This window comes from Sulfurospirillum multivorans DSM 12446 (assembly GCF_000568815.1).
Lineage (GTDB): Bacteria > Campylobacterota > Campylobacteria > Campylobacterales > Sulfurospirillaceae > Sulfurospirillum > Sulfurospirillum multivorans.
Map to the genome: position 1 here is coordinate 2,232,112 of NZ_CP007201.1, position 57,671 is coordinate 2,289,782.

General features: G+C 43.3%; 49 protein-coding genes, 4 tRNA genes and 3 rRNA genes (2 of these 56 only partly in view). 19 read left to right on the forward strand and 37 right to left on the reverse strand.

The features are described from left to right. The 4 genes in view from SMUL_RS11565 to flgB are tightly spaced (at most 14 nt apart) and all read right to left on the reverse strand, a layout consistent with a single transcriptional unit that may run on beyond the window. On the reverse strand, positions 1 to 1,668 hold the 5' portion of the coding sequence (locus SMUL_RS11565) for a peptidoglycan D,D-transpeptidase FtsI family protein (RefSeq protein ID WP_025345420.1). It extends 114 nt beyond the left edge of the window; only the first 1,668 of its 1,782 coding nucleotides appear in the window; it begins with the start codon at positions 1,666 to 1,668; its stop codon lies off the left edge, out of view. A 14-nt stretch (positions 1,669 to 1,682) separates the two neighbouring features. Further along, entirely contained in the window at positions 1,683 to 1,979 is a 297-nt protein-coding gene (gene fliE, locus SMUL_RS11570) for a flagellar hook-basal body complex protein FliE (protein WP_025345421.1), read from the reverse strand. A gap of 5 nt (positions 1,980 to 1,984) precedes the next feature. Continuing rightward, positions 1,985 to 2,479 (reverse strand): flagellar basal body rod protein FlgC, encoded by a 495-nt coding sequence (gene flgC / locus SMUL_RS11575; RefSeq protein ID WP_025345422.1) that lies wholly within the window; start codon positions 2,477 to 2,479, stop codon positions 1,985 to 1,987. Positions 2,480 to 2,488: 9 nt separating this feature from the next. Further along, on the reverse strand, positions 2,489 to 2,923 hold the full coding sequence (gene flgB, locus SMUL_RS11580; RefSeq protein WP_025345423.1) for a flagellar basal body rod protein FlgB: 435 nt from the start codon (positions 2,921 to 2,923) through the stop codon (positions 2,489 to 2,491). A 122-nt stretch (positions 2,924 to 3,045) separates the two neighbouring features. On the opposite strand from flgB, the gene SMUL_RS11585 reads away from it, so the two are divergent. From SMUL_RS11585 to SMUL_RS11595, 3 genes are read left to right on the forward strand one after another with little or no spacing between them, the layout of a single operon-like run. Next, a complete protein-coding gene (locus tag SMUL_RS11585; RefSeq protein ID WP_025345424.1) occupies positions 3,046 to 4,206 on the forward strand; it encodes an FtsW/RodA/SpoVE family cell cycle protein in 1,161 nt (386 codons plus the stop codon). Continuing rightward, positions 4,203 to 5,240 (forward strand): undecaprenyldiphospho-muramoylpentapeptide beta-N-acetylglucosaminyltransferase, encoded by a 1,038-nt coding sequence (gene murG / locus SMUL_RS11590; RefSeq protein ID WP_025345425.1) that lies wholly within the window; start codon positions 4,203 to 4,205, stop codon positions 5,238 to 5,240. Before SMUL_RS11585 ends, murG begins: the two co-directional genes overlap by 4 nt. Then, the gene (locus tag SMUL_RS11595) at positions 5,234 to 5,692 is read left to right on the forward strand and encodes a GNAT family N-acetyltransferase (protein WP_025345426.1); all 459 of its coding nucleotides are present in this window, start codon (positions 5,234 to 5,236) and stop codon (positions 5,690 to 5,692) included. Before murG ends, SMUL_RS11595 begins: the two co-directional genes overlap by 7 nt. A gap of 6 nt (positions 5,693 to 5,698) precedes the next feature. On the opposite strand, the gene SMUL_RS11600 is transcribed toward SMUL_RS11595, so the two are convergent. Then, positions 5,699 to 5,775, reverse strand: a tRNA-Arg gene (locus SMUL_RS11600). A 68-nt stretch (positions 5,776 to 5,843) separates the two neighbouring features. On the opposite strand from SMUL_RS11600, the gene SMUL_RS11605 reads away from it, so the two are divergent. Further along, positions 5,844 to 6,722 carry a hypothetical protein gene (locus SMUL_RS11605; RefSeq protein WP_025345427.1) on the forward strand — a complete coding sequence of 293 codons (879 nt, stop codon included), beginning with the start codon at positions 5,844 to 5,846 and terminating at the stop codon, positions 6,720 to 6,722. Here SMUL_RS11605 and SMUL_RS11610 read toward each other — a convergent pair. The 23 genes from SMUL_RS11610 to SMUL_RS11720 all read right to left on the reverse strand — a co-directional run bounded on the left by SMUL_RS11610 (position 6,715) and on the right by SMUL_RS11720 (position 30,551). Continuing rightward, a complete protein-coding gene (locus SMUL_RS11610; RefSeq protein ID WP_025345428.1) occupies positions 6,715 to 7,107 on the reverse strand; it encodes a thioredoxin fold domain-containing protein in 393 nt (130 codons plus the stop codon). The two genes, SMUL_RS11605 and SMUL_RS11610, sit on opposite strands and share 8 nt — an antisense overlap. Then, positions 7,104 to 7,994, reverse strand: coding sequence for a DMT family transporter (locus SMUL_RS11615; protein ID WP_025345429.1), 891 nt, complete (start codon positions 7,992 to 7,994; stop codon positions 7,104 to 7,106). Before SMUL_RS11615 ends, SMUL_RS11610 begins: the two co-directional genes overlap by 4 nt. Positions 7,995 to 8,051: 57 nt before the next feature. Beyond that, positions 8,052 to 8,167, reverse strand: a 5S ribosomal RNA gene (rrf, locus tag SMUL_RS11620). Between the two features lie 135 nt (positions 8,168 to 8,302). Further along, positions 8,303 to 11,215: ribosomal RNA gene (locus tag SMUL_RS11625) — 23S ribosomal RNA — on the reverse strand. Positions 11,216 to 11,489: 274 nt separating this feature from the next. After that, positions 11,490 to 11,566 (reverse strand) — tRNA-Ala (locus SMUL_RS11630). A 1-nt stretch (position 11,567) separates the two neighbouring features. Further along, a tRNA-Ile gene (locus tag SMUL_RS11635) sits at positions 11,568 to 11,644 on the reverse strand. An 88-nt stretch (positions 11,645 to 11,732) separates the two neighbouring features. Next, positions 11,733 to 13,242: ribosomal RNA gene (locus SMUL_RS11640) — 16S ribosomal RNA — on the reverse strand. Together the 16S, 23S and 5S rRNA genes with 2 tRNA genes alongside form the textbook arrangement of a ribosomal RNA operon. 332 nt (positions 13,243 to 13,574) lie before the next feature. Further along, entirely contained in the window at positions 13,575 to 14,249 is a 675-nt protein-coding gene (locus SMUL_RS11645) for a prepilin-type N-terminal cleavage/methylation domain-containing protein (RefSeq protein ID WP_025345430.1), read from the reverse strand. A gap of 15 nt (positions 14,250 to 14,264) precedes the next feature. Then, positions 14,265 to 15,455, reverse strand: coding sequence for an ArnT family glycosyltransferase (locus SMUL_RS11650; RefSeq protein ID WP_025345431.1), 1,191 nt, complete (start codon positions 15,453 to 15,455; stop codon positions 14,265 to 14,267). Further along, positions 15,452 to 16,021 carry an aminodeoxychorismate/anthranilate synthase component II gene (locus tag SMUL_RS11655; RefSeq protein WP_025345432.1) on the reverse strand — a complete coding sequence of 190 codons (570 nt, stop codon included), beginning with the start codon at positions 16,019 to 16,021 and terminating at the stop codon, positions 15,452 to 15,454. The genes SMUL_RS11650 and SMUL_RS11655 overlap by 4 nt, the downstream gene beginning before the upstream one ends. A gap of 356 nt (positions 16,022 to 16,377) precedes the next feature. Beyond that, entirely contained in the window at positions 16,378 to 17,640 is a 1,263-nt protein-coding gene (locus SMUL_RS11660) for an MFS transporter (protein WP_025345433.1), read from the reverse strand. Further along, positions 17,637 to 19,772: a bifunctional acyl-ACP--phospholipid O-acyltransferase/long-chain-fatty-acid--ACP ligase gene (gene aas / locus SMUL_RS11665; protein ID WP_025345434.1), complete on the reverse strand. Its 2,136-nt coding sequence runs from the start codon at positions 19,770 to 19,772 to the stop codon at positions 17,637 to 17,639. The genes SMUL_RS11660 and aas overlap by 4 nt, the downstream gene beginning before the upstream one ends. A 1-nt stretch (position 19,773) precedes the next feature. Continuing rightward, positions 19,774 to 20,082 (reverse strand): ArsR/SmtB family transcription factor, encoded by a 309-nt coding sequence (locus SMUL_RS11670; RefSeq protein ID WP_025345435.1) that lies wholly within the window; start codon positions 20,080 to 20,082, stop codon positions 19,774 to 19,776. Positions 20,083 to 20,181: 99 nt separating this feature from the next. Then, a complete protein-coding gene (locus tag SMUL_RS11675) occupies positions 20,182 to 21,168 on the reverse strand; it encodes an amidohydrolase family protein (RefSeq protein WP_025345436.1) in 987 nt (328 codons plus the stop codon). 86 nt (positions 21,169 to 21,254) lie between these two features. Continuing rightward, the gene (locus tag SMUL_RS11680; RefSeq protein ID WP_025345437.1) at positions 21,255 to 22,583 is read right to left on the reverse strand and encodes a type II toxin-antitoxin system HipA family toxin; all 1,329 of its coding nucleotides are present in this window, start codon (positions 22,581 to 22,583) and stop codon (positions 21,255 to 21,257) included. Beyond that, the gene (locus tag SMUL_RS11685; protein ID WP_025345438.1) at positions 22,580 to 22,918 is read right to left on the reverse strand and encodes a helix-turn-helix domain-containing protein; all 339 of its coding nucleotides are present in this window, start codon (positions 22,916 to 22,918) and stop codon (positions 22,580 to 22,582) included. Before SMUL_RS11685 ends, SMUL_RS11680 begins: the two co-directional genes overlap by 4 nt. A 120-nt stretch (positions 22,919 to 23,038) precedes the next feature. Continuing rightward, positions 23,039 to 24,385, reverse strand: a complete 1,347-nt coding sequence (gene citG, locus SMUL_RS11690; protein WP_025345439.1) for a triphosphoribosyl-dephospho-CoA synthase CitG — start codon at positions 24,383 to 24,385, stop codon at positions 23,039 to 23,041. Then, entirely contained in the window at positions 24,386 to 25,885 is a 1,500-nt protein-coding gene (gene citF, locus SMUL_RS11695) for a citrate lyase subunit alpha (RefSeq protein ID WP_025345440.1), read from the reverse strand. Further along, on the reverse strand, positions 25,882 to 26,769 hold the full coding sequence (locus SMUL_RS11700) for an aldolase/citrate lyase family protein (protein WP_038533367.1): 888 nt from the start codon (positions 26,767 to 26,769) through the stop codon (positions 25,882 to 25,884). Before SMUL_RS11700 ends, citF begins: the two co-directional genes overlap by 4 nt. Then, on the reverse strand, positions 26,766 to 27,062 hold the full coding sequence (gene citD / locus SMUL_RS11705; protein WP_025345442.1) for a citrate lyase acyl carrier protein: 297 nt from the start codon (positions 27,060 to 27,062) through the stop codon (positions 26,766 to 26,768). Before citD ends, SMUL_RS11700 begins: the two co-directional genes overlap by 4 nt. Continuing rightward, positions 27,059 to 28,078, reverse strand: coding sequence for a [citrate (pro-3S)-lyase] ligase (gene citC / locus SMUL_RS11710; protein ID WP_025345443.1), 1,020 nt, complete (start codon positions 28,076 to 28,078; stop codon positions 27,059 to 27,061). Before citC ends, citD begins: the two co-directional genes overlap by 4 nt. Next, positions 28,075 to 29,130 (reverse strand): AbrB family transcriptional regulator, encoded by a 1,056-nt coding sequence (locus SMUL_RS11715; protein WP_025345444.1) that lies wholly within the window; start codon positions 29,128 to 29,130, stop codon positions 28,075 to 28,077. Before SMUL_RS11715 ends, citC begins: the two co-directional genes overlap by 4 nt. A 230-nt stretch (positions 29,131 to 29,360) precedes the next feature. Continuing rightward, on the reverse strand, positions 29,361 to 30,551 hold the full coding sequence (locus SMUL_RS11720) for an OprD family outer membrane porin (RefSeq protein WP_025345445.1): 1,191 nt from the start codon (positions 30,549 to 30,551) through the stop codon (positions 29,361 to 29,363). A 194-nt stretch (positions 30,552 to 30,745) separates the two neighbouring features. On the opposite strand from SMUL_RS11720, the gene SMUL_RS11725 reads away from it, so the two are divergent. Together SMUL_RS11725 and SMUL_RS11730 are read left to right on the forward strand one after the other, a co-directional pair. Continuing rightward, on the forward strand, positions 30,746 to 32,332 hold the full coding sequence (locus SMUL_RS11725) for an ATP-binding protein (protein WP_025345446.1): 1,587 nt from the start codon (positions 30,746 to 30,748) through the stop codon (positions 32,330 to 32,332). Next, positions 32,325 to 33,011 (forward strand): response regulator, encoded by a 687-nt coding sequence (locus tag SMUL_RS11730; RefSeq protein WP_025345447.1) that lies wholly within the window; start codon positions 32,325 to 32,327, stop codon positions 33,009 to 33,011. Before SMUL_RS11725 ends, SMUL_RS11730 begins: the two co-directional genes overlap by 8 nt. Positions 33,012 to 33,016: 5 nt before the next feature. Here SMUL_RS11730 and SMUL_RS11735 read toward each other — a convergent pair whose 3' ends face one another. The 3 genes from SMUL_RS11735 to SMUL_RS11745 form a co-directional block, all read right to left on the reverse strand. Further along, positions 33,017 to 34,522: a tripartite tricarboxylate transporter permease gene (locus SMUL_RS11735; RefSeq protein WP_025345448.1), complete on the reverse strand. Its 1,506-nt coding sequence runs from the start codon at positions 34,520 to 34,522 to the stop codon at positions 33,017 to 33,019. Further along, complete coding sequence (locus SMUL_RS11740) at positions 34,522 to 34,902, reverse strand: tripartite tricarboxylate transporter TctB family protein (protein ID WP_235674101.1); 381 nt, start codon at positions 34,900 to 34,902, stop codon at positions 34,522 to 34,524. Before SMUL_RS11740 ends, SMUL_RS11735 begins: the two co-directional genes overlap by 1 nt. 65 nt (positions 34,903 to 34,967) lie before the next feature. After that, complete coding sequence (locus SMUL_RS11745) at positions 34,968 to 35,948, reverse strand: Bug family tripartite tricarboxylate transporter substrate binding protein (RefSeq protein WP_025345450.1); 981 nt, start codon at positions 35,946 to 35,948, stop codon at positions 34,968 to 34,970. A 276-nt stretch (positions 35,949 to 36,224) separates the two neighbouring features. On the opposite strand from SMUL_RS11745, the gene SMUL_RS16745 reads away from it, so the two are divergent. Continuing rightward, positions 36,225 to 39,296, forward strand: coding sequence for a response regulator (locus SMUL_RS16745; protein WP_025345451.1), 3,072 nt, complete (start codon positions 36,225 to 36,227; stop codon positions 39,294 to 39,296). A 5-nt stretch (positions 39,297 to 39,301) separates the two neighbouring features. After that, positions 39,302 to 40,351, forward strand: coding sequence for an HD domain-containing phosphohydrolase (locus SMUL_RS11755; RefSeq protein ID WP_025345452.1), 1,050 nt, complete (start codon positions 39,302 to 39,304; stop codon positions 40,349 to 40,351). On the opposite strand, the gene SMUL_RS11760 is transcribed toward SMUL_RS11755, so the two are convergent. Genes SMUL_RS11760 through mqnE form a run of 4 tightly spaced genes read right to left on the reverse strand, consistent with a single transcriptional unit; the run spans position 40,348 to position 44,360 of the window. Continuing rightward, complete coding sequence (locus tag SMUL_RS11760) at positions 40,348 to 41,541, reverse strand: MFS transporter (RefSeq protein ID WP_025345453.1); 1,194 nt, start codon at positions 41,539 to 41,541, stop codon at positions 40,348 to 40,350. The genes SMUL_RS11755 and SMUL_RS11760 overlap by 4 nt on opposite strands. Next, the gene (locus SMUL_RS11765; RefSeq protein WP_025345454.1) at positions 41,525 to 41,974 is read right to left on the reverse strand and encodes a phosphoribosyltransferase; all 450 of its coding nucleotides are present in this window, start codon (positions 41,972 to 41,974) and stop codon (positions 41,525 to 41,527) included. The genes SMUL_RS11760 and SMUL_RS11765 overlap by 17 nt, the downstream gene beginning before the upstream one ends. A 17-nt stretch (positions 41,975 to 41,991) precedes the next feature. Then, positions 41,992 to 43,272: an NCS2 family permease gene (locus tag SMUL_RS11770; protein ID WP_025345455.1), complete on the reverse strand. Its 1,281-nt coding sequence runs from the start codon at positions 43,270 to 43,272 to the stop codon at positions 41,992 to 41,994. Positions 43,273 to 43,295: 23 nt separating this feature from the next. After that, positions 43,296 to 44,360 (reverse strand): aminofutalosine synthase MqnE, encoded by a 1,065-nt coding sequence (mqnE, locus tag SMUL_RS11775; RefSeq protein WP_025345456.1) that lies wholly within the window; start codon positions 44,358 to 44,360, stop codon positions 43,296 to 43,298. A 108-nt stretch (positions 44,361 to 44,468) separates the two neighbouring features. Between mqnE and SMUL_RS11780 the strand changes: the two genes are divergently transcribed. Beyond that, on the forward strand, positions 44,469 to 44,873 hold the full coding sequence (locus tag SMUL_RS11780; protein WP_038533375.1) for a DUF350 domain-containing protein: 405 nt from the start codon (positions 44,469 to 44,471) through the stop codon (positions 44,871 to 44,873). Between the two features lie 5 nt (positions 44,874 to 44,878). Continuing rightward, the gene (locus SMUL_RS11785; RefSeq protein WP_025345458.1) at positions 44,879 to 45,490 is read left to right on the forward strand and encodes a pentapeptide repeat-containing protein; all 612 of its coding nucleotides are present in this window, start codon (positions 44,879 to 44,881) and stop codon (positions 45,488 to 45,490) included. Between the two features lie 51 nt (positions 45,491 to 45,541). Here SMUL_RS11785 and trpB read toward each other — a convergent pair whose 3' ends face one another. Continuing rightward, positions 45,542 to 46,753: a tryptophan synthase subunit beta gene (gene trpB, locus SMUL_RS11790; RefSeq protein WP_025345459.1), complete on the reverse strand. Its 1,212-nt coding sequence runs from the start codon at positions 46,751 to 46,753 to the stop codon at positions 45,542 to 45,544. Positions 46,754 to 46,825: 72 nt separating this feature from the next. After that, positions 46,826 to 46,901: transfer RNA gene (locus tag SMUL_RS11795), tRNA-Lys, on the reverse strand. A 167-nt stretch (positions 46,902 to 47,068) separates the two neighbouring features. On the opposite strand from SMUL_RS11795, the gene SMUL_RS11800 reads away from it, so the two are divergent. The 9 genes from SMUL_RS11800 to SMUL_RS11840 all read left to right on the forward strand — a co-directional run. Continuing rightward, positions 47,069 to 49,594: a [protein-PII] uridylyltransferase family protein gene (locus SMUL_RS11800; RefSeq protein ID WP_025345460.1), complete on the forward strand. Its 2,526-nt coding sequence runs from the start codon at positions 47,069 to 47,071 to the stop codon at positions 49,592 to 49,594. A gap of 15 nt (positions 49,595 to 49,609) precedes the next feature. Continuing rightward, a complete protein-coding gene (gene glmS, locus SMUL_RS11805) occupies positions 49,610 to 51,421 on the forward strand; it encodes a glutamine--fructose-6-phosphate transaminase (isomerizing) (RefSeq protein ID WP_025345461.1) in 1,812 nt (603 codons plus the stop codon). Positions 51,422 to 51,440: 19 nt separating this feature from the next. Continuing rightward, on the forward strand, positions 51,441 to 53,270 hold the full coding sequence (locus SMUL_RS11810; RefSeq protein WP_025345462.1) for a GGDEF domain-containing protein: 1,830 nt from the start codon (positions 51,441 to 51,443) through the stop codon (positions 53,268 to 53,270). A gap of 9 nt (positions 53,271 to 53,279) precedes the next feature. Beyond that, complete coding sequence (locus SMUL_RS11815; RefSeq protein ID WP_025345463.1) at positions 53,280 to 54,155, forward strand: radical SAM/SPASM domain-containing protein; 876 nt, start codon at positions 53,280 to 53,282, stop codon at positions 54,153 to 54,155. Next, the gene (locus SMUL_RS11820; protein ID WP_025345464.1) at positions 54,152 to 54,523 is read left to right on the forward strand and encodes an HIT family protein; all 372 of its coding nucleotides are present in this window, start codon (positions 54,152 to 54,154) and stop codon (positions 54,521 to 54,523) included. The genes SMUL_RS11815 and SMUL_RS11820 overlap by 4 nt, the downstream gene beginning before the upstream one ends. Before the next feature lie 78 nt (positions 54,524 to 54,601). Further along, positions 54,602 to 55,918 (forward strand): M99 family carboxypeptidase catalytic domain-containing protein, encoded by a 1,317-nt coding sequence (locus tag SMUL_RS11825; RefSeq protein ID WP_025345465.1) that lies wholly within the window; start codon positions 54,602 to 54,604, stop codon positions 55,916 to 55,918. 30 nt (positions 55,919 to 55,948) lie between these two features. Next, positions 55,949 to 57,190: an EAL and HDOD domain-containing protein gene (locus SMUL_RS11830; protein WP_025345466.1), complete on the forward strand. Its 1,242-nt coding sequence runs from the start codon at positions 55,949 to 55,951 to the stop codon at positions 57,188 to 57,190. 48 nt (positions 57,191 to 57,238) lie between these two features. After that, on the forward strand, positions 57,239 to 57,445 hold the full coding sequence (locus SMUL_RS11835; protein ID WP_025345467.1) for an Rdx family protein: 207 nt from the start codon (positions 57,239 to 57,241) through the stop codon (positions 57,443 to 57,445). Between the two features lie 112 nt (positions 57,446 to 57,557). Next, positions 57,558 to 57,671: the beginning of an ion transporter gene (locus SMUL_RS11840; RefSeq protein ID WP_051492697.1), read on the forward strand. 978 nt of this gene lie beyond the right edge of the window; 114 of the gene's 1,092 nt are visible here — the first part of the coding sequence; it begins with the start codon at positions 57,558 to 57,560; its stop codon lies off the right edge, out of view.

Below are 57,671 nucleotides of genomic sequence, written 5' to 3' on the forward strand. Positions count from 1 at the left end.
TTTCTTCGCTTCGCGTACCAGTACCCCAACGGTGTATTTGTTCTTTTTATCGTTGACAAAACCAAAGAACGAACCGTTATAGATTCGCACATACTCGCCATCTTCGGCGATGTGTGCCGTTCCTGTTTTGCCTCCTACTTCCAAGCCTTCCATTTTCGTTCCCGTACCCGTACCTTGTTGAACGACTTTAATCAAAATCTTCTGCATACGTTTTGCCACGGAAACGGGGATGACTTGCACCTCAGGAACTTTTTCAGGAAACAGCTCTTGCCCTGTGGGAGAGACGAGTTTTTTCACCAAAGAGAGGTTGAGGAGTCTTCCATTGTTATTAAACGCGTTGTACGCCTTAATAACTTGGATGAATGTTGCGTTCATACCATAGCCATAGCCCACGGTTGCTTTGTAAATCGGTGAATTAAAGCGGTTAAGCGCAGGAATAACGCCCGGGTTTTCAAACGGAAGATCGATGCCACTTCTGACCGAAAATCCAAAATCCTTAAGCCCTTGATAAAACTCTATCGGGTCAAGCTTTTGAGCGATCTGTGCGGTTCCAACGTTGCTGGAATAGACGATAATATCTTCCGCACTGAGTGAATCTGCTTTATGGGTATCTCTGATGATTTTACTGCCTAACTTATAACTTCCACCATAGACATTGATAATGTCATACGGATTGATTTTATTCGCCTTAAGAAGGAGCGCAAAGGTAATACTTTTCATAACGGAACCTGGCTCATAAATGTACTCAATTGCTGAGATATTGAGCGCCCCGTAATCTTTCTTTTCAATGAAATCAGGATTAAAACGATTACTTGATGCTAAAGTAACAAACTCGCCCGTTTCACTGTTAATTACTGCAGCAAGAATCTCTTTCGCCTCCAGGTTTTTTTGATATTTATCTAAGACACTCTCAATGATTTTTTGCATTTTTAAAGAAACTGTCAAATGAACATCATACCCATCATAACGGCGAGAAGAGATACTATTGCCATCCAAAATAATCGCATTGGAGATATCGCGTGAACCAATTAACAAAGAGTCTTGCACCGAAGAGAGTTTATCCTCGTAAAAGCGCTCAATGCCTTTGACTCCTGTCGTTTTTGTAATGCTTTTTTGCTCCATTTTCTTCACATACCCAATAATGGGCGTGACCGAATCAACGGACGGATAGAGCCTGTCTTCACCACTTTCAATAACACTCAGACCATGTAAAAATGCCACACCTGTTTTGGGGTCTTCATAGCTTTTAAATACCCCCAACCTATAAAGCTTTCGTGAAAGTTCTTGAAGGTATTTGGCACTCTTGGAGTCAATGCGGTAAGACAACACCGTACTGCCGACATTGGCATGTAAGGTTGCAGCAACGGCTTTTGGGTCATCCCCACTGTAAAGCGAATAGAGTTTAACAAAGAGGTCAAACTTTTTAGGATCAATGTTGCGTGTATCCACAAGTGCTTTGTAGAGTTTTTGACTCGTAGCGATTTTGAAGCCATCCGCACTAATGATATTACCACGAAGGGCGTGATTAACTTCACTGTGCTCTAATCTTGGAAGTCTTCGATCCAGTGTTGCCCAATAAAAAAGGGTTCCAAGAAAGATGAGAAATCCAAGGAGAACAACAACAAATAGGAAGAGGATTTTGATTTTTTTTGCGTCAGATTGTTCCATGTAAACGGCAAAACTTAAATCTGTGTCTTCGAGATCTCTTTATAAGCGCTGAGAGCTTTGTTACGAATTTCTAACATCATTTTCATACTCGTTTCTGCTTTGTTAATAGCAATAGCTGCTTGGTGCAAATCTTTGACTTCACCCGTCGCAAGATCCGCCATTGCTTTATCACCTTTGACTTGGGTGTCGTTAATCTCTTCAAGAGAATCTTGTAAAATTTTTGAAAAATCACTACTGGTGGTATCTGTCTTTGCAACCGTAGTATTGGATGTATTGGTTAATGCTGTAAGGGTATCAATTGTACTGGCCATTTACCTTATCCTTTTAAAATATCAATCGCACTTTGTGCAATAGATTTTGCACTCTGAAATGCGGAAACGTTTGCTTGGTATGCGCGAGTTGCTTCAACAAGGTTCGCCATCTCAATGACAGGATTGATGTTTGGATAAGCGACATAACCCTCTTCATTGGCATCCGGATGTGAAGGCTCATATTTGTATCTAAATTCACTCTCATCGCGCACGACTTTATCCACTTTAACGCTCATTATAGCAGGATTGGCATCCTCTTGCAAGAATGGGTCATCCAAGGGGTTTTCGTACTCTAGCATGTTGTTATCACTGGCAATTTTGGCATTTAAGGTTTTTTTAAAATCAATCGCTTTAAAGACAACATCTTTACGCTGATAAGGTCCACCTTCGCTCGTACGTGTTGTGTTGGCATTGGCAATGTTGGAGCTGATCACATCCATACGAAAACGTTGTGCAGAGAGTCCGTAACTGCTAATATCAAAACTGCTTAAATAGGCCATGGTATTTCCTTATATTTTAGACGAATATTCAATAACGCTTTTAAAAATCAAACCATTCTTTTGTAGCCCTGATGCAAGCGCATTAAACATCATTGCATTTTTACCTAACTCCGATGTCTCTACATCTAAATCGACCGTATTGCCATCGTTCCTGGCCATATGTCCATCTCTTAAATAAACCGTTGATTTTGAGCTATCAAAACCGCTGGTTCCACTGAGGTGTGACGCATCGGTTTGCGCCATTTCAAGCTTTGTTGCAGCGCTGTTTTCACCATAAATCTCTTTTTTCTTCTCAATCAAGGCTGTTTCAAAATCAACATCGCGTGCTTTATAAAAAGGGGTGTCAATGTTAGCAATATTACTAGAGACGAGATCTTGTCTCATAGCTCTTGCGTTAAGACCTGCTTCTAAAAGTGTATTTGATTTAGAGGTCACAAAACCCATTTTTAGCCTTTCTTGATAAGATACTTCATATAAGCAAATTGTATTCCAAATTACTCAATAATTAGGTTTAATCTATTTTAATGTACAATCACAAAAATCCCAAAATCATACACTAAGAAACCATGCAAACAGATAAAATACTTTTTTCACTTTGTTCCTTTGCCATCTTTGTAGGCATTGTTTTTTCACTGTCTCTGCCCGTGTTTACAACACTCTTCTTTGACTATTCTGAGTACCATTTTTTTATTCGACAATTTGCTGTGGGTATGGTCTGCATCACCATTATGTGGGCTCTTTCACAGATAGATCCTGACAAATTTCTCATCCATATCGGCTTTACCATTTTTTTCAGTTGCCTTTTTTTGATGGGCGTGATGCACTACCTCCCCGAGTCCTTAGTTACCTCCGCGGGAGGCGCAAAACGGTGGATCAGGCTTCCTGGATTTTCACTCGCACCCGTTGAGTTTTTCAAAATTGGTTTTGTCTACTTTTTGGCGTGGAGTTTTGCACGAAAACTCAATAATAATAAAAAAACACTCAAAGAAGAAATGACGCTTATTTTGCCTTATTTAGCCGTTTTTGTCTTGGTGATTTATCTGATCGCCGTGATGCAAAATGACCTCGGACAAGTGGTGGTTCTCGCGCTCACCCTTGCAGTTATGGCATTTTTTGCAGGAACTAGTCTACAACTTTTTATGCTCGCGATGCTAGGCTCTATTTTTGTCTTTCTCATCGCTATTTTTAGCTCCACGCACCGTATTATTAGGATTAAAACATGGTGGGCAACGATTCAAAATATGGTTCTCTCACTTTTTCCTGAAAATATTGCTGCGGTACTTCGCGTGGAAGATGCCCCTGAGCCATACCAAATCTCACACTCACTTAATGCGATTAAGCACGGTGGACTTTTTGGTGAAGGCATTGGAAACGGCATGTTTAAACTAGGCTATCTCAGTGAAGTGCATACTGACTTTGCACTTGCCGGCATTGCTGAAGAGCTTGGAGCGCTTGGTGTAACAATCCTTACGCTTGTGATCATCACCATTATTTACCGCATCTTTAAAATTGCGAGTCGAAGTACCAATAAGGTCTACTACCTCTTCTCCTTAGGCATCGGACTTTTAATTGTTTTCTCCTTTTTGATGAATGCGTATGGCATTACTTCCATTACTCCAATCAAAGGTATTTCCGTTCCCTTTATCAGCTACGGAGGAAGCGCCATTTTAGCGCTCTCTGTAGGCATTGGGATGGTGCTGATGATCAGCAAAAAGGCAAAATTATGATCGCAATAACGGGTGGAGGCACAGGTGGGCATTTGGTTATTGCGCGTGCGATTAAAGAAGAGCTCAACAGACGTGGTATTAAGCCTATTTACATTGGCTCCACAGCAGGACAAGATAAAGCATGGTTTGAACACGATGCTGGTTTTGAAAAAACCTACTTTCTTGAGAGTCAAGGCGTTGTCAATAAAAAAGGGGTTCGTAAGCTCCTTGTTCTCTTCTGCATTCTTCGTTCCGCCTTTACATGTAAAACACTTTTTAAAAAACATCAAATTGATGCTCTCTTTTCTGTAGGTGGCTATTCAGCGGCTCCTGCATCCTTTGGTGCACTCCTATGCGGTATCCCTTTGTACATTCATGAACAAAATGCCATTCAAGGGAAACTCAATTCGCTCCTACGTCCGTTTTGCAAAGCTTTTTTTAGCTCGTACGATCCAAAGGCGATACATACGAGTTATCCTGTAAGTGAAGCCTTCTTTACGATTCAAAGAGAACGCACAACGCTTAAAACAATAATCTTTTTGGGTGGAAGCCAAGGTGCTTCGTTTATCAATGCTCTTGCGCAAAAAATGGCACCCTTGTTCCACCAAGAGGGTATTGCGATTATTCACCAAACAGGGCAAAAAGAGTTTGAAGCGATGAAAGCATTTTACGTTCATGCAGGCATACCTGCGGATGTGTTCGATTTTTCCAAAGAGATCCCTGCAAAACTAGCTTTGGCAGATTTTGCCATTAGTCGCTCAGGTGCAAGTACCCTCTGGGAGCTTTGCGCAGCAGGTGTGCCTGCTCTGTTTATTCCCTTGCCTCATGCAGCCGCCAATCATCAGTATTTTAACGCTAAAGCACTCGCCGATCAAAACGTAGCGCTCATCCTTTCACAAAGCAGTGCCTTTGAGCCAAAAGCACTGTTAGAACAAATCCAACAGCTTGATCTGCTCAGCACGTCACAGCGCTTAATGCAGATGATTCAAAAAGGTGGCGCAAAAGAAATTGTTGATGTGATGTTACAAACCCAAAAAAAGGAGAAACCATGCTAGAAAATCTTATCGTTCGTATTGCCACAAGGGATGATGCCAAAGAGATCGCAACGTTTAACGTTCTTTTTGCCAAAGAAACTGTCAATAAAAATGTTCCTCTCGCCCTCACCACAGAAGGTGTTCATCAAGTCTTTGCAAAATTCCATAATGGGTTTTATATCATTGCCACCATTGAAAATGTCATTGTTGGATTGGCTATGATCACGAGAGAGTGGAGTGATTGGAATAACGGTGCTTATTACTGCATTCAGAGTATTTTTGTCACGGACCATGAGCATGAAAAAGAGATTCACGATGCACTTTTAGATAAAGCAAAAGTATTAGCCAAAGAGCATTACGACGTATGTGGCATCAGACTTTATGTACATAAAGATGATAAAGCAACACAAAAATCTTATGAAGAATTAGGATTACAAAAAACGAAGTACAGGTTGTTCGAAGAGACGTTTTAAACGAAGTGGTGCGCCCGAAGGAATTCGAATCCCTGACCTCCGGTACCGCAAACCGATGCTCTATCCAGCTGAGCTACGAGCGCACATTTCTCTTTTGAGGTCGGTATTATAGCTTAGCTAATATAAATTACGTATTAAAAAAAGAGCCAAAATGTCATTTAGCGTTCAAAAATCTCTCAAAACATCCCTAAAAAGTTCATGGACGATCCTCAAACTGATTGTTCCTATTTACATTTTGGCGGATGTTCTCTTTTACTATAACCTTCTCTCTCACATTACCTTTATCTTTAAACCGCTTGTTGCACTCTTGGGGCTTCCTCAAGAAGCGGCACTTGCCATTGTCAGTGGTCTCTTTCTCAATCTTTATGCTGCCATTGCGTTTGCAGCGCCACTGGGACTTGGGGCTAAAGAATGGACGGTTTTAGCTCTCTTTTTAGGGATAGCGCATTCACTTATTGTTGAAACAGAAATTATGAAACGATTAGGACTTTCAAGAATCTACTCCATTCTTTTACGACTGAGCGTGGGCTTATTGGTTGGAGGACTCACTTCAAAACTGCCTCAAAGTTGGTTTTCAAGCAATATTATCCAAGAAACGATAACAACAGAACAGCCTGTGTACCAATCGCTCTTTGATCTGTTGCAAAATTCGCTGTATGAATCCCTTTCGCTATCACTCAAAGTCATTGCATTGGTCACACTGCTCATCTTTTTTCTTGACTTTATCAAATCACTCGCTATTATTGAAAAGCATTCACACAAAGTTAACAGTGGTTTTTCGATCACAGTAGGTGTGATTTTAGGAATTACGTATGGTGCAGGTATTTTGATTTCAGAATATGAAAAAGGTGTTTTACAAAAAAAGGAAATTCTTTTTATTGGAACCTATTTAATGATCGCTCATGCGATTATTGAGGACACACTTCTTTTTGTCATTTTTGGGGCAAATCCTTGGCTTATCGTAGGATTACGCTTAGTGTTTGCAACATTGATTGCTTATTTAATCGTGAAATATTCTAAATTTACTTAAACTCTTGCGCGTATACTATATCGAGCAGCTCTATAAAACTTGCAGGATCACTGTAGCCTGCAAATTCATCGATGATGCTAAGATCACGGGGCGATAAAATCAAATTAGTAGGAAAATACTTTACATGTAACGCTTGTGGCAATGTAGGATCTTCTCCATTAATGCTTACATGTAAATAGTTTTTAGCAATGCGCTGATTAAATTTTGGTACATCAAAAATATCTTTTTGCATCTTAATGCAATACGGACATCCCTCTTTTTCAATACTTAAAAGAATGAGTTTATTTTCCCTCAGTGCTTTTTGGCGCTCTATTCCCAAAAATTCGGCTTTTAAAGAAAGAACACTTAGCATAACCATCATTAATATTTGAAACCATTTTTTCATCTATGAATCACTCTCTTTCTTTGTTGGATCAATAAGCCCATTATAATAAAAATCAACCCAATAAAGGTAGAAAAGAGAATAGTTTCGCCTACAAAAAAAGAGATAAACAATAGAGACAAAAAAGGAGAGATAAAAATAAGATTTGCAATTTTTGCAGTGTTTGTGCTTAGTTTCATCGCTTGTAACCACAAAATAAAGGTAATGCCCATTTCAAAAACTCCTATGTACATTGAACCAAGAAAACCATAAAGATTAAATGTTAGAGGATGCGACGTTACAAGAGCATAGAGTAAAATAGCAGGAACGCCAAAGAGAAAATTGATAAAAAGACCAACCAGTGGGTCTACATGTAATTTAGTATTGTAAAGCCAATAGAGTGACCATAACACCGTCGAAAATAGCGCTAGAAAGACACCTGTGGGGCTTGTGAACGAGAAATTCCAAAGATCACCATGTGTCGAGATGACTAAAACGCCACAGTAACACATAAGCCCTGCTAGAAAATCATAGAGACTCAATTTTTGTTTTAAGATAAACACAGATAGATACGTCAATGTCAATGCCCATGTGTAATTAATAGGCTGTGCCTCTTGGGCAGGCAAAAGCTCATAGGCGCGAAAAAGGATTAGATAGTATATAAATGGATTGATTAGGCCCAACAATGCAAGTTGTAAATAGGTTTTTTTTGAATAGATTAAAAGTGTGTCAAATTTTTTTTGATAGCACATAGCAGTAAAAAAGACGCATAATGAAAAAAATGAAGCATAAAGAAGAAGTTGCAACGCATCAAAATAGGCTAATGTAAGTTTAAAAGCACTTGCAACCGTTGACCAAAGTAAAACAGCACTAATGGCAAATAAATAAGATTTTGATTGATTTTTTTCCAAGGAAGACCGCCTTTGTATAAGACGAAATGAGGGAGAGCTAAGAATAAAGAATCACGGAACTAGCAGCGACCTACGTTTCCATCCCAGTAAGGGAGAGTATTATCGGCGATGAAGAGCTTAGCTTCCTGGTTCGAAATGGGACAGGGCGTTTCCTCTTCTCTATAGCCACCAGAATCGTGAATTAAATCTATGTCGCATTTTAGCGAAATAGGCTTAATTCACCATTCTTTTGGTGAGTTTAGTATTGTCTAGTCAACAAAGCGCTTTACACTTAATAAGGAAGTGAAATAGCATTATCATACGTAATAATATGTAAGCCAAACGACCTATTAGTACTGGTCAGCTAAAGGGCTCTCACCCATTACACACCCAGCCTATCAAACATGTAGTCTTCATGAGGTCTTCAGGGAAAGTTAATCTTGGAGTTGGCTTCCCGCTTAGATGCTTTCAGCGGTTATCACATCCGAACATAGCTACCGGGCGATGCTCTTGGCAGAACAACCCGTACACCAGTGGTTCGTTCAACCCGGTCCTCTCGTACTAGGGTTAACTCTCCTCAACTTTCCTACGCCCACGGCAGATAGGGACCGAACTGTCTCACGACGTTCTGAACCCAGCTTGCGTACCGCTTTAAATGGCGAACAGCCATACCCTTGGGACCTGCTCCAGCCCCAGGATGCGATGAGCCGACATCGAGGTGCCAAACCTCCCCGTCGATGTGAGCTCTTGGGGGAGATCAGCCTGTTATCCCCGGGGTACCTTTTATCCTTTGAGCGATGGCCCTTCCACACAGAACCACCGGATCACTATGACCGACTTTCGTCTCTGCTCGACGTGTATGTCTCACAGTCAAGCTGGCTTGTGCCATTATACTCTACGAACGATTTCCAACCGTTCTGAGCCAACCTTTGTAAGCCTCCGTTACTTTTTAGGAGGCGACCGCCCCAGTCAAACTACCCACCAGACATTGTCCTGAACATAGATAATATGTCCCAGTTAGCTATCAGAATAAAGAAGAGTGGTATCTCAACAATGGCTCAAGTACAACTGGCGTCATACTCTCAAAGCCTCCCACCTATCCTGCACATCTTTATCCCAACAGCAGTGTCAAGCTATAGTAAAGGTCCACGGGGTCTTTCCGTCTTGCCGCGGGTAGGAGGAATTTTCACCTCCACTACAATTTCACTGGATTTCTGGTCGAGACAGCTCCCATCTCGTTACGCCATTCATGCAGGTCGATATTTAATCGACAAGGAATTTCGCTACCTTAGGACCGTTATAGTTACGGCCGCCGTTTACTGGGGCTTCGATCAAGAGCTTCGCTTGCGCTAACACCATCAATTAACCTTCCAGCACCGGGCAGGCGTCACACCCTATACATCCTCTTACGAGTTAGCAGAGTGCTGTGTTTTTGGTAAACAGTCGGGAGGGACTCTTTGTTGCAACCTTTTCCGCTTTCGAGAGCAAGTCTCTATACAGAAGGAGGCACACCTTATACCGAAGATACGGTGCTATTTTGCAGAGTTCCTTAACCAGAATTCTTCCACGCGCCTTAGAATACTCATCTCACCCACCTGTGTCGGTTTACGGTACGAGCAATTACAGATATACTTAGAAACTTTTCTTGGCTCGACGGCATCAACGATTCACCATCCACTCCGAAGAGCATCAAGTGCCTGTCAGGTCTCGAATAAAAGATTACGGATTTGCCTGTAATCTAATCTACACCCTTCGAACAACTATTCCATCAGTTGCCTCGTTTAGCCCTAAGCGTCCTTCCATCGCGCTCTATAATTGGTGTTGGAATATTAACCAACTTTCCATCGTCTACCCCTTTCGGACTCGACTTAGGTCCCGACTAACCCTACGATGACGAACATCGCGTAGGAAACCTTGGGTTTTCGGCGAACGGGATTCTCACCCGTTTTATCGCTACTCATGCCTGCATACTCACTTCTAGCCGCTCCAGCGCTCCTTACCGGTACACCTTCAATGCTGACTAGAACGCTCTCCTACCACTCTATTAAAAATAGAATCTACAGCTTCGGTGGATAACTTTAGCCCCGTTATATTTTCCGCGCAGAATCGCTAGACCAGTGAGCTGTTACGCTTTCTTTAAAGGATGGCTGCTTCTAAGCCAACCTCCTGGTTGTTTGAGCAACTCCACATCGTTTTCCACTGAGTTATCACTTTGGGACCTTAGCTGGTAGTCTGGGTTGTTCCCCTCTTGACGACGCATTTTATCACCCGCCGCCTGACTGCCATGATTACACTATGGGTATTCGGAGTTTGACAGGGTTTGGTACCTTGGTATAGGCCCTAGCCCAATCAGTGCTCTACCCCCCATAATTACAACATGACGCTATACCTAAATATATTTCGGAGAGAACCAGCTATCACGAAGTTTGATTGGCCTTTCACCCCTATCCACAAGTCATCCCAGGACTTTTCAACGTCAACGAGTTCGGTCCTCCACTAGCTCTTACACCAGCTTCAACCTGCTCATGGATAGATCACTTCGCTTCGGGTCTGCAGCATCTGACTAATTCGCCCTATTAAGACTCGCTTTCGCTACGGCTCCGAGTTTTCTTAACCTCGCCAGATACCACAACTCGCAGGCTCATTATGCAAAAGGCAGTCCATCACCCTGATAAATCATAGGGCTCTGAATGATTGTAAGCAAATGGTTTCAGGTTCTATTTCACTCCCCTCACTGGGGTTCTTTTCACCTTTCCCTCACGGTACTGGTTCACTATCGGTCTGTAAGTAGTATTTAGGGTTGGGAGGTGGTCCTCCCGGCTTCAGACAGAATACCACGTGTTCCGCCCTACTCAGGATACTGCTAAGATGAATCTAGATTTCGTATATGGGACTATCACCCGCTATGGTTAACCTTTCCAGGTTACTCTACTACCTATCATCATTCTACAACGCAGTCCTACAACCCCTGTTGCAAGCAACAGGTTTGCCCTCTTCCAAGTTCGCTCGCCGCTACTATCGGAATCTCTATTTGATTTCTCTTCCTCTGGCTACTGAGATGTTTCACTTCACCAGGTTCGCTCCCCGCAGGGTAACTGACATTACTGTCAGCTGGGTTGCCCCATTCGGAAATTTACGGATCAAAGCTTCTTGACAGCTCCCCGTGACTTTTCGCAGTCTAGTACGTCCTTCATCGCCTCTTACAGCCTAGGCATCCACCATTCGCTCTTAATAGCTTACCTATTTGTATTCTAATGCACATTTCACTCCCTTATTAAATGTAATTAAACATTAAACAAGTTGTAAATTGTTTTTTTTGCGTTTTGTTGACTTTGACAATAATAAATTAAATAACATATCTAATGCTCAAATTCCAACGAATAAATTCGTTGATCCCTAAACACTAAAGCACAACCTTTGAGGTCGTGTTAGACTAAAAAAGTCTAATATCAATCTTCCTTTATTGCTAAAGACTGATATTAAACTTCTTAATCTCTTCTACAATGTCCATTAAAATGGTGGAGAATAGCGGGGATCGAACCGCTGACCTCCTGCGTGCAAAGCAGGCGCTCTCCCAGCTGAGCTAATTCCCCATGGTGGGCTTAAGAGGACTCGAACCTCTGACCTTACCCTTATCAGGGGTACGCTCTAACCACCTGAGCTATAAGCCCCTTTTTCATTCAATCTCTCAAAACTAAATAAGCTTCCCTAGCTATGCTCGCCGGAGCACCATTGTGAGATAGTGCCCCTATACTCTAGAAAGGAGGTGATCCAACCGCAGGTTCTCCTACGGTTACCTTGTTACGACTTCACCCCAGTCGCTGAACCCACCGTGGTCGGTAACTAGTTTAGTATTCCGGCTTCGGGTGAATTCAACTCCCATGGTGTGACGGGCGGTGAGTACAAGACCCGGGAACGTATTCACCGTAGCATATCTGATCTACGATTACTAGCGATTCCAGCTTCATGAAGTCGAGTTGCAGACTTCAATCCGAACTGAGACTAGGTTTTAAGATTTGCTCCACTTCGCAGTATCGCGTCTCTTTGTCCTAGCCATTGTAGCACGTGTGTAGCCCTGGCCATAAGGGCCATGATGACTTGACGTCGTCCTCACCTTCCTCCTCCTTACGAAGGCAGTCTGATTAGAGTGCTCAGCCGAACTGTTAGCAACTAATCACGAGGGTTGCGCTCGTTGCGGGACTTAACCCAACATCTCACGACACGAGCTGACGACAGCCGTGCAGCACCTGTCTCTAAGTTCTAGTAAACTAGCACTCCCGTATCTCTACAGGATTCTTAGGATATCAAGGCCAGGTAAGGTTCTTCGTGTATCTTCGAATTAAACCACATGCTCCACCGCTTGTGCGGGTCCCCGTCTATTCCTTTGAGTTTTAATCTTGCGACCGTACTCCCCAGGCGGCACACTTAATCTGTTAAGTGCATTACTGCAATGACTAGCATCGCAACAACTAGTGTGCATCGTTTAGGGCGTGGACTACCAGGGTATCTAATCCTGTTTGCTCCCCACGCTTTCATGCCTCAGCGTCAATAATGTTCCAGTAGATCGCCTTCGCAATCGGTATTCCTAGTGATATCTACGGATTTTACCCCTACACCACTAATTCCATCTACCTCTCCCATATTCTAGGTAACCAGTTTCGAGAGCAGTTCAACGGTTGAGCCGTTGGATTTCACTCTCGACTTGATTTCCAGCCTACGCATCCTTTACGCCCAGTGATTCCGAGTAACGCTTGCACCCTCCCGTATTACCGCGGCTGCTGGCACGGAGTTAGCCGGTGCTTATTCATAGGGTACCGTCATTATCTTCCCCTATAAAAGGAGTTTACACACCGAAATGCGTCATCCTCCACGCGGCGTTGCTGCATCAGAGTTTCCTCCATTGTGCAATATTCCCCACTGCTGCCTCCCGTAGGAGTCTGGACCGTGTCTCAGTTCCAGTGTGCCTGATCATCCTCTCAGACCAGGTATGCGTCATTGCCTTGGTAGGCCATTACCCCACCAACTAGCTGATACAATAAAGCCCCATCCTTTAGCGATAAATCTTTCCCAACTTATCTTAAGACAAGAAGGAGTATGGGGTATTAGCAGTCGTTTCCAACTGTTGTCCCCCACTAAAGGGCAGGTTAGCTATATATTACTCACCCGTGCGCCACTAACAAAATAAGCAAGCTTATTTTATCCGTTCGACTTGCATGTGTTAAGCACGCCGCCAGCGTTCACTCTGAGCCAGGATCAAACTCTCCATTATAATGTTTCTTCAAAGCGAAGTAATTCGCTTTGAATTCATTACACTAAAGCTAGACCTTTCGGTCAGAATCGACGAATCGAAATCTTTAGTTTTATGAAGTTTGATTAATATCTCTTTTATTAAGAAGAGTTGATAATCTCTTACTTTTCGCGTCCTGGCTAAGGTCACTTATTTAGATTTCAAAGATTGAATTTGACATTGTTAAAATGGTAATGAACTTGAAGCAAATCCCCTACTTTGGGCGCCTCTCTTTAACCCCGTTCTCTCAAACGAGGACGAAATTATATATCCATACACCTTAAAAACAGGTTAAACCATTTTAGGGATATTGATTAGTCATTTTGGGAAGAAATATAAGTGTAACCTGTTTCTGGTTTTATCGTTATTACAATGTTTTGTTGATTATATGAAAGTGTTATATTGCAATCTGTAGAGATTATTTTTCCACTTGGATAAGAAGAATCATAGCTTCTTATAGGACCTTGTAATGGTCTTCCAAGATAATCAAAGCCTATCTTGCTTCCTGAACTACAATTATTTGTCCATGCTAACCCTGTAATACCATATTTTGTTCCTAAATTTAATTCTTTCGTTCCTGCAAATAAGCTGTCATTTGTAATATCTAAATTAGTATACCCTGGAATTCCTCCTGTAAGGTATTTTTCTGGACTCAATGGGTTTTTTGCGAGTTCACTTCTATCCACGGCAGTATCATAATCCAAATTTCTAAAGATAGAGTAAGAAGGTTGACGATTTGCAGTTGCATCATTTGTTGAAAAAACAATTTGCCACCTTGTCCTATACCAATATTGTGAATCAGGGATAGATGGATCGTTAAACCTATCATCCTGCATCGCAAGATGTTGTGTATAGCGAATATGACTCACAAGTTGGTCAGCAGCTTCACGAAGTGGATTGCGTTGAAAACTTGATGCTGCAAAGTACGATAAAATGCCTACGACAACAATGACAAATACCAGTTCAAGCATCGTAAACGCTTTTTTCATCTTCCTGTCCTCTTTTTAGTTAACGCGGTAAAGATAAAAAGTCTTGACGACTTTACCATAATAGGCAATATCAATCTTCTCATACCCCTCTTCTATTTCTGGTTGAGTTGTGAGTTTATAATTTTTACCTTGGTCTATGCCATAAAACTTAAGTCTTAGAGCCATTTTATCATCTTTCATCATCACTTTTGTGACGCCTTTGGCTTTGAGTGCTTCTGCTAGCTCTTTTGCAATATTGTATTTAATAGCAAAATGCTTTGTTGGTTCATCCATCAGTGCATAGAGTGGTTTGTTGAGAAAGATAAGCATCGTGTTAAACACCAAAGAGACAAGCACGAGTCCAAAGACAAATGTATGAAGTTTACGAAAAGCTGGAAGCCTGACACGATAGCTGTTGAAAAAGACTTTAACCATTAAGGGAACGGAAAGCACGACAAAGGGAGCAAAATCTTCAAGCAACAATCGTTGTCGCATGGAAAGAAGCAAGGATACGATAAGCGAGAAGAAAGAGATATACCATAAAAGGGTTTTTTCCTCTTTAATCAAAATGCGATACATCGCATACACAAAATATAAAAAGAGTAATGGTGAAAAAATAACCGCATAAACACCCAAAGTATCGACAAAATACCCTTTTGGTTTTCCCCCTATATCAAACCCATACAGGTACATGGAGGCGCTAAATAAGATAAGCGTTAAGATCAAAAGATCGGTTTTGCGTTGAAAAAGGGCATAAATGAAAAGAGCAATGAAAAAAATACTAAACGAGTTATCGATAAAAAGGGCAGCGATAAGCACAAAATGTGAAGCGATTTTGTACTCTTTGAGGTATAGATAGGTAAATAATAGACTGAATAAAATAAGCACAATGCCACTATTGACCAAAAGTGCAACACCATTTACCCCTGGTAAAAGAGCGTAAATAGCAACCGAAACAATACGATCTGCCCGTTTTTTTAAAAAAAGTTTGCCTATTTTATAGAGCAAAATAATGGATATAAGATGAAAAAGGATAAAAGGCAAGCGCAATGCAAAATCATTTTGCCCAAAAAGTTGTGTCGAAGTAACGGCTAGGTAGTGAACAAGATTGGTGCCATAAAAAAACGTATTGGCTTCATCATAGCTAATAGAGATACTCTGCGTACCATAGGAGAGCAACGCACCACTGAGAACAAGAATAAGGAGTAAAAAAAGTCTTTCTCTCATAGTTTTAAAAAGTTATTTAAGATGGCATGTCCGTGCTCACTCAAAATGGATTCGGGGTGAAACTGTACGCCATAGATTTGTTTATCTTTAATTTGCAGTGCCATAATCTCATGATCGTCCGTACTATACGCGGTTGGAACGACTACGTCAGGCAACCCTTCTTGCTCAACGGTCAATGAATGATAACGCGTTGTCGTAAACATTTCAGGAAGTCCATCAAATAGACAGCTATTGTGAAGTTGTTTGGTGATGGAGGTCTTACCATGCATCATGCGTTTAGCACGCACGACTTTACCACCAAAGGCTTGCCCAATGGCTTGATGTCCCAAACAAATGCCTAAAATAGGGATTTTCCCGCCAAAGTATTTGATGACATCTAAGCTGACACCTGCTTCATTTGGCGTTGCAGGGCCTGGGGAAATAATAATTTTTTCAGGATGTAACGCTTCAATCTCTTCAACACTCAGCTCATCATTGCGAATCACTTTAAGATCAGCCCCGAGTTCTAAGCAATACTGCACAATGTTGTAGGTAAAACTGTCGTAGTTATCTATCATCAATACCATTTGTCTTTTTTCCCTCAAATGCTCCGATTTTCAGGAGCTTTTCTATGTGATACACTTTGTTGAAGTCTTAGGTTTCTACCCTATTTCTACACGAAAGCGTCAATGTTGATTATTGTATCAATTTTTGTGTTGTTTTAAAATTAAGATGTTAAAGAGTTGGAAGAAATAACGGGTAGAAGAAAAAAACGCTCGAACCGGGCAATCCGAGCGTTTGTCTTAAAATTGGTAGGTTCTATACAAAAAGGAGGTAAGTGTCTTACATATAAAAGTATAGACGCTTAGCCTAAACAAGAGATGAACCATTCGTTAATAAAACCTAAACCTTCAAAATCGTTCACATTCTTTACATGTAAAGCCTAATCAATTCGTTTATATATCACCCAAGCGATCCATGTTGCTATGATTCCCGTTCCAATGGCAGCGCTCAAAAAGACTTCAGGAATTCGCCACGAAGCGTCCAATAAGACCATCGTAAGTACCGCACCAAGTACCATAAACAGAGCGTTTAAGATGTTGTTAGCGGCGATGATGCGTGAGCGAAATGCTGGGTCACTTTGGCTTTGCATGATGGCGTAAAGAGGAACGCTAAAGAGCCCACCAAAAAGGGCGATGAGTGTTAAATCAATAAGAATATGCCAAAAGGTGCTGCTTGAAAAAAGTGCTTCTACGGGTACAAAGCTCGAAGAGGTGAGCGCAAAGTCGATTCCGAAAAATCCCATTCCAAAAACACCCAGTATGATCAAGGAAGGGCGAATGGTATGGTGGCTGAGTTTCTCGCAAAGAAAAGAGCCCACACCGATGCCGATGGTAAAGAGACTCAGTAAGAGCGTTACGGTGGTCTCGTCGCCCACTAAAACGATTTTGACAAAGGCAGGAAATTGTGAAAGTAAAAGTGCTCCGTAAAGCCAAAACCATGAAATGGCGATGATGGAGAGAAATACCGTTTTGTTCGCGTACGCCAGTTTGAGTGTTTGTGCCGTTTGGGAGAAGATGTTGTACGAAAGGCTCATCTGCGCATTCAAGGAAGGTGCTGTGGGAATGTAGCGACTGCACACATAGCCGATAAGCGCGATTGACATACCCATGATACCTGCGATGATGCCGCCATACGCGGAAGCCGCGATAAGTCCACCGCCAAGGGTTCCTAGCAAAATGGCGCCAAACGTTCCAGACTCGACCAACGCGTTTGCCATGACCAGTTCATTTTCACCCATGTGTTGGGGAATGATGGCGTATTTGATGGGGCCAAAAAGCGTTGAGTGTAACCCCATGCCAAAAACCACGACCAACAGCAGGCTGAACCAGTGCATGTAAAAACCAAGCGTGGCGATGCTCATCAAGCCAAACTCCAAAAGTTTAACAAGGCGCGCTAAAGCGGCTTTGTCGTATTTGTCTGCCAAGGCTCCTGCAAGTCCTGAAAAGATGAAAAAAGGCAAGATAAAAATCGCCCCAATGAGTGGCGCTAAAATGCCTAATGGCAAACTCGTCCATGATGCTGCGTGAAACGTCACCAAAATGGCGAGGGTATTTTTGAAAATGTTGTCGTTAAACGCACCTAAAAACTGCACCACAAACAAAGGCGCAAATCGCTTTGTTTTTAAAAGATAAAAGGAGCTCATGCTATCTCGCTTGCCATGGATTTTAAAGTGACATAATCGGTCTTGCCCGTGCCTAAAAGTGGAAGTACTTCCACATGGACGATCTTTCTTGGGACAGCGATTTCGGGGTATCCGTTGCTTTGCGCACTTTTTTGCAACGCATCACGATTGAGGTTTTTATCGGTCGTAAACAGTACGATCGCTTCGCCTCTGGCGACATCAGGCACCGATGAGCTTGCATGCAAAAAGCCACTGGAGGTCAGCGTCGCTAGTTTTTCGACGGATTCCAGAGAAATCATCTCGCCTGCGATCTTGGCGAAGCGTTTGACACGCCCTTTGATCTGCACAAAGCCCACATCATCGATGCTCACAATGTCTCCCGTGTTGTACCACCCCTCGCCTGCTTCGGAGGTCGGTTTTTCCAAAATGCCCGGTTTTTCAGCGCGCAAATAGCCGCTCATGACATTCGCACCTTTTACATGTAAGATGCCACCCTCCTCGATGCCAGGAACGGGAATGAGTTTATGCTCAATGCCCGGCAAGATCTGCCCCACGGTGCCTTTTTTGTACGCCATCGGCGTATTGACTGCGATGACAGGTGCTGTTTCGGTTGCACCGTACCCTTCAAAAATGCGCAAACCAAACTTCTCAAACCAAAGCTCGCGCACGTTTTCAGAGAGTTTTTCCGCCCCAGCGATGACATAACGCACTTTATAAAAATCGTACGGATGCGCGTGTCGTGCGTAGTTGTGCAAGAATGTACTCGTTCCTAGTAAAATCGTGCAAGAACGATCATAAGCGATCTCAGGAATGACGCGGTAATGAAGCGGCGATGGGTACATAAAAAGGTGCATTCCTCGAAAGATCGGAAGCAGTGAGCCTGCCGTTAAGCCAAAGGAGTGGAAGATCGGCAGGGCATTAAGCATTTTATCTTCGGTGGAAAAATCAACGATGGAGCTGATTTGAGCGATATTGGCAAGCAGTGCTTCATGCGAGAGCACCACGCCTTTAGGCTTGCCTTCGCTTCCAGAGGTAAATAAAATCACCGCAGGCTCTTTTTCATCTTGAGCGCTTGTAACAAGGCATGGAAAGTGAATCGCATAGAGCATCAACCACAGTTTATCCACCAAGCGCATCGATACTTTTAACTCTTCGAGGTAGACAATGCGCACACCCTGCAATGCTTCCAATTTAGGAGCGAGTTTAGCTTGTTCCACAAAGGCTTTTGATGTGACGATGGTCTTGATCTCAGCCGCAGTACACGCACTTTGCAAGCCATCGACACCTGCGGTGAAATTTAGCATGGCAGGCACTCGTTTCATGCCTGAAAGTCCCAAAACAAGCGCCAGCGAAGCAACCGCCGTTGGCATCAACACACCCACCGCTTCTTCTTTTTGAGTGATAGGGCTTATGAGTCGCCCCAAACCTAGCGCCATTTTAAGGAGCTGCGCGTAAGTGTATTCGATCTGCTTGATATCTTCCACGATGGCTTTGTTTTTGCCGTGCGTTTCCATCGCCTCTAAAAAAGTGCCAAAAAGATCGTTGGCAGGACGTGCGTCAAACGAGCATTCTTGCATCAAACGTCGCATCGCATCGCCTGAGAGAAGACGTCTTTGGTGCGATGTTCCCTCATGCGGAACATTGAGTTTGGTTGGCGTGCAATAGTTCAATGTGATCTGGGGAAACAGCCTGTGTGGATAGGTTTTTGGCATACGCGAAAGCGTGCTAAACGTCGCGCCTTGAATCATCACTGGCACGACCGTCGCATTGGTTTTCACCGCAACAAAGGCACTTCCTTCGTAAATTTTCATCAAACTGCCCGTTGTCGTGATGCGCCCCTCTGGGAAAATAACCACAGGGCGTCCGCTCTCCACCAAACGAATCACTGCCTTAATCGCCATCGGATTGGACGGATCGACCGTGAGATGATCGGTGAGCATCAAGCAAAGCCTCACAAAAGGGTTTTTGGCGATTTGCGTGTTGATGATAAACACAGGCGAAACGGGCAACATTACACCTAAAATTAAGCCATCTAAAAACGATTGATGGTTGGCGATGATGAGCATCGGCTCGGCTTTGTTGGCTATAAAATGCCCCTGAACACGAATTTTAAATAAAAAACGAAGGATGATGCGAAGGAGTGTTTTGATCATGTTAGTTTCCGTGTAGATAATTTAAGACATTGCTAAAGGTCGCTTCTAAAAGCGGCTTATTGACCCAAAACCAGACCTCTTTGCCGATCTTTTCGCTTAAAAGCACTTCGGCTTGATGGAGGATTTTGAGGTGATGCGAGACAGTGGTGCGCGCCAAAGGCGATACTTCGGCGATCATTCCTGCGTTGAGACGCTCACCATCTTCAAAAAGTAAAAGAATTTTTTGACGATGCGCGTCGCCTAAAGCCATAAAAATGGCAGACATCGGTTTCCATTCAAGCGGTAAATCTTTGGCATATTCCATTTGCATCTTATACTCCTAAATGTTTAAGTTTATCAACAAAATAATCTTTTTTGTCTTAAGGATTTCTTAGAAAAGAGTGGTTTTACTCTTTACATGTAAAGTACCTTACTCCAAACACAAAACTTTTCGATAATTGGAATAAATAGGATTATTCGCAGGGAAATAGACCAACATTGCTTTGGCGTAACGATCAAACACATTCTTCTCTTGGGCGATGCAAATGCGTTTCAACAAAGACACATCGTAACTGTTCCACACCGTTGTAAATGGTACAGGATAGTCGCTTCCAAAGAGCAGTTTGGGGTGAATGTCGCTTTGCGTGGAGAGATGGCGCAACACTTTGGCGCGCACGGGTGTTAGAAGTGCTGACACATCGGCGTAGAGATTATCGTGCGTTTTTAGCATCTCAAGCAAGGTAAAATAGTCATCGTTAAAGCGTTTGGGATTGGATGAGAGTGCTTTAAAGAGGTGACGAGGCTCGTAACTGAGCGCCATGTGCGCGCAAATGACTTTCACGCCCACTTCCAAAGGTTGGCGCAACATCTCGATGCTCTCGCAGGTTTTATACGAATGCACGCTGCTCTCGCTTCCCACATGAATGATCAAAGGCAGATCCAGCGCCGCAAGCTTCTCAAAATAAGGACGATACCGCGCTTCACGCGTGTCTACACCCCAATAATTTTGCAAAAATTTTGCCCCTTTAAAGCCTAAAGTGTGGTACTTTTCTATAAGTTCCAACGCATCGGGTCGTTTAGGATTGATGGAGAAAAATGGGATGATGAGCTCAGGATACTGCGCGTACAACACCGCCACATCTTCATTGCTCGCGCAAACGGTTTTATCTTGGTGGAGGACATTGCCCTCATCGTCGACCTTTGCATCCACACCAAAAAGCACGATTTTTTCGATGTGTTCTGAGGTTTTCACCGAGTTCATCAGCGCATCGGTGTAGGCTTTGTACGGCTCTTTTGAAAGCGCTTTAGCATCGATGCCGAAGCGTTTCGCAAAAAAATGTAAAGCAACTTTGTCGTAAACTCGGTTGAAGGAGACTTCACTGCTGAGCAGGTGAACATGCGTGTCGATTGTTTTCATTTCTATATTCCTAATATCTTAAACATATTGGAATGTTAGTATAGAGAAGCTGAAAAAATTCTGAAAAAAAACCTCCTCTCTTTCTCTTACAAAAACTTCAAGCGTAAAGCACTATGTACTGTCTTTTTCAGCGCATCGGCAACCGCATACTCTTGTGCCAAAATTTCAAAATCAGCAAACGCATCCACTGTTTTTGCAACAACCTCTTTGACCTCTTTTTCGGAAAGATTGCATTTTTTGCCAAAAGCTATCACATCGTTCATCGTAAAATCATCTTGTTTGCCGTTGAGGCGAATTTGGTGAACCCTCGTCCATTTGCCGCTTGGGTCGTACGCATAGGTCATATCAAACGCGGGAGCCAACGACCAAACACCCGTTCTATCCATCAAAAAGCCGAAATTTTTGGTATGGTCATCTTGATTTCTTCCGACAAGGTTGAAAATGGCTCGGCGAAACAGCTCTTTGATCTGATGTTCCCCAACGCCTAGCGCTCTTGCGCTTAAGATGAGTTGCTCGTACGAGTATGCTCCTGTCACTTCTCTATCGGCATGACTTAAGCCTGCCCATGAGGCGTAGTGTTTTTTGCGCACGATTTTTTTGTCGTTTTGTACAACGATCTCTCGATCAAACCGCTCGATTAAAAAGTGAAAATCCCCGTTTTCTTCGATGAATGAAGTTTCAGGAAGTTCTATGCCACACTTTCGCGCGATGATGCTGTAAATATACTCAACTTTTGTCATCCCTTTGGGGTCTTTTGCATCTTTATCTTGGTTCGCCGCACCATCAAACTTGAGCAGATAGTACCGACACTGCACACCTTGGTCGATTGTGCCATCGTAAAGTGTACCCTTTTCATCGATGGCAACTAAGGCTTTTGACCGAGCCCCACCCGCACTCGAACCGACACGAATGATATTAAGCGCATCTTGCCTATTTTGGGCACTGTGAAGCTTTTGCGAAAAGAGCTCTTTTTGGGTTAAAAGTAGGTTAGAAAGCGCTGAAAGTGTGTGCAAGTCAAGCGCTATGCCCACGGTCTTATTTTCATCAAATAGGGGATGATACTCCAACGCGCCCATACCTCGATTGCCGACATAAAGGAGTCTATCAAGTGCTGTGACCTCGCTTTGGGGTATATTTTTATCTGCCATAAACTGATCGATGAGTTGATTGCCAAATTTATCGGGTAAGGAGTCGGCAAAAATACCCGCAAGCCCATGAAAACTTCGTTGACTAATCGTCTCAAAGGTGTGTAAAAGGGGAGGATGTTTCATAACAAGGGGCGAGAGTTGGATGGAGCTTTGCGCAAATGTTTTGGTGTATTCAAAGGTCGCGATTTGCGTTTGGTTGGGAGCATAGCCCAGAAAACCGATGGTGGTACCCCAGAGTTTGACTTCAACGACCTGCCCCTCTTTCATTGTTCATCTCCCCAAATCATTGTTTTAGCAGCAACACTTTTTTTCTTAAATATCCTCTTTTTGGGCTCACTCGTCTTCCCTGTTGGGCTGTACATGCTCTGGCTTGCCAACAGTTTTTCAAGCATGTCAAGCTCGCCTAATCCACGAAGCAACGCCACAAATGTTTTGAGTGAAACACCGTTTTTGCCGTTGACTAAGTTTCGATACGCTGTGTATCCAGCACCACCTTTTTCACACAACTCTTTGGATTGTAACCCTTTAAGGCGTCTTGCATACTCTATTTTTTGCCCTAAATCCTTGACGATCTCTTCATCATTGAGCAGTTGATATGCCATTAAATCTCCTTAATAGTAGCGTAAAAAGAAACTAATTGAAGATATTATAGCAAATAATGGCGGATAAAGAGTTTTATTTTACATGTAAGCGCAAATGGGGACAGTTTCCACCTTTTATCTTTATGATGAGAGAAGAGATGACACCAACCACGTCATCGCCAAAAGATCGGCACTGCCGCCGGGTGAGAGGTTTTTTGAGATCATATCAGCGTCCAACTCACGCAAGTGTGCATCTAAATTTTCCACGTTTGGCTTTACATGTAAAAGTGCTTTTGCTTGTGTTTTGGCGTAAGCGAGCCCTTCGATGCCACCTCGTGACCAGAGCGTGCTGTCATCTAAACGTGACATCAGCAACAGCAGTGTTTTTTTAAGCGCTGTCTCTTCGCCCTCTTCTTCTTTGCATGCTTGGAAAAACGGCAAAGTGTGTTCAAAAATGATGGCAAAACCACTCTGGGCGATGCCACGAATGCCACTGCTTCCGCTCTCATAAAAGAAGCGTGCCCCTGCGCTGTTGGGCTTTACATGTAAAAGATCGTCTTCGACCAACGTGTCGCACAGGGCTTGCATTTGGGCTTGTAAGCTTTTACATGTAAAGCTCTGATCGCTCGCTTTGATGCGACCGATGGCACCGCAGAAGACGGCGAGGCAGAAGATCATCCCTTTATGGGTATTGACCCCCGATGTGGCTTCAAACATCGCTTTTTCGCAAGCGATGCCGATCTCTCGAAGCCTTTTAAAACTCTGTTTGGCATCCTCATGGGCGTAGGTTTGTGCGATGTGAATCCATTGTGGCACAAACGGTTTGATCGCTTGAATGCTTGCGTAAAAGGTGTGAATGTCCATATCGCGGTGCGCACCGCTGTTGGCTTGGTCGACCAGACCTGGTTTTGGGGTGAGTTCCACTTCGGTTTTCATCGCGCGTTCACACCACAAGGCGATGGAGTCGGAAAATGCGTGTTTTTCGACCAAGGTTTTTATATGCGCACCCAGCTCAGTATACGAGTGCTTTTGCGACCGCGCGCACAACTGTGCTTCCTCTTCGCAGACAAAACATTTACGTTTGGGAAGTACAAGATCACTTCGGGAGAGAATTTTTCCCGTACAATCGAGCACATCTATATCCATCAAACGTCCTAGTGGATGGGCGTTTTCGAGTTTACATGTAAAGACTTTGAGCGCCTTGGCCTCGGCGTTACATGTAAAGAGTGATTCGGCTCCCGTTGGGGAGCGTTTGCTCTCGCATGCCAGCAGTTCGATGCCCTCGTTTTGAAGCATTGTTAACAGCGCATTGTGCGCGATTTCATGCACGACCACGGCTTCGTGCGAGAGTTTGATAAAGCTTGGGATGTTGATGCAAAGAGAAATGAGGGACGCCAAAGGGTGGCGGCTTAAAAGCTCTTTTTGCTTCCAAGCACGCTCCTCTTTGGCGTGTAAAATAGCGTCTAACGATGTTGGTTTGCCTATCATTTACGCGAGTTGTTTCACCACGTCGATGACCGAACCATCGCGGTAGCGAATGACCGCAACGACTTTGTCTTTATACTTAATTTCAGCAGGCTCACCGCACAGTGCAATCGCGCGCTCATACAGCTCTTGCATCTCCACAATCTGAAGCCCCGCTTTTTTGAGGCGTTCTTTGAGCTCCACATTTTTAGGATTGACCGCGATGCCTTGATCGGTCACGACAACATCCACGCTACACCCCGGTGTGACGATGGTGTTGACCCGTTTGGTCACCGTTGGAAGGCGTCCGCGTGTGAGCGGTGCTACGATGATGGAGAGTTTTGCCTCCGCTGCTGTATCACTATGACCTCCCGAAGCGCCTCGTAAAAAGCCTTTGGAGCCTGTGATGACGTTGACGTTAAAGTCAAGGTCGACCTCAAGGGCGCTTAAGACCACGATGTCAAGCTGTTTGATCGCCGCACCTTTGGAGCTTGGGTTGGCGTATTCGTTCGCACTGATTTCGATATGGTTTTTGTTTTCACCCAACGATTTGGCGGCAAATTCATCGAAACTTTGCACGTCTAAAAGCGTTTTAATGAGACCACGTTTAAGCATATAGACCATCGTTCCCGTGATGCCGCCCAGTCCAAAACTCGCGTGAATGCCCTTCTCTTCCATCTTTTCACTCAAAAAGACGGTCGTTGCCAAAGAGGCGCCACCCGTTCCTGTTTGGATGCTAAAACCCTCTTTGAAAAGCCCTGAATGCTCGATGAGTTTCGCGGTGTGACTCGCAAGTAAAAGCTCTTTAGGATTGGTCGTCATACGCGTCTCACCCGCACCGATTTTAGAAGGATCGCCCACCTCATCGACCAAAACCACCGCGTCGACTTGGTCTTGATGAAGGCTGGCAGGCACATTTGGGTACTCCTCTAACGATTCGGTCAAAACAACAACATAGTCTGCATACTGCGCGTCGATCATCGCGTAACCAAGTGAGCCACATTTTGAGCGACCCGAATAGCCATTGGCATTACCAAATGCGTCACACACAGGCACACCTAAAAAAGCGACGTCAATTTTAAGCTCGCCCGATTGGATTAAGTGTACACGTCCACCGTGTGAGTGAATTTGCACCGGTTTTTCCATGAGCCCTTTGGAGATCGCTTCGCCCAGTTTACTGCGAAGTCCAGAGGTATAGATCTGCGTGACCACGCCATTTTTGATATGCTCGATGACAGGATCGTTCACAGAAGCGAGTGAACTTGAAGCCAAGGTCAGGTTTTTAAAGCCCATTTTTGCGATGACATTTATCACGTTATTGATCAAAAGATCGCCACCGCGAAACGCATGGTGAAAGGAGATGGTCATACCATCGCTCAAACCGGAGCGTTTAATGGACTCTTCGATGCTCTCACACAGCTTTGCTCTGCGGTCTTCGCCCTTGGTTTTTGCTTTACATGTAAAGAAAGGCGCATTGATAGGTGTTAACGCTTTTGTGTCGAATTGTTTTTGTATATCTTTCATTGCTCTTCTCCTAAAACGCCCGATGCACGCGCTAAATCCATAATCCACTCTGCTCTTAAGATGACCGGTGCATCCACCATTTTTCCATCAAGAGAGATAACGCCAAGCCCACGCTCTTTCGCATCTTTGGCTGCTTCAAGCACCTCTATCGCCCAGTTGATATTTTTCTGACTCGGTGCAAAGGCACTGTGAAGCCATGGGATTTGATTGGGATTGATGAGGGATTTTCCATCAAAACCAAGCCCTTTGATCAGCTCCACTTCGTGCATAAAACCCTCTTTGTCTTTGACATCCGAAAAGATGGAGTCAAATGCACCGATTTTTGCGGCGCGCGCTGCGAGTAAGATTTGGTTACGTGCTGCCATCAGCTCGTGTCCTTCTTTGGTGCGTTGCGTATGAAGGTCACGTACAAAATCTTCCGCGCCTAAAGCAATGCCCATCATCCGCTTAGAACTTCGTGCGATGTCGACGGCATTGACCACACCGAGTGCGCTTTCAATAGCGGCTAGAAGCATCGTTTTTTTCGTTGCACCAATCTTGGTCTCGATACGCTCAATCTCACGCTCCATGTCCAAAACATCTTCGACCGTGTCGGTCTTTGGAAGCCTGACGATGTCCACACCTGCTCTAATGACCGCTTCAAGATCGAGCAGTCCAAACGGAGTGTCCAGAGGATTGACACGCACGGCGGTTTCAATATCTTTGTAGGTAAAATGCTGCAACGCATGAAATACCATCATGCGTGCCGAGTCTTTTTCACTGAGTGCCACGGAGTCTTCAAGGTCAAACATCACCGTGTCAGGCTTGTAGATAAACGCATTACAGACCATGCCCGTGTTTGAGCCTGGTACAAAAAGCATACTTCGTCTTAGTTTTGGTTTCATAATACACTCCAATCAGGCTCAGCTTCGCCCAAAGCTCTTAAAATGGCGGTTTGAACGCGCGCTTTGATCACATAATCAAGTGCGCCTTTGTCTTGAACGATAAGCTTCACACCCTCTACGCCCATCGCCATCGCTGTTTCCAACACAAGGGCTCTGATCGCATCGCCGTAAATCTCTTCAACACTGCTTTCTAACTCAATTTCAATGCCTTTCACATCCACAGGAATCACGCGTACAAACGCATCACTCGACTCCAGTGTTCCTGCGTGGGCAGTCTCTAGCTTTTTGCTCATTTTTCTTCCTCTTTAGACATCATGTGTGCAATCAACGCGTACGTTGTCGGAGGTACCAACGGGAGGATCTCTTCCAAACGATTGTGTTGCATTAATTTTCTGACTCTCGAAGCCGAAATTGGCTCACCACCATACTCAATACGCCCTAACTCAACCACCTCAATGGCTGGAAATTCACTCGGGCGAACCAGTAATTTTTTCATCTGTTGGTTATACTCATTCGTCACGGCACATAACGGCTCTTCTCCCACAAAACGGTGCGTAATGCCCAGTTGTGGCGCTAGATGATTTCTAAAAATATTGAGATCCAGCTCCGTATAGAGTGAATCAATCTGACGCTTGTCCTTAATAAAATAAGTCGGAAACGTCGCTTTAGAGATAATGTAGTCAGAACCCTCATGTATCGTGAGGTTTTCAAGGTCCACTAACCCTTCGCAAATCAGTCTGTAGCGATCTTTAAAGGTAAAAAAGGAAGCGTCTTCCTTCACCACAAATAGATGCACCCAATGCGACCTTTCACAGGCTTGCTCGACTAAAAAACGGTGCCCTAACGTAAACGGGTTGCAGTTCATCACGATGCTTCCAACCACGTCGCCCGTATGTTTATACTTTCGCAATCGTTTTTTATACAGATCAATATTGTAGCTATTCTCCATCAAAATGACCTGATGATGCGCCTGCTCAATATACTTAAACCCACACGACTCAAACACCTCCTGATAATCTGGTTTCGTAAACAAAAAAAGTTCATGCCGTCCTTCACGAAACGCCACTTTCAAAAGCTCGCTCATCAGACTCAGCGCCAAACCTTCGCCGCGCAAAGACTCATCGAGCGCGATGTTTTTAAGCACTTTCCCGCTCACTCCTCCGCACGCTACGATGCGGTCATCCTCTTTGGCAACCACAAACACTTCGACATCCTCAGACATCTCAAGATCAACACTGTCTAAAAAATCCTTCACTTTTTGCCATCGCACGATACTCGTGTGTGGCACTTCAGAGAAGACAAAACTCATCGGTCCTCTTTGGGGCGAAGGTATTTGACAAATACGGGTGCAACACTCATCACCAAAAACATTCTCACAATGTGATGAAGCGCAACATACGGTAAATTCGCTGCGATAATGATCGCTATCAAATTCATCTCCGACTGACCGCCTGGTGAGAAGGCTAACAAAATCGAGATCAGTGGAAAATCGGTCATCTTAGAGACAATAAAGACAAACACGGCTGAAATCATCGCTAAAATCACAAAATACCCCAGCGTTTGCATGAAAATTTTTGTAATTTCTTTACATGTAACGCCAACAAAGACAAACCCAACGGTCGTTCCAAGTATCAGCTGAATGATCTTAATGATCTCATTGGGTGGGCGCGCATGCACGATGCCCGAACCATACACAACCGCCCCTAAGATCATAGGCCCTAGCATGGTTCCACCCGGTATTTTAAGCTTCAAAGCGCCCCACCAGCCCACCAGCGCACACACAGTTAGGATGAACATATCGTGAGGATCACTCTGTAAAAATGGCTGAGTAATGCTGACTCTGCCATCCAGTGAGACATGCGAGAGGGCTTGAATGATGAAAGGAAGCGTGAAAACAATGCACAACAGCCGAACGGATTGGGTCATTGTCACTTTGTACACATTCGCACCCGTCGCTTCTGCTAGCGTTACCATCTCCAAAAGACCACCGGGCATCGAGCTAAAATAGGCGGTCATCTTATCAAACTTCAACCACTTCCAATAGTAAATCATCCCGCAAAACGTGATAATCAGGACAAACGGTAAGATCAGAACAATGCTTGAAACAAACTCTCCTAAGTAGTGCAAAATCGTAGGATTAAAGGCACTACCGATGGTAATACCAAGCACTGCGCGTGCAGGGGCTGAAAACATTTTAGGCGTTCGAAGGGGAATTTTGGGAAAACGACTCGCAATGGCAATGGCAACAATCGAGCCCAAAAGCCATGGGAGGGGTACATTGATAAACGAGAAAAGTATGGCTCCTAGAATCCCTATCAAAAGTGATGCTACGACAGGTAAAAAGCCTTTAAGCCATTGCATTGAATATCCATTAAATGATCTTTGTTTTTCAGATTTATAGTAGCCTTTTTTTCATTAAGAATAACTAAGATAGAAGAAGCTCCAAAATGGCTATTTATGGGCATTTTGTGCATAAAGTTTGGTCAAAATTAAACCAAGCTTTTTTGTTCTAAAACCAACCCTTCTTTTAAGGAAATCACAATCAAGCGGTGGCATGACACCACCGCAATGAATCATCGTTGTGTGACGGGTTAGAATTTATAAGAGGTCTTCACTCTTAGCTCCTCATCGTTACCATCTTTACCCTCTTTCTCATACTGGACAAGAACGCTTAAGCCTTTGAGTGCGCCACTAAACGCGTAGGAGCCATACACCGCGCTGTAAGAGAGGTCACCTCTGGCAGGATCATCCGTTTGGGTATAATCCACACCGATTTTAGCATCTGCGTTAAATTTGTACGCAACGTCGATCGCATACGCTTCTGTGTCAGGTTCGTAGTTATCGGAGATAATGGGCGATTGGGTGTAAAGTGTATCGGCGCCATAGCCAAGACCGTATTTGACTTTGCCATCATCGGATATTTTAGAGTACGCCACATACGCATCAATACTACCGACACCCACGCCTGCTTTAAGCGCGTAGCCATTGGCATCTTTCGTAACTCCGCTGTATTGCGTACTAAAATATTGTGCGCCAAGGTTATAAGTAAAATCCGTCGCTTTACCATCATAACGCGCTTCAAAACGGTACAGATCCAAATCTTCGCCTGCCGAAAACTCTTCAATCCCTGCCCATGCGCCTGAGAGCATCAAGCCTGGAATAGATTTGTTAATCGCAAAGAGAGTGTACGCACCATCTCCCACCTGTTTAAAATCTGCCATTCCTGTAGACTTAGGAGCCCATCCTTGATTGGTTCGTGCCTGCCATTTATCAACATAACCAAATCCAAGTGTGGTGTTTGGTAAGTCCGTATTGATAAGCGTTGCACCTTCAAACGAGTCTTTAATCACACGAGAACCACTGCTTGCAACTAAAGGAGAGCTAATAAACTGTCGACCTATCTTTGCCGTCGTTTTAGCAAACGTGTATTCCAGATAAGCTTCGGAAAGTACCGCGCCTGAACCGTACATATCCTTTGCAAAAACATCCTTCGCATCATCGCTTGCAAAAGGGGCACTGCTCGATTGTACGGTTGTGCCAAATTTGAATCCCATCAAAGAGTCTGTTACATAATTTAACATAACACCTGTTACAAAAATCGAAGTATCTCCTGCGCCAACAGAGGCAACATCGACACCCGTATCACGATCAAAATAAAAAGCCTTCAGCTCACCCGTGATCTTGCCATTTTTAAAAGCATCTGCCAAGGTATCTGCTGCAAATGAGCTGGATGTAAGCCCCACAACTGCGATAGCCGCCAAACTAAGTCTCGCTAATTTCATCTTCTCTCCTTCAAAATGTTTCTGAATACATGAAGATTTTACTTCATTAAAATTAAGAGAATGTAAGATAAAATGCGTTTCGAAAAATAGCTAAATTATGGGAATTTTGTGCATAAAGTGCTCGCAATTTTGTTACGTTAAGTAACCATAAAACTCTTTACATGTAAAGCCAAAACCAAGGAAACGCTCTTCAAATGCAAAAATTCAAAAGATTATCCTTCCCCAATGAGGGATTATTGCTTAAATTACTCATTTTTTCGACGATGCTGGTTTTGGCGACCTTGTTGACTTTTAGCCTCTTTTTGGGGCATATTTTAAAAGAGCTTATGGAAGAGCAGATCGGTCAACGCGCCCTTGCTATCTCAAAAACGATCTCGTTGATGCCAGAAGTCATTGAGCTGGTTGAAGCAAAAGACCCAAACGGAGAGTTAGATGCGATGATGACGTTCCTTCAACGCTCCATTGATGCGAGGTTTATCGTCATTGGCGATCAAAATTCCATTCGTCTGACCCACCCAACCAAAGAGCTTATTGGTGATCGGATGATGGGAGAAGACAATGAAAAAGCCCTTATGGATGGACTCTACTACACCTCCAAAGCCACAGGGACACTCGGTCCCTCGATCCGAGGGAAGTCTCCTGTATTTGGGAAAAATGGTGACATTGTAGGCATTGTCTCCGTGGGGTATTTGGAAGAGAACGTGCGCAAGATTATCGCACAGCGTCATCAGCAGTTTCTCATTTACCTGTATGGTGCCATGCTTTTAACCGTTATTATGGCGTTTATCCTCTCACGAAAGATCAAAAATTCTCTTTTAGGCTACGAACCCAAAGAGATCAGCCGTCTCTTTTTAGAAAAGGAGGCGATTTTAAATGCTGTCAAAGAGGCGATCATTGCGACCAATACAGAAGGTGAAATGACGCTGTGCAATGAGGTGGCACAACGCTATTTTCAGTTAAGTGAAACAACGAAACATCCACCTCTTGGATTAGAAAAATATCTCCTTACATGTAAAGAGATGAAAGATGTCAATATTGACATTGATGGGGAGGATTACATCTGCAATCTCGCACCCATTAGCCATGAAGGGAAAACCATCGGTATGGTCTCAAGTTGTCGAAAAAAAGAGGAGATGGATGCGCTGGTGTGGGAACTCACCCGTGTTAAGCAGTATTCGCAGAGGCTGAGAGAGAAAAAGCATGAATTTTCCAACCTTCTGCACCTGATCTCTGGGCATATTCAAATCGGAGAGTACGATAAAGCCATCGCATTGATCAGCGAAAACCATCTGCCCGATGAAAAAATTATCGAGCAGTTTCAAAATGTGATTCATGATCCCCTTGTCGCTTCAATTTTTATCGGGAAATACTACTTTGCCTTTGACAAAGGAGTGAAGATTATTCTCGATGAAAACAGCTTTCTTCAAGAGAGCATTGATCCTTCCATCTCCAAGCATCTTTTAACTATTTTGGGCAATATCATCAACAATGCGATTGATGCAGCTGAACTCTCAGAGAAAAAAGAGGTTACGCTTTTTGTCACAGACATTGGCAACGATCTTATTTTTGAAGTGGAAGACTCAGGACTGGGAATTGATGAAACACTTCATGAAAAGATTTTTGAAAAAGGCTTTACCACCAAAGGCGAACTGCACAGTGGTTATGGTCTCTTTTTTGTGAAAAGTACCCTAGAGTGGCTTGGTGGATTTGTCTCCTTTGGCAAAGGAAATTATGGTACTATTGTGAGCATTCATATTCCAAAAGGGAACCGTAATGATTAAAGTTTTGATTGCTGAGGATGATCCACGCATTGCGCTGTTGCACCAAAATATGGTGGAAAAAATAGCCAATTTTGAAGTGATCGCCATTGCAAATACTATCAGCGAACTCAAAGAGTACATCGAACTCATGCACCCCGATCTGCTTCTTTTGGATGTCTATTTTCCCGATGGCAATGGCATTGATTTTCTAAGCTGGATGCGAAGCAATGCTGTCCACACCGATGTTATCTTAATTACCGCCGCCAAAGAGATGGCTTCACTTGAGAAGTCCTTAAGGTATGGCGTTTTTGACTACCTCATCAAACCTATTATGTTTTACCGCTTCCAATCCTCTTTGCAAAAATTTCACGACTACAAAGAGAAAGTCATCTCTCAAGAAGAGCTCTCTCAAAGCAAAGTCGATGCGTTTTTTAACAAAACCATGCAGACGAACAAACCGTTACATGTAGGATTGCCAAAGGGGGTTGATAGCATTACGTTGGAGAAGATTTTAAGTGCGTTGCACCAAAGTCAAACGTTTTTCTCTGCGAGTGAAATAGCAGAAATATTGGGAATTAACCGTACAACATCACGAAGGTATTTGGAGTATTTGGTAGGAGAGCACAAAGTCGAAGTGGACTCACTGTATGGCTCAGTCGGTCGTCCTGAGCGCAAGTACAAGCTCAAGACAACCGAGTAAAAAGTCTATTTTTTACCTAAAGCGTAACGTTTTGATACCATCTTGGCAATCATAGGAACAAACAGAATAAACAGTGTCAATCCCCAAAGAATGTAGTTAATCGTTCCTTGGAAAAAGATTCCAATCTCACCACCGCTCATTGCAAAAGCGCGTCGTAAGTTGTCTTCCATGATTTTTCCCAAAACAAAGCCTAAAATAACAGGCGCCATTGGGTAGTGAAGTTTACGCAAGAAGTAGCCTAAAACACCCAATATAAGAGAAAGTAGCAGTGCAAAAGTACTCATATTGACCGAGTAAACCCCCACAAACGCTAAAACAATTACAGAAGGTACCAAGAGCCAATAAGGCACTTGTAAAATCTTGGTAAAAATACGTACCATTGGGAAGTTAATGATAAGCAACATTACGTTACCAATGTACATCGAAGCGATCAATCCCCAGACCAATTTAGGCTGTTCAACAAAAAGCATCGGTCCTGGATTAATGTTATAAAGCATCAAAGCGCCCAAAAGCACTGCCGTTGTTCCGCTACCTGGAACGCCAAGGGTAAGCATAGGCACCAAAGCACCGCCCGCACATGCATTGTTTGCAGACTCAGGCGCTGCAAGTCCTCGCATATCGCCTTTGCCAAACGTACCTTCTTTATCGGAGATCTTTTGTGCAATGGTATACGAAACCGCACTGGCTATCGAAGCGCCAGTTCCGGGGAGTGTTCCAACAACAAACCCAATCAACGAAGAGCGAACCATCGTCCATTTACAATAAAGCAGCTCTTTCATCGTGACATAGACACGGGTAATTTTTGGCATCTCAAAATCTTCACTGCTGTGGTGCTCTAACATCAGCATAATCTCACTGACTGCAAAAAAGCCTACGATAACGATTAAGAACTCAAAACCATCGTAAAGCTCAGCTTCCCCAAGCGTAAAGCGAAGTACCCCCGTCGTAGAATCCACACCGACAACCCCAATGATCAAACCAATGGTGACACCAATAAGGCTTTTAACAGGATTTGAACCCATCAAAGCACCGATGGTAGCAAAAGCAAAGACCATTAAAACAAAATATTCTGCAGGACCAAAGTAGATGGCAACACTGGCTAAAAGAGGTGCAAAAAAGGTCAGTCCAACAATCGCAATGGTTCCTCCAATAAAAGAAGCCACACCCGAGAGGGCCAAAGCAGGACCGGCTAAGCCTTTTTGGGCCATTGGATAACCATCCAAGCAGGTAAAGACCGCTCCAGCGTCGCCTGGAACATTGAGCAAGATACTCGAAATCCTCCCGCCAAATTCAGCACCATAATAGATACCCGCAAGCATAATCAAAGAAGACTCAACAGGAAGCCCTAGGGTATAACAGATAGGAAGCAAAATTGCCACTCCATTGATAGGCCCAAGTCCAGGAAGTGCTCCAAAAAGCGTACCCAACAAACATCCAAGGAAAATCAAAAAAAGATGGGTTGGTGTTAAGACAACAGCAAAACCTGCTGCTAAAGACGATAAAACTTCCATCATGACGAGACTCCTAAGAGCTTCGCAAAAAGTGAACCCACAGGAAGTGGCACTTCAAGCAAAAAGCTAAAGATCAGATAAACAACACCGCTCACGCCCACACCTGCACCGAAAGCTTGGGAGGTTGTTCCTTTAAAAATTTTAGCGATACAAAAAACAAGCAGTGCGGTGGAGAGTAAAAAGCCTAAAAAATCAAAACCGAGTTGATAAACAAACAACAACAGAACAATCAAAACCGTTTTTAACTCCGTATTCAGTCCTGGGAATTTAGCATTTTGAGGTTTTGCAATCACAAAAAGTGAAAGAAGGACTAAAACGGCACCTAAAGCAATGGGAAACGCCGTTGGCCCTAGAGGGTCATAGGAAAAAGGGACCTCCAAAGAGAATCCCCCATACAATACATAGAGTCCTAAACATAGGAGAAAGACTCCAAATAGCCTGTCGATCATTTGATAAGTCCTGCCTCTTTCGTAAGTTCTTTAAACTTTTTCTCTTCTTCTTGCATAAAGGTTTGGTACTCTTTGCCTATCTTGGTAAAAGGGTAAAGCCCTCTGAGTTCTCTCTCTTTTGCAAATTCAGGTGTTTTAACCAATGTTTGAATTTTTTCTACCCAGTAGTTGTACTGCTCTTCAGTGACATTTGGTCCAAGGTAAAAGCCTCTCCAAATAGTCCAAACGGCATCATACCCTTGTTCTTTGGCTGTAGGAATGTTTGCCATTTGACCCGGAAGTCTCTCCTCTGAGAGAATCGCAAGCACTTTGTATTTTCCAGAAGAGAGTTGACCTGAGAACTCTGCGATGTCACCTGGGTAAATTTGAATGTGATTGCCAAGCAAGGCTGTCAAAGCTTCGCCACCACCTTCAAAGGCAACGTATTTCATGTCTTTAGGATTGATGCCTGCAAGCTTTGCAATGATGGCGGCTTTAAACCAGTCTTGACTACCGATAGACCCACCAGAACCCAGTGCAAAACCCTTTGGATTTGCTTTAAGATCGGCTACCATCTCTGCCAAAGTATTCCATTTTGCATCCGCTCTAACAATAACAGCGCCATAATCAGCACCCAAAGCCGCAAGCCATTTGACAGAATCAATCGTATACTTGGCGCCAAATTTGCCTTGTGCAATGTTAAGAGCAGATCCCGTACTCGCAGCAACAATCATTTCAGGGTCATTGGAGCGTTGACCGATGACATGGTTATACGCAACCGCACCCACACCACCGGGCATAAAGTTAACGATCATCGGTTTGTCAATGACCTTAGAAGCAGTCATTGAGTTAGAGACAAGTCTACATGTAAGATCAAATCCACCACCTGGTTTTGCGGGGGCGAGACACACGGGTTTGCTCACCTCAAACGCATTTAAAGCACTGCTTAGTGCAACGATGGCTGCCAAATTTGTTACAAATCGTAACGATTTACGCATCATGACTCCTTTTTTAATTAAATTAGAGACATCGTAGCACGTTTTTTGGCTTCTTATCAAGAAAAAAACGATTTGCTGTTTTTTTAGCATTTTGGCTATTGTGTGCACGATACACAATGCTACATTTTGTTACATAAAGGCATTAAAATTGCTTTTTGTGTGTGTTTACATGTAAAGAAAAAGGAAAGATCGCTTACATCGAAAGAGCTTCCTATTCAAAAAGGATTAAAGAAGATAGCGTTATACTAGTTCTAGAATCCCTTTAAGGTTTGACGCATGATAAAAAGATGGGCACTTTTTCTCACACTCTTCTTACTCTTTGTACTACCATCCTTTTTGTATTGTGCTTCTGACAAACAGACACTTCGTTATAGCCAAAGCACATTAGAGCCTTTTATGGTGATTCACAACCAAACACCCAGCGGCTTAGTGGTGGATTATCTGCACCTTTTAGAGACAAAAATCAATGTCAAATTTGACTACCGCTACTATTCTGAACATTGGAGTGTGGTGCTTCAAAAATTTAATGCGGGGGCATTTGATGTGATCCCTGGGTACATCGGAGTGGATGCCCCTTTGCATGAAGTGATGAGCAAACCTCTGTTTCACTTTAACCTCGTTTTAGCTGGGCGCAAATCCGACATCTTAATTTCCGATCTTGAAGAAGTTTCCAAACAAAATCTCTTTCTTGCCGTCGTAGCAGATTCATCGGTGCAAAAGCACCTTGTCCAAAACTACCCTAAGATCAGAACCTATTTGGTGAAAAATATCCAAGAGGGATTAATTGCCGTTGAGCATAAAAAAGTGGATCTGTTCATCGATATGGCACCCACGTTAGGATACGCTCTGCAAAACAGTGGACTCTCCAATCTTAAAATTGTAGGTATTTTAAAAGATCAATTTAAACTCATTTTGGCACTTCATGATGCCTCTTTGCTTCCTTTGATCAATCAAGGCATCGACGCAATCAGTGAAGTGGAAAAAGATGCACTCTATAAAAAATACATCAAAATAGAGATTAAAGAAAAAGTCGATTACGCTTTGATTGTAAAGATTTTGAGCATTGCCTTTTTTGCCTTTATCTGCATTGGGGTGTGGCTAGCAATTCTTAAGCGCGAAATTCATAGGCGCAAACTCGCAGAAGAGAAAGCCACGCTTGCCAACCAACGACTTCAGCGCACCGCAGAAGAGCTTAAAATCGCTATGGCAAAAACTGCCCATGCTCACCAAGCCAAAAGCCAGTTTTTAGCCAATATGAGCCATGAAATACGCACCCCCATGAACACTATCATCGGTATGACTGAGCTTATTTTGCGCAAAGATCTTCCTGAAAAAGAGCGCCACTACCTCACCAAAGTAGCGGAAGCAGGACATCATCTTTTAGATATTATCAATGATATTTTAGATTTTTCAAAAATTGAAGCCGACAAAATTCAACTCGAATCCATCCCTTTTCAACTCGAAGAGCTCATTGTCTCCGTGAGCGATCTTATCAGCATGAAAGCCCAACAAAAGGGACTTGAGTTACTCATAGACATGGGAAATATCACCCCCCATCACTACAAAGGTGACCCACTGCGTCTGAAGCAAATTCTGCTCAACCTGCTGAGCAATGCGGTGAAATTTACCACCCAAGGAGAGGTTATTATACGACTTCGTGCTCGCGCGGAAAAAGATGGCACACATAAAATTCGCTTTGAGATTAAAGACAGTGGCATTGGCATCACACAAGAGCAAGCCGTAGGACTCTTTAGCGCTTTTTCCCAAGCCGATATGTCAACCACGCGCCATTATGGCGGAACGGGACTGGGGCTTAGCATCGCACAAGGACTGGTGGCGATGATGGATGGGGTTATCTATTGTGAGAGTGTTTATGGGATGGGAAGTACGTTTTGGTTTGAAATCCCTTTGCAAGTGGATTCGACCTACACACCGCCATCACAAACCATGATCACCAAAGCGCTTAAAATTTTAGTCGTGGATGACAATGAAACCGCACTGGAAATTTTTGCTGAGATTCTCCACCAATTTGGGGTTGAATGCGTTACATGTAAAAGTGCCAAAGAGGCATTGGTGCTGCTCAATAATGGCTTTAAAGCCGATGTAGCGATTATTGACTGGAAGATGGAAGGGATGGATGGCATCACCCTTTTTCAGCTGATTCAAGAGCAATACGGTGATCAAATTACCTCCATTATGATGGTCACTGCTTACGATAAAGAAGAACTCATCGCCAAACTAGGTGACAATCAACCTTATGCCGTGCTTGTTAAACCCATCACAGGCTCGATGCTTTTTGATGCGCTCACAGACATGTGCGGGCATAAACGACTCATCGAACCACTCTATCATGCCCATGAAAAAGAGCTACGCCAATCCTTCTTAGAGGAGATCACGGTTTTACTCGCAGAAGACAATGAGAGCAACCAACTGGTAGCCTCTGAAATCCTAAGTGAAGTGGGCATTCACGTGCATGTGACGCAAAATGGTCAAGAGGCGTTGGATTGGCTCGCCAAAAATCCTCTGCCAGATCTCATATTAATGGATTGCCAAATGCCTATTTTAGATGGTTTTGAAACCACGCGTCACATTCGAGAAACGCTTGGATTAAGCTTGCCCATTGTTGCGATGACTGCCAATGCGATGAAAGGGGATGAGCAAAAATGCTATGACGCAGGTATGGACGGCTATGTCGCAAAACCCATTGATGCCAAAAAATTGATCCAAGAGATTGCACGTTTTTGCCATAAACAAGCTCCTGAAATAGCACATGAGACCGCTGAGACATTGGCACTTGATGGGATTAACACGCTTCAAGCGATACAGCGTTTGGGTGGCAATGCAACACTTTACTATCAATTTCTAAAGCGCTTTGAAAAAGAGCAGATTCATTTTCTCCAAACCTATCGCACCATGGTTTTAGCCAATGATATTCAAGGTGCAAAACGCGTCTGCCACACACTCAAAGGCATGGCAGGCACACTAGGAATGGACTCTCTCAGTGCTTTAGCCCAACAAGCAGAACTCAGCGCTCACCCTCTTGCACCCAATGATCCTCTTTTACACTCGATCGAGCAAGAGATTCGCGCCTTATGCCAAAAAATTCAACCCCTTGTCCTACACAGCGAGATTCCCAAAATGGCTATTACTCCAGCGTCGCTGACACGCTTGGTGGCAAAGCTTAAATGCGCTGATGCCACAGCCTTGGATGATGCCATGATGTTGATTCAGTCGACCGATGCAACGCTTTTGGAAGCGTTTGAGCAGATTAAAGCCTTTGAATTTGAAAATGCTGTCGAACTGATTGAGTCTATTTTACCTACACCCATCTTTAAAAAGGCAGACTAATCCGCATGGAAACCATCCTTATCGTCGATGACACGCCTGAAAATCTTATGATTTTAAGTGAAATCCTTAAGCCTTTCTACACGGTTAAAGTAGCCAACAATGGCATAAAAGCGCTCAATCTCATTGCAGCAGGCCATATCCCCGATATTATCGTGCTGGATGTTATGATGCCCGAAATCAGTGGCTATGAAGTCTGCAAAAAACTTAAAAATGATCCGCTCACACGTAACATTCCCATCATTTTTGTCACGGCGCTGAGTGAGTGTAAAGATGAAGAAGAGGGGCTGAGTCTTGGCGCAGTGGATTACATAACCAAACCGGTGAACGCGTCCATTGTTTTGGCGCGTATCAAAACGCAAGTGAGCTTGATTCAGTATCAGCGCAATTTAGAGCAAAAACTAGCAGAGCGCACCGAAGAGATCGTGCTTACACGTATGGAGGTCATTCGCCAACTTGGGCGTGCGGCGGAGTACAAAGACAATGAAACGGGCACGCACATTTTGCGTATGAGTGCTTTCACGAAAATTATTGCTCAAAAAATTGGGTTGGATAATGTCAGAGCCGAACTCATCTTTCTCTCCGCACCCATGCACGACATCGGAAAAATAGGTACTCCCGATTACATTTTGCGCAAAGAGGGAGCACTGAGCGCAGAAGAGTGGAAAATCGTGAAAGAGCACCCACTGCAAGGCGCAGAAATCATCGGAAATCACCAATCCGCCCTGCTTCAAACCGCGCGTGTCGTTGCGCTCACCCACCATGAGAAGTTTGATGGCACGGGCTATCCGTATGGCATTAAAGGATTTAACATCCCTTTAGCAGGTCGAATTGTCGCCATTGCCGATGTTTTTGATGCCCTCACCTCCAAAAGACCTTACAAAGAGCCTTGGAGCGTGGAGCGCGCCGTTGCGTATCTGAATTCAGAAAAAGGAAAGCATTTTGACCCCGAACTGGTCGATGCCTTTTTAGAGTGCATGGAGGAGATCACAACGATTATGGCGCAATTTAAAGATGCTCCTCAAAAAGCTTTTGACGCTTTACATGTAAAGCGTTAAGAGCGCAGTGTACGTTGCAGTCTAAACGCAAAAAAAAGCGTTGCAAAGGCGATCAACGCCAAAAGTACGAGGAAGATATGCCACCCCAAATAGTGATAAAAAACACCGGGTGCAAACGTACCAATGGTTCCTCCTGCGTAATAAAACGACAGATACAACCCATTGGAAATAGCGCGTTTTTCGTGCGCCAGTTTGCTAATCAGCCCCGAAGCAACGGAGTGAATAATAAAAAAGCCTGCACAAAAGACAAACATACCCCCAAACATCACCAGATAGTCGTTAATGTGAAAAATCTGCAACCCCACAACATAAGTTAAAATTCCAAAAATAATCGTCTTCGTTTCATTGCCAAAAAAGCGGATCATCCACAAAATACGAATGGAGATAATAAACCCGATGATGTAGCCTGCATACATCATGCCCACTTTGCCATACCCCATCGTCGAGCTTAAATTTTTAAGTTGAAAAGGGAGAAAATTGAGCAGGGCTTGAAACACAAAGAAGATAAAAAACATCATCAGGTAGATGTTAAAAAAAGTTTTGTTTTTAAGAACACCCATCACTTGGGAAAGTTTGGGTTTGACAAAATCGACCTTCACCTCTTCGCTTAAAAAACTGAGTGCGCCAAACATCAGCACTAAAGCGACGCCCAAAAGCACAAAAAAGAGTCTCCAGCCAAACAGATCACTGAGGATGCCTGAGAGCAAACGCCCAATAAATCCACCCAAAATGGTCGCCCCAATGTAATAACCAATGGCTTGTTGCACTTTATCTTTGGGCGTAATAAAACTGATATAGCTCATCAAAGAGGTCAGCACTGCAGGAATCAAAAGCCCTTGCAATGCCCTGATAGTTAAAAGGATAGAGTAACTACTACTCCACGCGAAGCAGAGCTCTAAAATGCCCAAAATTAAAACCGCATTTCTCAAAAAGAGTTTGGACGAAAAGGTCTCTAAGATATAACCGTAAAAGATCGGTGCAAAACTCAGCGGTAACATAATCACCGTGGTAAAAATGACCGCCTCAAAACGACTGAGGTCAAACTCTTTTTCAAAAAGGGGTTGGATGGGCTGAACCGCGTAAAGGGTGCAGAGGGTTAGAATCGTACAGGTATAGATGATGAGAAGTTGATGGTGAATCAAAAAGTGAGCAAGGGAGTTTGCACTCCCGTGTCTATTTGATGTTGTCAATTTGAAAATCCCAGAAAAACTCGATCCACTCAGTGGCTTCACGCGCAGCAAAATCGGGACGAAGCAGTGCTTTTTCTTTGTAAAAAACTGCCGCGATTTTAAAATCCACGTCAGGATACTTCGCACCAAGCACACGCTCGATCTCGATCATCGTCTCGCCGCTGTCGATGATGTCATCGACAATCACCACACGTTTGGCTTTACTCAAATCTGGGATATTAAAAATTTTGATGGTATCGAGCTTCCTCGTCTCTTCATAATGCACCGAATTGATGGCGTAAAGATTGCGCATCTCCAACGCTTCTGCTAAAAAATGACCTAGGGTCATACCACCACGTGCCACCGCTAAAATAACATCAGGGTTATAAGGCTTGATCTCTTTTGCAAGGGTGTTTACATCTTCTTTAAACTCTTCATAACTGTAATAACGCAAATAATTTCCTTTTAGTTTTATTGGACAATAAATACGATTAAACTGACAAATGTTAAGAATACAATACCAAAATTAATATCTTGGTACTCTTTTTTAATTAACTTTACGATCAAATACGAAATCAACCCGAACGCAAGACCGTTGGTAATCGAGAACGTTAGTGGCATCATAATGACAATTAAAAACGTTGAAACCGCAATGGCTGTGTCTTTAAAATTGACATGGGAAAGCTCACTAAACATTAAAACACCAACCATCACCAAAACAGGGTAGATTGCATTTTCAGGAATCGCTTTAAACAGTGGCATCATAAAAAGTGTTAAGATGAAAAACAGCCCTGTTGCGACCGCTGTTAAGCCCGTTCTTCCGCCCTCTTCCACGCCTGCGGCACTCTCCACAAACGAGGTTGTGGTTGAAACACCTAAGAGTGCACCCGCAGCCGTAGCAACTGCGTCCACTTCAAGCGTTTTTTGAAGCTCTTTGCCATCGTCTTTAAAAAGCCCCGCACGATACCCAACACCCGCAAGGGTACCAATGGAATCAAACAAGTCTGTAATCAAAAAAGTAATTACCACAGGAAACAGCGCTAAAGTAAGGGCTGATGTTACATCAAGCTCTAAAAAGATCGGGCTAATCGAAGCTGGCAGGGAGAAAAACTCTGTCGGATACGGTGCAATACCTGAAACCCACGCAACAACCGATGTCGCAAGAACTGCCAAGATAAAAGCACCTTTGAGCTTCCATGAATGAAATGCAAACACCAAAACAAGCCCAAGCACGCCCAAAAGAACATTGGGATTTTTAAAATTTCCCACCCCCACTAAAACGGCAGGATTGGCGATAATCATGCCCATACTTTTAAGGCCAATAAACGCAATAAACGTCCCAATACCCGCACTAATCGCACGTCTTAGATCAATCGGCACACTTTTCATAATCCACACACGAAGTTGTGTGAACGAAAGAAGTACAAACAAAGCGCCCGAGATGAAAACAACGCCAAGAGCCGTTTGCCAAGGCACTTTCATCCCCAAAACCAACCCAAACGTAAAGTAAGCGTTAAGCCCCATTCCAACGCTCATCGCGATTGGAGTATTTGCCCAAAGACCATTTAAAATGGTCGAAAAAATGGTAATCAAAGCGGTCGCTGTGATCAACGCCTCCATTGGCATACCCGTTTTGCTCATAATGATGGCATTCACAGGCACAATGTACATCATGGTCAAAAACGTCGTAAAACCAGCTGTAAACTCAGTTTTAACCGTCGTACCATTTTTTTCAAGTTTGAAAAAGTCCAAAGTCGATCCTTTGTTGAAGATATTTAGTAAATTTTGAGTTCGTTGTATAAACTATCGCGTTCAACGGGTGTAAAGCCACTCGTTTCGATCAACTCTAAAATGCTCTGCAACCCAAGTCCTTTAGCACTGTTGGCTCCAGCAGCCGATTGGATCGCTTCGGCTTCAATCGTTCCATCCAGATCATCCGCGCCATACTCTTGTGCAACTAGAGCAAGATTGATCGTGGAAGTTGCCCAGTACGCCTTAATGTGCTTGATGTTATCGAGCATCAAACGGCTGATCGCAAAGGTTTTGAGAATTTCAGTAGAGCTTAAAAAATCGTCTACATGTAAATAGTTATTGTCACGCTGATAGACAAGAGGAATAAACGCGTTAAAGCCATTTGTGCGGTCTTGCAGGTCACGAAGGCGAAGCATATGGTCGATGCGATGTTCGCGTTTTTCCACATGTCCAAAGAGCATCGTCGCATTGGACTCATGCCCACGTTTGTGCCAGAGTTCATGGATCTGCAACCATTCGGCGGAGCTTACTTTGCCTTTGCAGACATACTCGCGCACTTTTTCATCAAAGATCTCAGCGCCACCACCGGGCATCGAATCTACGCCATACTCGATCATCTTGTCGATGACCTCATCAAAGCTTAGGTGATATTCCGTTGCCAAGAAGTTGATCTCCGCCGCCGTCAACGCCTTTACATGTAAAGAAGGAAAACGTTCTTTGATTTTGGAAAAAATCTCCATATACCACTCAAATCCCGCATCAGGATTATGCGCAGAGACCACATGCACTTCGGTAATGTGGTTGTTTTTAACCGAGTTGTCCAATATGCTCAAAATCTCTTCGTGGCTCATGGTATAAGGATTTGGGTTTTTACGGTTGGCTGAAAAAGCGCAAAATTTGCAGATGTCTTTGCAGATGTTCGTGGGGTTAATGTGTCGGTTGACATTGAAAAAGACTTTGTTGCCATGAAGCGCACGCCTTCTTTGGTTGGCGTATTTGCCTAATGTAAAAAGGTCAAGATCGTAGAGCGCAACACCATCTTCTAACGTTAATCGTTGATTATTTTCTAGCTTCTCAATAAGAGTCATAGGATACTTTCATGATTTGAAATAAAGATGGATTTTAGCAACATTTTTTATAAACGTAGGTTAAAGTATTTTTGTATCTTTAGGTATAATTAAAAGAAAGGTCGTACCATGATTTTTCACTATTTGCTCTCCTTTGGGTTTTTCCTCGTAACCTCACTTGCCGTGCTCGCACTCTTCTTCTTTCTCTACGCAAAAGTCACACCGTACGATGACTACAAAATGATTTTTGAAGAGAATAACACTGCCTCGGCACTTGGATTTGGCGGCGCCATATTGGGGCTCTGCATTCCTCTTTACAGCGCGCTTGTCAACTCTATTTCCTACCTTGATTTTGCCACATGGGCGATCATCGCGATGGTGGTTCAGCTTCTGTTTGCTTTTGGCATGACACGTTTAGGTGGTAAATTCTCCGTTGAAAGACACATCAGCAATGGCGATGTTGCCGTAGGCGTTTTAATGGCATTTATGTCGATCGCGATTGGTTTACTTAACGCTGGGTCAATGAGTTATTAAACGTTATGGGTGCGCCTTTAGAGACTATTAGCGACCGTATGGATGTCTTTGCAGAAACCTTTAAAGGGGCGAAGCTGCAGGGTGTAAAGATCACCAAAGCGGAGTTTGATGACTGTACGTTTGTTTCGTGTGATTTCAGTGAAACAGTTTTTTCTTTTTGCAAATTTACCGAATGCCGTTTTGAAAACTGCAACCTAAGTCTAATGAAACCAACCAATACCAAAATGAGCGATGTGACGTTTTCATCGTGCAAAATGATCGGCATTGACTGGACAAAAGGCGACTGGAAAAGCCTGCTCAATCCCTATCCACTTCGTTTTCACGAGTGCATTTTGGATGATAGCAACTTCTTTGGATTAGCGCTAGATGGCATCGTGATGAAAGAGTGTCGCATCAAAGAGGTCGATTTTAGGGACACAACACTAAGAAGAGCTGATCTGAGCGGCAGTGATTTGAAAGGGTCGTTATTTAACAACACCCATCTGGAAGGGGCTAATTTTATTGACGCGCAAAACACAATGATCGACATCCGAACCAATCACCTTAAAGGAGCCATTTTCAGGCGATTTGAAGCACTATATCTTCTCGAATCTATGGGCATTGTACTGGTAGATTGACCTTTACATGTAAAGAGGCGAAGAGGCTATCAAAACCTCTTCGTAACGCTTTTACATGTAATCTTCTGGCTTATAATTAGCGACCACAAAATCAATGTCTTTATCGCCTCGTCCACTGAGGTTAACCAAGATCGATTCATACGGTTTTTCTTTCGCAAGTTTCATTGCAAATGCCACCGCATGCGCACTCTCAAGCGCAGGGATGATGCCTTCATAATGGCTTAGATCGTAAAAGGCTTGAATCGTCTCTGCATCATTGGCGATGCCGACTTTGGTGCGTGCGATGGAATTCAGATAAGCGTGTTCTGGGCCAACGGATGGGTAATCTAAGCCACTCGCAACCGAATGCACCGCGGCGGGCTCACCCGCTTCATTTTTGAGCATAATGGAGTTAAATCCATGCAAAATACCCTCGCTTCCATAGGTCAAACTTGCGGCATGTTCGCCGAGTTTTGTCCCTTTGCCTCCGGGTTCAACGCCGTACATTTCGCACGGATCGTCGATGAAGGCGGAAAAAAGTCCCATCGCGTTACTGCCACCACCAACGCAGGCGACCAAGTTATCAGGTAAATTTCCTGTCATCTCAAAAAATTGCTCTCTGGCTTCGATGCCGACCACACTTTGAAAGTCTCGCACCATCATCGGAAACGGATGAGGACCTACGACAGAGCCGATACAGTAGATGCTGTTTTCAGGGTCTTTAAGGTACGCCACAAACGCTGAGTCCACCGCTTCTTTGAGTGTTTTAGCCCCAAAGGTTACGGGTACTACTTTCGCACCCAAAACACGCATACGAACCACATTAGGATGTTCTTTGGCGATGTCGACTTCACCCATGTGAATCTCACACTCTAACCCAAAATACGCCGCCGCGGTAGCGAGCGCCACGCCGTGTTGCCCTGCTCCTGTTTCAGCGATCAATTTTTTCTTGCCCAAGTATTTGGCTAAAAGCGCCTCGCCCATGCAGTGGTTGAGCTTATGCGCTCCTGTGTGGTTGAGGTCTTCTCGTTTGAGGTAAATTCTAGCACCTCCAATAAACTCGCTTAGACGTCTGGCATAATACACCGGTGTCGGGCGACCTTGGTAATGCTTGCGAATGTCACGCAATTCGCGAATAAAATTGTGTGAATTACCGATGGTCAGGTACGCCTCTTCGATCTTTTTAAACTGCTCTTCGAGTTCAGGTGGTAAAAACGCGCCACCAAATTTTCCAAAATAGCCTTTTGCATCAGGAAACGCCTTCAAATAGGGCTTTTGTATCATTTTTGTCCTTTACATGTAAAGATTTGATGAGGTATTATAGCTTAGAATGGTTGAGGGTGAAAACGTAGAAAATGGTGGTCCGTGTAGGCTTCGAACCTACGACCCCATCATTAAGAGTGATATGCTCTACCAACTGAGCTAACGGACCAAGTAGTGTTGTCAAAGTAAAATGCTACTCCCATCTTGGTAAAACGAATGTTAATCCTTAATTTTTTTTGCTAGCACAATTTTGTCACAATTTTATTACACATTGTGTTAGAAACAAGCTTTTTTTTAGTATGATAACTAAGAGCAACATGAAACTAGGAATGTAGAATGGATATTGAAGAGATTATTGAAGATTTAATCGACCAAAATGCAAACGATTTTGAAATTTCCAAGTTGATTAAAGAGCATATCAAGAGCTATCTTGGCTCGCTCAATGAGATATTTGTTGAAAATCAAGGCAAAGACTTCCTCGTTAAACATGCCAAAAAAATCGACCAATTTATCATCCTCATTTACAAATACACCCTGCGCAAATACTTCGGAAACTACATGCCGTTTGTCAACTCCATTCCCGTTGTTTTAGTCGGCATGGGAAGCTATGGAAGGGAAGAGCTGTGCGTCTATTCCGATGTGGATTTGATGGTGGTTTACAAAGCCCTTCCCGGTTATAACATCGAGCCGATGGTGCAATCCATGCTCTACCTCGTGTGGGACGCAGGGATCAAACTCGGGCACCGCACCCACAAACTTGAAGAGCTCGTTCCTGCAAGCAATCAAGACCTGACCATCAAAACCGCGATGCTGGAATCTCGCTTTTTATGCGGTTCAAAACTCTTGTGGATGGAAACCGAGCGGGAACTTTTAAAAATTCAACGCTGGCAGAAAAAAGAGGTTATCGCGCAGATCGTGAATGCTTATGAAGAGCGTCGCTCAAAGCATCCGATGAGTATGGAGCCCAACATCAAAGAGGGTGTGGGCGGCTTTCGTGATGCCAACACGCTCTCGTGGATCTGTAAAATTCTCTTTGGCAGTATTCGCATTCGTGACCGTGTGCCTGAGATCATCGATGAAGAGGAGTATCGGGAGTTTCGAAGCTCTTTGGAGTTTTTATTTCGCGTTCGCTCAGCCCTTCATCTCAGTGCCAAGAAAAAACAAGATGTGCTTAACCTCGAATTCATTCCCGATGTAGCGGAAAAGCTGGGGTTTGAGAACAAAATATTGAAAAATGCCCAGATGCAACTCGCCTCAAAAACAATGTCAGCGATGCACACCATTGATGTTACATGTAAGATTTTTATGCGCAAACTCACCGCCTCTATTTTGAGTCAACCGACACGCTTGAGTGCCCTCAAAAAGGGACGCGTAGAAAAAGGGCTTTACGTGGTTGATCACTGTGTGTATGCCTCACTCAAAAAGCCAAGCCCCAGTTTGAGTATGGTATTAGCGGAACTGCAACAGTTTGATGACCCAAAACTGAACTTTGACATCAGCTACGTCCATTACATCAAAAGTGCTCATTTTACGTCGCACAATTCAAAGAAAATTTACAAGCAATTTCGCGCCCTCCTCTTTCAACACAATCTTTACACGCTTTTCAGCCTCTTGTACGAAGCTTCCCTTTTACAACAAGTGATTAAGCCTGTACGCCAAATCCTCAATCTTGCGCAGTTTGATGGTTATCACAAACTCCCTGTGGACATTCACTCCTTGCACACGCTCTATCATTTGGAGAACATCAAAGAGCCGTTCATCAAATCGCTTTTTGATGACCTCTGTCCAGAAGGTCGAGCTTTGATGAAACTGGTCGCGTTTTTGCATGACATCGGCAAAGGAAGAAAAGGCGATCACAGTGAACTGGGCGCTAAAATTTTCAGAGCGTATGCGATGAAGTTAGAGTTTTCAGAACAAGCGATTGAGACGGGAATAACGCTTATTAAGTACCATACGCTGATGAGTAATACGGCGAATCGTGAAGATATTTACGATGAAAGAGTCGTGCTTGCATTTATCTCAAAACTGCAAAGTCCTCAAATCTTGAAGATGCTTTATATCCTTACCTATGCCGATACCAACGCGGTCAACGACAACATTTACACAGGATTTGTCGCCAAATTACTGCGTGAGTTTTACAACTACAGCCTGGATATGTTTGACAAAGAAGAGCTCATCGATGAGACGACAAAACGTCTGCGTAAAGAGAACAGTCTCAAAAAGAGTCCTGAGTTTTTAGCCCTCTCCAAAGCGCTTCAGAAAAAAACGCTCAGCGTGCAGTCGAACTTCTTCTTTCTCAAACAAAAAACCAGTGCCATTGTGCAAATCGTCAAAGAGGCGGAAGAGACACCCATTGACTCGTATCGTTACAAAATCAGCAATGAAGATCACCTCAGCATTAATGTGATTAGGGGTCAAGCCTTTAACATCGGGTATCTTTTGGGAAAACTCACCTATTTGGATCTTGTTCAGATGGACATCTATAAACTCTTTGATGGCAAGAAATACTTCCAAATCGACTTTAACGAAAAGGTTGAGGCGTGCGATATTGAACTGATTTGTGAACTTGTCGACAACTCGTTTGATATGAATAAAAAAGTGTCGCTGAAAAAGCCCATTATCCTCAAAGGGGAGATCGAGATCAACTGCGAACACTCCAAATCGTATGCGCTGATGCACGTCAACACCAAGAACCAACACGGGCTTATGGCGTACTTTATGAGTGTCTTTGATGAGCATGGTATCGACATTGCAATGGCGAAGATTCAGACCATCAAGAATCGGACGCGAAACCTGCTTTTAATCGAAAAAACAGGGCTTTTATGCGACAATGGAAAAGATATTTTAGACTATTTTTATTAAAAAAAGGTGACGTTTATGTGTGGAATTGTTGGCTATATTGGAACAAAAGAGAAGCGAAATTTTTTAATCAATGGACTCAAAGAGCTCGAATACCGAGGCTATGATTCAGCGGGAATTGCGGTGCTTAAAGAGGGTGAAATCACTGCATTTAAAGCGACCGGAAAACTCTCTAACCTCAGCCATAAAGTGGAGCATTTTAGCTCTTCAGGCTTTGGCGTGGGCATTGGGCACACAAGATGGGCAACGCATGGAAAACCCACCGAAGCGAATGCACACCCACATTGGGGGCAATACTCCTACATCATTCATAACGGAATCATCGAAAATTACAAAGAGATCAAAGATGAACTCTTAAAAGATGGCGTCAAATTTTTAAGCCAAACCGACACCGAAGTTGCTGTTCACCTGTTTGAAAAAAATGTTAAAGAGGTGGGGGATTGCTTTAAAGCATTTGAGAAGACGATTGCTTCGTTGCAGGGCGCGTATGCAATTTTATTGATCACCAAAAAAGAGCCCGATGTGATCTTTTTTGCTAAAAATGCTGTGCCGCTGCTCCTTGGTACCAACGCCGAAGGCGAAGTCTACTTTAGCTCCTCCGATGCGCCGCTTGTCGGACTTGTCAATGAAGTCGTCTACTTAGAAGATGGCGAATACGGTTGGGCAAAAGACAAAGAGATTACCCTTCTGAAAGAGTTTAAGCCACAACACCTTGATTTTAAAACCTTAACCCACGACAAAATTTCTGCACAAAAAGATGGCTTTCGTTACTTTATGGAAAAAGAGATTTACGAGCAATCTTTAGTAGTAGCTGAGACATTGATGGGTCGCATTAAAGACAATTCGGTTGTTTTGGATGAACTCTCACATCTTGATCTAAGTAGCATTGATGCGATCAAAATCTGTGCCTGCGGGACGAGTTACCACGCTGCACTCAGTGCCTCTTATATGTTTGAGAGGCTTGCGAAAATTCGCTGTAACGTTGAAATTGCCAGTGAATTTCGCTACAAAGAGCCTTTGCTTGATCCAAAAACGCTCTTTATTGTCATCTCTCAAAGCGGCGAAACGGCAGATACCCTAGAAGCACTTAAAATGGCAAAGCAGAGCGGTATGAGCACGCTTGCTATCTGCAATGTCGATAACTCTTCCATCGTACGCACTGCCGATATGACGATTCTTACGCGTGCTGGCATCGAAAAAGGGGTTGCAAGTACCAAAGCCTTTGCAACCCAAGTCGTTACCCTTTGGCTGTTAAGCCTTTTTGTGGGTGAAGCAAAAGGAACCATTGAAGAATCAATCTTGCAACGTGAGATTGCAGCCCTATTGCATATTCCCCTTGTTTTAAAAGTCAATGAGAGTGTGCATGAGAAGATTCGTCGTCTCTCCAAACGCTATTTGCATGGGCATGGCTTTTTCTTTATCGGACGCGATCTTTTCTACCCGCTTGCGCTTGAAGGAGCGCTTAAACTGAAAGAGATCAGCTATTTACATGCGGAAGGTTACCCAGCAGGTGAAATGAAACACGGCCCCATCGCACTGGCGGACAGTGAACTTTTTACGATTGCCTTAATGCCTAAAAATCTTTTGTACGACAAAATGAAAAGTAACGTTGAAGAGCTAGGTGCGCGTGATTCGACACTGCTCATTATCAGTCCAGAGCCTTTTGAATTAGCCGATGATTTTATTAAAACAACTCCTCAAACACATATGATGAGTGAGTTTTTTGAGATGATGATTATCACCCAGTTGCTGGCGTTAGAGATTTCGATCCGTTTAGGAAACGATGTGGATATGCCACGAAATCTTGCCAAAAGTGTGACCGTAGAATAATTACATGTAAGGAAGTGTGATGCAAAAAAAGCTCTCTTTGGTTATTGTTGGAACGATTTTTATCTCTTTTATGCTGTTGATGGTCATTTTAGCGTTTTCCATTCGTGACCTTGGTATCAAAAATGCGGAAGAGAAAGCACAAATCATTGCGGATCTGGTTCAAGATGGACTCTCCGCGCACATGCTCAGTGGCACGATGGATCAAAGAGAGTTTTTTCTCAATAAAATCAGCACCGCCAAAGGAGTCGAAGCGCTTTGGGTAGTTCGCAGTGAATCGGTCATCAAACAGTTTGGAAAAGGCTTCAATAACGAAGTGGTTCGCGATGAGATTGATGATAAGACACTTAAAACAGGAACCGTTCACAAACAAAACGAAGAGAGTTCACACAGTGCAAAACTGCGCATCAGCACCCCTTACATTGCCAAAGAGAATGGCTCACCTAACTGTATGCAGTGCCACCAAGCCAAAGAGGGTGAAGTTTTAGGCGCGATCAGCATTGTGTTTAATATCAATGAAGTGCGCACCAACGGTGTTATCACCTCCTTAGGCATTTTGTTGCTTTCCATTTTCATTATGCTCTTCATTTTTTTCGTCATCAATCGTTCCATGAAACCCCTGATGGAGCTTTTCGATTCGATTACCTTTGTCATGAACAAAGCGCAAGAGGGTGACTACAGCAGACGCGTTCGCTTTAGCGGTAGCGACAAAGAGTGCCACAATGTGATGTTTTGGATCAATTCACTCCTTGAAAAACTTGAAAATACACTCAATGACATTGAAGTCACCGTTAAAAAGTTTTTAGCCCTTTCACCCAACCATCAACCTGACCTTCTTTTGGATGCACAAGCAATTGTGCACGAGCTCTCCGACATTTATCAGTTTAAACGCACCATCGAATTTGATGAAGACAAAGAGCAGGTGTATCGACGTATTGGTTCTATTTTACAGCACGATTTGGGGCTTGAAGATTTTGTCTTGATCGAATCAGGCAAAGATGCGATCAACCCAACCATTGTCTTTGATGCTTCCAGTCAAAAGCGTACCATTGACCCGACGTGTAGGGCACTTCGCACCAAACAAGCCGTTTATTCCGATCAGTTTAGAAATATCTGCGAATCGTGTGACTCCTGTGCGCATCATTTGTGTATTCCTTATCTGATCAGCAGTGATTTTGAACTTTTGCTTAGCATTTGGACCACGACACCTGAAGCGTTAGCGCACACCAAAGAGCAACTGCCTAAAATTCAAAACTACATCGACGCCGCACGCCCAGAGTTGGTGAGTAAAAACCTGACGGAAATTTTAAAAATCTCCTCTACCACTGACGCGTTAACAGGACTTTACAACCGAAAATACCTGGATGAGTACATCGAAAAAGCGCTCTCTCAAGCCAAACGCAATGGCATTGTGTATGGTATTTTGATGATCGACATTGACTTTTTCAAAATGGTCAACGACACGTACGGGCATGATGTTGGGGATCGCGCTATCAAGGCTTTATCACACATCCTTAAAGAGAATATCCGAGAAGCCGATACGGCCTTTCGCTTTGGTGGCGAAGAGTTTTTGATCTTGCTGTATGAATGCGAAGAGACCATGGTCGAAAATATCGCCAATAAAATACGTATGGCCTTTGAAAAAACACCGATTCAATCCAATAATGGAGCGACTTTTAACAAAACACTCAGTGTGGGTGCATCGATTTTTCCTAAAGATTCAGACTCTATTTGGAAGTGCATTAAGTTTGCAGATATTGCGCTTTATAACGCAAAAGACAGCGGTCGTAACTGTATTAAACGTTTTGAACTCAATATGCTTGATGAGCAAGAGCTCAAAAACGCCTTCTAAAACGCCTGTATGAAATTTTACCGTGTCTATGTTGAGCTCACCAATATTTGTGGGCTCAAATGCAGCTTTTGCCCGCCTCAAGTCATCCCATCGCAGTCGATGCCGCCTGCTTTTTTTGAGCATATCTTAGACGAACTTGCTCCCTACACGAAGGAGATTGCGTATCACATGGGTGGCGATCCACTCACGCTTTCGCAGTTAAAAGCCTATTTGGATCTTACATGTAAAAAGAATTTTAAAGGCGTGCTCACGACCAGTGGCTACTATTTGGGCAAACATGACCTTCACACGCTGATGCACCCCGCACTCAAGCAGATCAATATTTCACTCAACAGCTACAATAAAAACAGTATGCCACTCTCGTTTGAAGCATACATGGAGCCTATTATTGCACTGTGCAGGCTTAAGAGGGAGCAAAATCCAAACCTTTTTATCAACCTTCGTGTCTGGAATATGGACGCCTCTCAAAGTGAAAAAACCTTCAATGAAAGGCTCTTTACTTACCTTGAAACCGCCTTTGACATCCCTTTACATGTAAAGCGTCTTTATGAAGAGAAACCTCGTTCCATCAGGCTTGAGAGCAAGATTCTGCTTCATTTTGATCACTACTTTGAATGGCCCTCCTTGGACTCTTCGCATCACTCGGAAGGAAAATGCTTAGGACTGAGCTCACATTTTGGTATACTCTCTAACGGAGCTGTTGTGCCGTGTTGTTTAGACAAAGATGGGGTGATGGAGCTGGGGAATTTACATGTAAACTCACTGAAAAGCATTTTAGAAACCCCAAGGGTTCACGCCATCATCGATGGATTTAAACACCACAAAGCTGTGGAGCCTTTATGCCAAAAATGCCACTATAAACACCGATTTGAGGAGAACGAATGAGCGAAAAACTCTACGAAAATAGCTATTTTTATATATTACGTGAAAATGCCACGATTCCGTGGGTCAAGATTTTTACACAACATCCCTACAAAGAGCTCAGCGATTGCGACCCTGAGACCCAAGCAGCCCTGCTAAAAGCGATGCTCGTTGTTGAAGAGACGATGCGTTTTTACTACAATCCTAAAAAAATCAACATTGCGATGTTTGGCAATTATGTACCACACCTGCACATTCACATCATGGCACGGTTTGAAGAAGATTCACACTTCCCTGAGTCGATGTGGGGCGTTAAGCAACGTGAAGCGACCCTTTTCCTACCGAGTTTTGAGAACTTTGTGACCATTTTACACAGCAAATTAGCCTCCTAGGCGTACTTTTGGGTAGAATTTAATCTCCCTTTTGCTAAGCTTTTTGGAAAAAATTTAAACTAATTATAAAGATACTGAATGAAAAAAATCTCTCTGGGCCTTTGTCTGTTACTTTCAACGTACGCATTTAGCGCAAATTTACACTACTCACTGATCAAAAAAGAGAGTGGCAAAGCGGGCAGCACGCTGCTTGTTATTGGAGGTATTCATGGCGATGAACCTGGCGGTTATTTTGCACCTATGCTCCTTGCTAAACATTACAAAATTGAGAGTGGCAATCTTTGGGTCGTTCCAAACCTCAACTTCGATAGCATCGTCAAAAATGCTCGTGGCATTAACGGCGATATGAACCGTAAATTTGCCAAAGTAGAACCCAAAGATAAAGATTTTGAGATCGTGATGGAGATTAAAAAGCTGATCCTTCAGCCTAAAGTAGACTTAACACTCAACCTCCATGATGGGCAAGGTTTCTACCGTGCTCGGCAAATCAACAAAGACTTTAACCCAAAAGCGTGGGGACAAGCAACCATCATTGATCAACAAAACATGCCCCATGCCAAATACGGAAACCTTGCAGAGATCGCTAAAAAAGTCAATCAAGAGACCAACGTTGATCTCATCGAAGATGTGCATGAGTTTAACGTGAAAAACACCAACACCAAAGCGCAAGATAAGGCGATGCAACAAAGCCTGACCTACTTTGCGATTACCCATAACAAACCCGCTTTTGCGATTGAGACCAGTAAAAATATCACGGAGCTTTCACACAAAGTTTTTTACCAACTCAAAACCATCGAAAAATTTATGGACGAGATGAATATTAAATATACACGCTCGTTTGAGTTATCGCAAGAGACCATCAAAAAACTCTTAAGTGATGATGGCATGCTCGAGATTCCACCGACCAAAATTACATTGGATCTCTCAACACTGAAGCCTTATATTAAATTTTTTCCAATGAGTAAAGAGGCATTGGTGTATCATAGTACCAATCCTCTTGTGGCGGTTCTTAAAGAGAAAGATGAATACAAAATCATGAATGGCAACATCTTAGTTTCCAAACTCAAACCTGACTTTTTTGAGTTTGAGGACTCGTTAAAGAGTGTTGGATTGATCATTGATGGTCAAAAAAGCAGTGCTAAAATTGGCTCATTGATTAGTGCTAAAAACAGTTTCCAAATTGACCCTATTCAGGGGTATAGGATTAATATGATTGGTTATTCTAAAGAAGGTGTTACGAGTGAAGGTGGCATCCACGTTACCCCAAAAGACTTTATGGAAAATTACGCCATTGATAAAGATGAAACCACCTATATGGTACAATTTTACAAAGATAAAAAGTTTTGCGGTATGATCAATATTAAATTTGAAGATGAGAAAAAAAGCAAAAAATAGCCTTCCGTAGTATTAAAAAAGGAGCGCCATGTGAGTACCTATGTCGGTAGGCAACCGATTTTTGACAAAGAGGGTGTATGCTTTGGGTATGAGCTCCTCTACCGCTCATGCGATGCCAACAATGCGGCAACCTTTCAAGACAATGCCAAAGCCACGGCGCGCGTTATTGTCAACCTCATTCACAATATTGGATTGGCTCCTATTATTGGCAACAAGAAAGGATTTATCAACGTCGACGAGACGATGCTCTTTAGCGATGCGATTTTACTACTTCCTAAAGAGCACTTTGGTTTTGAGATCTTAGAGCATACCAAAGTCTCCCTCGCCCTTTATGAGCGCGTCAAACACCTTCATTCGCTTGGGTATCATTTTTCACTGGACGATTTTGACTGCAGTGATACGATGATCAAAAACTATGAGCCCCTTTTTCCGTACATTGAGATCATTAAAGTTGACATTCAAGCCATCACCCTTCCCCATCTTTCAGAGTCCGTTGAGAAGATTCAAAAGTACAACATCCCTCTTTTAGCCGAGAAAATTGAGACGCACGAAGAGCATGAAGCCTGCTTACAACTGCCTTTTCAGTTTTTCCAAGGTTACTTTTTTGAGCGACCTATCATTTTAAGCGGTCGTAAAATCGAACCCCATACGGAAAATGCGTTAAGGCTGATCACCTGTATTCAAGAAAACAGCGATGTTCTCTTCATCTCTCACAAATTTGCAACCTGCCCTGATCTTGTCTACAACCTGTTGCGCCATGTCAACTCTGGCGCGTACCATTTTAAACAAAAAATTACCTCCATTAAACAAATGGTAACCCTTTTAGGCCCTCAAAAAATCACCTCATGGTTGGGACTTTTCCTCTATGGAACCCCGCACAACCGCCCTTTTGGCACGGAGATCTTTAACAACGCCAAATTTCGCGCCAAAGTGATGGAGGAACTCACCCTTACATGTAAAAAACCAGAACTTGCCAACAAAGCCTTTTTAACCGGCAGCCTCTCGTTGATTGACGCGTATCTTAGCATTCCGATGTATGAGTTTTTAAACCATGTTCAGCTGGATGATGAGATCAAAACGGCACTGCTTTTTCGCGAAGGCTATTTAGGAGAATTGCTGAACATAACCATTGAGATGAACCATGCGAATGACGCAGAAGAGATTCTTAAAACACTCAAAAACAACCCCTGCTTTAGTGCGAAAGAGCTTTATGAAGCGTGTATGAAAGCCACGATCTTTGTCGAAGAGAGTGAGCAAGAACATGAAAGTTAAGGAGATAAAATGGAGATAGTCATTTTTTATTGTACCCGTTGAGGTTATATGCCACGAGCTTTCCGTGTGAAAGATGAAATTTTAAGTGCGTACCCCAATGCCAATGTAGCGTTAAGTCCCAAAACAGGCGGTTTTTTTGATGTTGTCGTCAATGAAAAAACGCTTTTTTCAAAAACAGAGAAAATTGGCACCACCATGGAGCGTTTTCCTGAAAGTGGCGAGATCGTTTTATTGCTTCAAAAAGCAGGTTTTTAACCTTTACATGTAAAGGCTTCTATTTATTAGAGTTTTTACAGAACTCTTGGTGCTTTTTACTTCTTGCAAAATGAGTTTTGTAAGAAGTCTATTATTTTTAAAAAGGTTTATCGTGGGTTATTTAACAAGCTATTGTGTACGATTTGCCTATTTTTTAGAGGCGTCAGCTCGTTATCATCGCGCCAAAGAGTTTTGCAGAATGGTTTTGGAACACCAACATTCCAAA

What these genes read in the sequence shown, in the direction of transcription:
- SMUL_RS11800 (WP_025345460.1), top strand. Translation starts at nt 47,069, where the DNA reads ATGGATATTGAAGAGATTATTGAAGATTTAATCGACCAAAATGCAAAC.
- flgC (WP_025345422.1), bottom strand. Translation starts at nt 2,479, where the DNA reads ATGGCCTATTTAAGCAGTTTTGATATTAGCAGTTACGGACTCTCTGCA.
- SMUL_RS11680 (WP_025345437.1), bottom strand. Translation starts at nt 22,583, where the DNA reads ATGAAAGAGGGGCAGGTCGTTGAAGTCAAACTCTGGGGTACCACCATC.
- fliE (WP_025345421.1), bottom strand. Translation starts at nt 1,979, where the DNA reads ATGGCCAGTACAATTGATACCCTTACAGCATTAACCAATACATCCAAT.
- SMUL_RS11725 (WP_025345446.1), top strand. Translation starts at nt 30,746, where the DNA reads ATGCAAAAATTCAAAAGATTATCCTTCCCCAATGAGGGATTATTGCTT.
- SMUL_RS11785 (WP_025345458.1), top strand. Translation starts at nt 44,879, where the DNA reads ATGGGTGCGCCTTTAGAGACTATTAGCGACCGTATGGATGTCTTTGCA.
- flgB (WP_025345423.1), bottom strand. Translation starts at nt 2,923, where the DNA reads ATGGGTTTTGTGACCTCTAAATCAAATACACTTTTAGAAGCAGGTCTT.
- SMUL_RS11605 (WP_025345427.1), top strand. Translation starts at nt 5,844, where the DNA reads ATGTCATTTAGCGTTCAAAAATCTCTCAAAACATCCCTAAAAAGTTCA.
- SMUL_RS11745 (WP_025345450.1), bottom strand. Translation starts at nt 35,948, where the DNA reads ATGCGTAAATCGTTACGATTTGTAACAAATTTGGCAGCCATCGTTGCA.
- citF (WP_025345440.1), bottom strand. Translation starts at nt 25,885, where the DNA reads ATGAAAGATATACAAAAACAATTCGACACAAAAGCGTTAACACCTATC.
- glmS (WP_025345461.1), top strand. Translation starts at nt 49,610, where the DNA reads ATGTGTGGAATTGTTGGCTATATTGGAACAAAAGAGAAGCGAAATTTT.
- SMUL_RS11780 (WP_038533375.1), top strand. Translation starts at nt 44,469, where the DNA reads ATGATTTTTCACTATTTGCTCTCCTTTGGGTTTTTCCTCGTAACCTCA.
- SMUL_RS11715 (WP_025345444.1), bottom strand. Translation starts at nt 29,130, where the DNA reads ATGCAATGGCTTAAAGGCTTTTTACCTGTCGTAGCATCACTTTTGATA.
- SMUL_RS11730 (WP_025345447.1), top strand. Translation starts at nt 32,325, where the DNA reads ATGATTAAAGTTTTGATTGCTGAGGATGATCCACGCATTGCGCTGTTG.
- SMUL_RS11735 (WP_025345448.1), bottom strand. Translation starts at nt 34,522, where the DNA reads ATGGAAGTTTTATCGTCTTTAGCAGCAGGTTTTGCTGTTGTCTTAACA.
- citD (WP_025345442.1), bottom strand. Translation starts at nt 27,062, where the DNA reads ATGAGCAAAAAGCTAGAGACTGCCCACGCAGGAACACTGGAGTCGAGT.
- trpB (WP_025345459.1), bottom strand. Translation starts at nt 46,753, where the DNA reads ATGATACAAAAGCCCTATTTGAAGGCGTTTCCTGATGCAAAAGGCTAT.
- SMUL_RS11595 (WP_025345426.1), top strand. Translation starts at nt 5,234, where the DNA reads ATGCTAGAAAATCTTATCGTTCGTATTGCCACAAGGGATGATGCCAAA.
- mqnE (WP_025345456.1), bottom strand. Translation starts at nt 44,360, where the DNA reads ATGACTCTTATTGAGAAGCTAGAAAATAATCAACGATTAACGTTAGAA.
- SMUL_RS11670 (WP_025345435.1), bottom strand. Translation starts at nt 20,082, where the DNA reads ATGCAAATGGAATATGCCAAAGATTTACCGCTTGAATGGAAACCGATG.
- SMUL_RS11610 (WP_025345428.1), bottom strand. Translation starts at nt 7,107, where the DNA reads ATGAAAAAATGGTTTCAAATATTAATGATGGTTATGCTAAGTGTTCTT.
- SMUL_RS11825 (WP_025345465.1), top strand. Translation starts at nt 54,602, where the DNA reads ATGAAAAAAATCTCTCTGGGCCTTTGTCTGTTACTTTCAACGTACGCA.
- SMUL_RS11720 (WP_025345445.1), bottom strand. Translation starts at nt 30,551, where the DNA reads ATGAAATTAGCGAGACTTAGTTTGGCGGCTATCGCAGTTGTGGGGCTT.
- aas (WP_025345434.1), bottom strand. Translation starts at nt 19,772, where the DNA reads ATGATCAAAACACTCCTTCGCATCATCCTTCGTTTTTTATTTAAAATT.
- SMUL_RS11700 (WP_038533367.1), bottom strand. Translation starts at nt 26,769, where the DNA reads ATGAAACCAAAACTAAGACGAAGTATGCTTTTTGTACCAGGCTCAAAC.
- SMUL_RS11820 (WP_025345464.1), top strand. Translation starts at nt 54,152, where the DNA reads ATGAGCGAAAAACTCTACGAAAATAGCTATTTTTATATATTACGTGAA.
- SMUL_RS11675 (WP_025345436.1), bottom strand. Translation starts at nt 21,168, where the DNA reads ATGAAAACAATCGACACGCATGTTCACCTGCTCAGCAGTGAAGTCTCC.
- SMUL_RS11755 (WP_025345452.1), top strand. Translation starts at nt 39,302, where the DNA reads ATGGAAACCATCCTTATCGTCGATGACACGCCTGAAAATCTTATGATT.
- SMUL_RS11660 (WP_025345433.1), bottom strand. Translation starts at nt 17,640, where the DNA reads ATGAGCTCCTTTTATCTTTTAAAAACAAAGCGATTTGCGCCTTTGTTT.
- SMUL_RS11810 (WP_025345462.1), top strand. Translation starts at nt 51,441, where the DNA reads ATGCAAAAAAAGCTCTCTTTGGTTATTGTTGGAACGATTTTTATCTCT.
- citC (WP_025345443.1), bottom strand. Translation starts at nt 28,078, where the DNA reads ATGAGTTTTGTCTTCTCTGAAGTGCCACACACGAGTATCGTGCGATGG.
- SMUL_RS11835 (WP_025345467.1), top strand. Translation starts at nt 57,239, where the DNA reads ATGCCACGAGCTTTCCGTGTGAAAGATGAAATTTTAAGTGCGTACCCC.
- citG (WP_025345439.1), bottom strand. Translation starts at nt 24,385, where the DNA reads ATGATAGGCAAACCAACATCGTTAGACGCTATTTTACACGCCAAAGAG.
- SMUL_RS11645 (WP_025345430.1), bottom strand. Translation starts at nt 14,249, where the DNA reads ATGAAAAAAGCGTTTACGATGCTTGAACTGGTATTTGTCATTGTTGTC.
- SMUL_RS11650 (WP_025345431.1), bottom strand. Translation starts at nt 15,455, where the DNA reads ATGAGAGAAAGACTTTTTTTACTCCTTATTCTTGTTCTCAGTGGTGCG.
- SMUL_RS11655 (WP_025345432.1), bottom strand. Translation starts at nt 16,021, where the DNA reads ATGGTATTGATGATAGATAACTACGACAGTTTTACCTACAACATTGTG.
- murG (WP_025345425.1), top strand. Translation starts at nt 4,203, where the DNA reads ATGATCGCAATAACGGGTGGAGGCACAGGTGGGCATTTGGTTATTGCG.
- SMUL_RS16745 (WP_025345451.1), top strand. Translation starts at nt 36,225, where the DNA reads ATGATAAAAAGATGGGCACTTTTTCTCACACTCTTCTTACTCTTTGTA.
- SMUL_RS11815 (WP_025345463.1), top strand. Translation starts at nt 53,280, where the DNA reads ATGAAATTTTACCGTGTCTATGTTGAGCTCACCAATATTTGTGGGCTC.
- SMUL_RS11685 (WP_025345438.1), bottom strand. Translation starts at nt 22,918, where the DNA reads ATGGCATATCAACTGCTCAATGATGAAGAGATCGTCAAGGATTTAGGG.
- SMUL_RS11585 (WP_025345424.1), top strand. Translation starts at nt 3,046, where the DNA reads ATGCAAACAGATAAAATACTTTTTTCACTTTGTTCCTTTGCCATCTTT.